The organism is Pseudomonas quebecensis (assembly GCF_026410085.1).
Classification (GTDB): Bacteria; Pseudomonadota; Gammaproteobacteria; order Pseudomonadales; family Pseudomonadaceae; genus Aquipseudomonas; species Aquipseudomonas quebecensis.
Genome location: NZ_CP112866.1, coordinates 3,285,001 through 3,340,963 on the forward strand (window position 1 = coordinate 3,285,001; position 55,963 = coordinate 3,340,963).

Here is a 55,963-nt window from a genome sequence, read left to right on the forward strand (position 1 = left end):
TTCCACCACCCTCTACCATACTCTAGTCAGTCAGTTTTGAATGCAGTTCCCAGGTTGAGCCCGGGGATTTCACATCCAACTTAACAAACCACCTACGCGCGCTTTACGCCCAGTAATTCCGATTAACGCTTGCACCCTCTGTATTACCGCGGCTGCTGGCACAGAGTTAGCCGGTGCTTATTCTGTCGGTAACGTCAAAACCATCACGTATTAGGTAATGGCCCTTCCTCCCAACTTAAAGTGCTTTACAATCCGAAGACCTTCTTCACACACGCGGCATGGCTGGATCAGGCTTTCGCCCATTGTCCAATATTCCCCACTGCTGCCTCCCGTAGGAGTCTGGACCGTGTCTCAGTTCCAGTGTGACTGATCATCCTCTCAGACCAGTTACGGATCGTCGCCTTGGTGAGCCATTACCCCACCAACTAGCTAATCCGACCTAGGCTCATCTGATAGCGCAAGGCCCGAAGATCCCCTGCTTTCTCCCGTAGGACGTATGCGGTATTAGCGTCCGTTTCCGGACGTTATCCCCCACTACCAGGCAGATTCCTAGGCATTACTCACCCGTCCGCCGCTCTCAAGAGAAGCAAGCTTCTCTCTACCGCTCGACTTGCATGTGTTAGGCCTGCCGCCAGCGTTCAATCTGAGCCATGATCAAACTCTTCAGTTCAAACATCTTTGGGTTTTTAAGAAACCCTAAACTTGGCTCAGCAATCGTTGGTTACATCTTTGATTTCTCGCGGAGTAACTTGTGATGCTGATAATCTTGTTGACTATCAGTCTGACTCCACAAGCACCCACACGAATTGCTTGATTCAGTTGTTAAAGAGCGGTTGGTTAAGATCTTTCGTCTCAACCGAGGCGCGCATTCTACAGCAGCCTCATTTGCTGTCAAGTGATTATTTTCAGAAGCTTTCGAAGATTTCTTCAACAACTTCAACCACTTGCGCTTCCGATCTCTCGTTAGCGGGAGGCGAATTCTACAGCGTTACACGCTGCTGTCAACACCTCTTTTTCTCCGCTTTCGACCGAGAAGATCGAAACGTTAATAGAGCCAAACAAGCTTGCTCTACCAACTCCTTCTGGGCTTCGATGAACTGAAGCGATCCGCTGTCGAATTCTGCGTAACTCTTTGTTTACCAAGAAGTTTTCCGTTTCGACTGCGCCGGAAGTGGGGCGAATTATAGACTTCTGGAATCTGCCGTCAAGCGTTAATTTGATTTTTCTATCAACTGTCTGAAAAAGTACCTTACGTTATCTAAAAGCAGGCCCACACACTCTAAACTGAGCAATATATTGCTCAGCCATGTTCATTTGAGCATCATATAGGGCCTGCCTCCCGAACATGACCCGGACCCATTACTAATGACCTCCTCTTCTCGCAGCCTGGTATCGACATTCTTTCCCGTCGGCCTGCTGTTGATCGCCATGGCGTCCATTCAAACCGGCGCCTCATTGGCCAAAAGTATGTTTCCTATCGTCGGTGCGCAAGGAACAACGACCGTACGTTTGATTTTCGCCAGCGTGATCATGCTGCTTCTACTGCGCCCATGGCGCGCAAGGCTGACAGCCAAATCGCTGCGTACTGTAATCATCTACGGGATGGCCCTGGGCGGAATGAACTTCCTCTTTTATATGTCACTGCGCAGCGTCCCACTGGGTGTCGCCGTAGCGCTTGAATTCACCGGCCCGCTTGCCGTCGCCATCTATACCTCGCGCCGAGCGGTCGATTTCCTGTGGATAGCCCTCGCGATCGTCGGGCTGGTGCTCTTGATTCCTTTGGGTGAAGCCAGCCACGGAATTGATTTGCTCGGCGCCGGCTATGCCCTGGGCGCGGGGATCTGCTGGGCACTCTATATCCTGTTCGGGCAGAAGGCGGGGAACGATAATGGCGTCCAAACCGCTGCTCTGGGGGTGTTGATCGCCGCACTGTTCGTGGCACCTATCGGCATTGTCCACGCAGGCACCGCCCTTCTGACGCCAGCGCTGATCCCGATTGGCATTGGAGTGGCCATTCTCTCCACCGCCCTGCCCTACACACTTGAGATGATTGCGCTCACGCGCCTGCCCGCCCGCACCTTCGGCACGCTCATGAGTATCGAGCCGGCTTTCGGCGCGCTGTCCGGGCTGTTTTTCCTTCAGGAGCACTTATCCATAGCGCAGTGGATGGCCATCACCTGCATCATTCTGGCATCCATCGGAGCCACATTGACCATGCGTAAGGAGTCCAAACCGCTGGTCCCGGCGGATTAAGTCATCAACGCATGTAGATCTGGTATTTGCAGCGCATTTAGGCCATGTTTAGCCAGCAAACCAATCGCATTCATGGAGTTTTTCGACAAGGACAGCACGAACGCTACGCTCGAGAGCGAATAGAGCCGACTTCAAACATTGCGAAGCGGCTATTTAAGGATGGGAATGAAACGAATTTTGATACTGTTGATGGTCGTAGCGATTGCTGGCTGTGCGGCGACCACAAAAACAGAAGTGAAAAGAGGCAAAAAAGGACTGCACATCAACTGCTCCGGCCTGTCCTCCTCCTGGGATCAGTGCTACACCAGCGCAACCCATTCCTGCGGCACCAAGGGCTACCGGGTCATCGCGAAGTCCGGTGACAATTCCGAAGAGCCAGGTGACTACCCTTTCGGCCTGAACCCTGCCGGCTATACCAGTCGCAGCATGATCGTGATTTGCAAGTAGTCGGGCTCAAAGCGTGCGTCGACTGCCTGGCCGACGCCCACTTGAAATGGCAATCATCAAATCGGTGTCGTACGCACCTGCAACCATTCAAGCCCCGCACCGCTGAGCAAAGGGCTCAAGCGCTCACGCACCTGTTCATGGTAAGCGTTGAGCCACGCGCGCTCATCCGCCGTCAACATGGAAGACTCCAGGCAACGGGTGTCGATTGGGCATAAGGTCAAGGTTTCGAACTTGAGGAACTCACCAAACTCAGTCCTGCCCGCCTCGCGATTCAACGCCAGGTTTTCGATTCGCACACCCCAACGTCCAGGGCGGTAGGTGCCGGGTTCGATAGACGTGATCATTCCGGGTTGCATCGCAGTCTGCGGCGCAGGCGCGGCCTGATAGGCAATCACCTGCGGGCCTTCGTGCACGTTGAGGAAATAACCTACGCCGTGGCCCGTGCCATGTCCGTAATCCACGCCATCGGCCCAGATCGGCGCACGAGCGATCGCGTCCAGCAACGGCGACAAGATACCCTTGGGGAAATGCGCACGGGACAACGCAATCACCCCCTTGAGCACACGAGTGCAGTCACGCTTTTGCTCATCGCTCGGCGTACCGACAGGCACCATCCGTGTAATGTCCGTAGTGCCGCCCAGATACTGGCCACCCGAGTCGATCAGCAACAGACCATCACCTTCGATAACCGCGTGCTCTTCTTCGGTGGCGTGGTAATGGGGCATAGCGCCATTGGCATTGAATGCCGCAATAGTGTTGAAACTCAGCGATACATAATCGGGACGACGCGCACGCGCAGCCGTCAGGCGCTCATCGATCGTCAGCTCGGTAATGCGCTCATGTCCCAGCGCACTGTCCAGCCAGGCGAAGAATTCGCACAACGCAGCGCCATCCTGCTCCATGGCCCGGCGGATATGCTCTGCATCGGCCAGGCTCTTGCGCGATTTAGCCAGTGTGGTCGGGTTAAGCCCTTCGATCAGCTTGACGCCGGCATTCAGGCTTTCCAGCAGACCGGCTGTCACGCGAGCCGGGTCAACCTGCACACTGGCGCCCGGCGGAACGCCACGTAGCGCGTTCGCTACCTCGTTGTAGTCACGTAGCGTCACGCCGTCCTGCTCAAGCGCAGCGCGCAACTCGGCGTCGACTTTACCCAATGCCACGAACAACGTGGCCTGTTGCTGATTGATCAATGCAAAAGACACAAACACCGGGTTGAACGACACGTCACCGCCACGCAGGTTGAACAACCAGGCGATGTCATCCAGCGTGGCGATGAAATGCCAATCGGCGCCGTTCTCTTTCAAACTGGCGCGCAGCGCAGCGAGCTTCTCGCCTCGGCTGACAGTCGCCTGTGGCGGCAGATGCTGATAGATCGGCTGCTCGGGCAGGCTCGGGCGATCTTTCCAGACCTCATTGAGCAGGTCGATGTCGGTGCGCAGGCGCGCGCCACGCTCTGCCAGCCTGGCACTCAGGGTTCGCGCCGACGCGACCGCCATCACCGCGCCGTCCACCGCAACCACGCCGCCTTCAGGTGTCTGTTCGGCAAGCCAGTCCAAGGGGCCGGGCTGGCCCGGCTGCAACTTCACAAGCTCGATACCACTGCCCTTCAGTTCCTTGGTTGCCTGCTCCCAGTAACGGCTGTCGGCCCAAACACCGGCGAAGTCGGCGGTAACAACCAGCGTGCCCACCGAGCCATGGAATCCGGACAGCCATTGTCGCCCTTGCCAGTAACCCGGCAGGTACTCCGACAAATGCGGATCGGCCGACGGCACCAGCAGGGCATGAATGCCTTCGCGGCTCATCAGCTCACGGGTATGCGCCAGGCGCTGCGGAACCGTTCCATGGATCAAAGGCTGCGTGCTCATTGTGTCTCCTGCTAACCACGAATAATTGTTATGTGTTGCGACTGAAAACTCAGACCGCCCAGAACGCCGGTGCAGTGGCGAGTGCCGCCTTGATCAACTGAACCGCCTGGTCGATGTCCTGCTCGGTGGTAAACCGCCCCAGGCTCAAGCGAATGGTACGACCGGCGCTACGGGCGTCATGGCCCAATGCCAGAAGTACATGGGACGGCGCATTGTTGGCCGAGTTGCAGGCCGACGTCGCAGAGAACGCGATGCCCGCACTCAACGCAGCCGAGTTGAATTCACCTTCGCCAAACGTAAGGCTCAGGGTGTGGGGGATACGTTCGGTGGGGCTGCCGTTGAGGCGCACGCCGGCTACGCCGTCCAACTGCTGGAGCAAACGCTGACGCAACGTCATCACCTTGGCGTTCTCCTCGACAAATGACTCGGACGCCAAGGCAAACGCCGCTCCCATGCCGGCAATCTGATGGGTCGCCAGAGTGCCGGAGCGCAAGCCGCCCTCATGCCCACCGCCGTGAATCTGTGCCGATACCTTCTGCTGCGCACGCGCCCCTACGTACAGCGCGCCGATGCCCTTGGGGCCATACAGCTTGTGCGCGGAAAACGACATCAGGTCCACCGGCCACTGCGCCAGGTCAATCGCGACCTTACCCGCCCCCTGCGCCGCATCCACATGCAGCAAGGCCCCTTGTTCACGCACGCGCGCGCCGATGGCGGGGATGTCGTTAAGGGTGCCCAGTTCGTTATTCACCAGCATCAGCGACACCAGGAACGTGTCATCGCGCAATGCCTCGCTGACCGCCTCGACGCTGATCAAACCATCGGCGTCCGGCACCAGGTAGGTCACGGCCACGCCGGCCTCCTGCATCTGCCGCGCGGTATCCAGGGTGGCCTTGTGTTCGATCTGGCTGGTGATGATGTGCCCACCCGCGATGCCACGCGCCTGGGCCACACCCTTGATCGCGAGGTTGTTGGATTCAGTCGCACCGGAAGTCCAGACGATCTGCTCAGGCTGCGCTCCCACCAACTCGGCGACCTGACGTCGCGCCTGCTCGACCGTGTGCCTGGCCGCCTGGCCGAAGGCATGGGAGCTGGACGCCGGGTTACCGAAATTGGCATTGAAGCCCAGGCATTCGACCATCACCTGGATGACCCGCTCATCCACCGGTGTGGTGGCGGCGTAGTCGAAATACAACGGACGTTTAGTCATGACGTTCAAACACTCGCAGAGCAGGTTCCCGAGAGTAGTGTCTCAGGGGCATTGACCGGAACAAGAGGTCATCAGGTTTACCCGATCGGATGCCATTAAAGAAGGACCACTTTATTTAATTGTGCGTAGGAACGCTCCTGAAATTCAGCTTAACAGGCTGAAGCGGCCCCAAGGAAAACAAAAAGCCCGAGGATTCTTGAAGGAAACCTCGGGCTTTTTGCCGCCGAACGGGGGTCAACTGGGGCGCCCGTGCAACGTGATGCTGCGCTCGGCGTTCATTTCGCCCTGCCTATCAAAGCCGAAGGGTTTGGCCGGCTGGCCGGTCAACGCTGCGCGCTGGCGTTGGTATTCGTCAAAAGACAGTCCACGACGACTCAACGATTCCAGCGCCAGTTGCTTGGTTTCTTCCGCTGAGTAAGGACGCAACTCAGGGGCAGGATGGTTCGCACAACCGGCGAGTACAGAGACGACAAGTAATAGGGAAACAGCAAGAAAACGGTGCATGGCGGCGGTCCTGAGAGAGAGGTTCAAGTCAATGAACACAGGCTACTCCCGCCCCTGCAGAGTGAAAAATCATCGTCCGTGATAGTTGCTATCAACCTTTCCGGCACCTTCGATAGCTATCACGAATATTCCTTATTGATCTATAAATATAAAAATACAGTCATTTACGGAATAACAATGACCTTCTATAAATGCGCTCAACACGCCGAAACTGTTTGCTGCACAACTGTTGTCCAGGCAACAGCTCTTCAACAAAACAGCAGGCAGGCAACAGCCGCTTCGCAACGCTAAGCCCGCAAGCCCCGCCAGCCGAGGCCTGCGGCTATTGGTACAGCTCTTGCTCAACCCGGTGCACACCCTGTTACGAACCCTGTTGAAAAAGGAACTGTGCATGACCCGCCCTCTAAACGTTGTCGCCCTCTCCGGGGGAGCCTGGCGCCCGTCTCGAACACGTGTACTGGCCCAAGCGCTGCTGAATGAACTGGCCACGCGATTGCCAATCCAGTCCACGCTGATCGAACTGGGCGACATCGCCCGGCCATTAGGCGCGGCCCTGTCGCGCGACGAGTTACCCGCCGAGATCGAAGCTCAACTGCTGAGTATCGAACAGGCCGATCTGCTGATCGTTGCCGCGCCGGTGTATCGCGGCTCTTACCCAGGCCTGCTCAAGCACCTGTTCGACCTGATAGGTCTCAACGCGCTGGTCAACACGCCGGTTCTGCTGGCGGCCACCGGCGGCAGCGAACGGCACGCGCTTGTGCTGGATCATCAGCTGCGTCCGCTGTTCAGCTTCTTCCAGGCACTGACCCTGCCCATCGGTGTGTACGCCACTGAAGCCGACTTTACCGACTACCAGATCACCAGCGAGCTACTGAAAGGCCGTATCCAACTGGCTGCCGAGCGCGCTGCGCCGCTGCTGGCCGTGCATGCGCCCTCACTGTTGAAAATTGCCTGAGGATAATGAGTCATGGATGTTTTCTGGTTCTTACCCACCCACGGCGACGGTCATTACCTGGGCACCACTCAAGGTGCACGGCCGGTGACACTCAATTACCTCAAGCAGGTCGCCCAGGCCGCTGACAGCCTGGGTTACCACGGCGTGCTGATTCCCACCGGTCGCTCGTGCGAAGATTCCTGGGTAATCGCCTCGGCGCTGGTGCCATTGACCGAGCGCCTGCGCTACCTGGTAGCGATTCGCCCAGGCATCATCTCGCCCACGGTATCTGCACGGATGGCGGCGACCTTGGATCGCCTGTCCAACGGGCGCTTGCTGATCAACGTGGTCACCGGTGGCGATCCGGATGAAAACCGCGGCGACGGCAGCTTTCTCGACCATGCCGAACGCTACGAAGTCTCTGACGAATTCCTCAGAATCTGGCGTCGCGTCCTTCAGGGCGAATCCGTGGACTTCAAAGGCAAGCACCTGCACGTACAGAACGCCAAGGCCCTTTACCCACCGGTGCAGAAGCCCTATCCGCCGCTGTACTTCGGTGGCTCCTCGGACGCGGCCCATGACTTGGCCGCCGAGCAGGTCGACGTGTACCTGACCTGGGGCGAACCGCCTGCCGCCGTCGCGGAAAAACTCGCCGATGTGCGTGAACGCGCCGCTCGCCACGGGCGCACCGTGAAGTTCGGCATCCGCCTGCATGTAATCGTGCGCGAGACCGAAGAAGACGCCTGGAAAGCCGCCGACAAATTGATCGAGCACATCAGCGACGAGACCATCGCCGCCGCGCAAAAATCCTTTTCGCGCTTTGACTCCGAAGGCCAGCGACGCATGGCCGCCCTGCATGCCGGCCGCCGCGACAACCTGGAAATCGCTCCCAACCTGTGGGCCGGCGTCGGCCTGGTGCGCGGCGGCGCCGGAACTGCCCTGGTGGGCAACCCACAGCAAGTGGCCGAGCGCATCAAGGAGTACGCGGACCTGGGCATCGAGAGTTTCATCTTTTCCGGCTACCCCCATTTGGAAGAGGCGTATCGCTTTGCCGAACAGGTATTTCCATTGCTGCCCGAGCCCTACGCCAGCCTGGCCGGGCGTGGCATCACCAACCTCACCGGCCCGTTCGGCGAAATGATTGCCAACGATGTATTGCCCGCGAAGAACTGATCGACGCAGCGGTGGGAGCGGCGCCGGCCATTCCCACCTCGATAAAGAGGAATACCCGTGACAGCCAAACCTCACAGCGTCCCGCCATCACCGTTGCAAACCGCCAAACTGCTGGCCGCCGAATTCGCTCTCACTGCGGTTAAGCGCGACGAACACGGTGGCACGCCCAAAACCGAACGTGATGCCCTGCGCCAGAGCGGCCTGCTGGCACTCAGCATCCCTGCGCAATACGGTGGGCTGGGAGCAACGTGGAGCAGCACACTGGCGGTCGTGCGCGAATTCGCCAAGGTCGACAGTTCCATCGCCCACGTCTTCGGTTTCCACCACCTGATGCTCGCCACCGTGCGCCTGTTTTCACGGCCGGACCAATGGCAGCCGTGGTTCGAACAGACCGCACGCAAGAACTGGTTCTGGGGCAACGCCCTCAACCCGCTGGACACCCGCACCGTGGTAAAGGATTTCGGCGGCTGGCGAGAGTTTTCCGGTAAGAAAAGTTTCTGCTCCGGAGCCAGCGATTCCCAAATGCTGATCGCCTCCGCAGTGGACGAGAACGCTGGCGGCAAATTGCTGATTGCCGCCATCCCCAGCGGCCGCAGCGGCATTACTTTGCACAATGATTGGAACAACATCGGCCAGCGCCAGACCGACAGCGGCAGCGCGAGCTTCGAACGGGTACGTGTGGAGGAATCGGAATTGCTGCTCGACCCGGGCCCACTGAGTACCCCTTTTGCCTGCCTGCGGCCGCTGATTGCGCAGTTGACCTTTACCCATATGTTTCTCGGCATTGCAGAAGGCGCCTTTGCAGAGGCACGCCACTACACCCTCACCGAGAGCCGCCCGTGGCACAAGTCCGGCGCCCAAGGCGTAGACCAGGACCCTTACGTGCTGCATCACTACGGCGAGTTCTGGGTGGCGCTCGAAAGCGTACGCCTGCTGGTCGAACGCGCCGCCGATTTACTGGATGAGGCCTGGGCCAAAGGACCGGCCTTGGGTGAAAAGCAACGGGGTCAATTAGCGATTGCCATTGCCACCGCCAAAGTCGCCGCCACTCGCCAAGGCCTGGATTTGTGCAGCCGTCTGTTCGAAGTCACCGGCGCGCGGTCCACCCACGCATCGCTGCGCCTGGACCGACACTGGCGCAACCTGCGCACGCAAACCCTGCACGACCCGGTGGACTACAAGCTCCACGAACTGGGGGACTGGGCGTTGAACCAGTCCCTGCCGACTCCAACGTTCTACTCCTGAGAGGTGCCTCATGCAGCTTCTGACACTACCGCCCTCACCGGCCCTGGCGACCTCCATCCGGGCCACCGCGCAGGTCTTTGAAGACCCCAAGTCCCAGGCCCTGCTCGACCATATCCAGCAAGTGGCGCCCAGCGAAGCCAGTGTGTTGATCATCGGCGAGACCGGCACCGGCAAAGAGCTGGTGGCCCGCCACATTCATAACCTCAGCGCGCGGCGTAATCGTCCGTTCGTGGCGGTGAACTGCGGGGCCTTCTCCGAATCCCTGGTGGAAGCTGAATTGTTCGGCCATGAGAAAGGCGCATTCACCGGCGCACTCAGCGCCAAGGCAGGCTGGTTTGAAGAAGCCGACGGCGGCACCCTGTTCCTGGACGAAATCGGTGATCTGCCCATGGCGATCCAGGTCAAATTGCTAAGGGTGCTGCAGGAGCGTGAAGTGGTGCGCCTGGGCTCTCGCAAAAGTATTGCGATTGATGTGCGCGTGCTGGCGGCGACCAATGTGCAATTGGAAAAGGCCATCAACGCCGGGCATTTTCGCGAAGATCTCTACTATCGCCTCGACGTGGTCAGCCTCGAACTCAGCCCGCTGCGCGAACGCCCAGGCGATATCCTCCCGCTGGTTCGCCACTTTATCGAAGCCTACAGCCAACGCCTGGGCTACGGCCCGATCGCCATCAGCCGTGAAGCGGAACTCAAGCTCAAAAGCTACAGCTGGCCGGGCAATATTCGCGAGCTGGAAAACGTGATCCACCACACCCTGCTGATCTGCCGCGACGGCGTGATCGAGCGCGATGACCTGCGCCTCTCAAACCTGCGTATCGAGCGCCAGGACGACCCGGGGCACGTTGCCGATAACAGTGCCGAAGCCCTGCTGGAGCGAGCCTTCCAGAAGCTGTTCGAAGAACAGGCCGGCGCCCTGCATGAAAAAGTCGAAGACACCCTGCTGCGCGCCGCGTACCGGTTCAGTCATTACAACCAGGTGCACACCGCCAATCTGTTGGGGCTGAGCCGTAATGTGACACGCACCCGCCTGATCAAGATCGGCGAACTGGCGGTTAACAAACGCCGGCCTGGGGAAACCCTTCAAGGCGAGCGAATGCTGCATCTATCCATTTAGTCGACAGCGCCACGCGCAGTGACTGGCTCGACACCCAATCCCCCTCGTCGGAAGCGCCATAGCCTTGATTGACGTCGCCTATAGTGAAAAACCGGTCATTCCGGTTTTATCCACTCGCCAATCAAGGAGAACGCTATGAGCGTCAACCCAATACCCGAGGGCTACCAGAGCATCACGCCCTATCTGGGCATCGACAAGGCCGCCGAAGCCATCGAGTTCTACAAGAAAGCGTTCAACGCCACACAGATCATGCGCCTGGATATGCCCGACGGCCGGGTCGGCCATGCGGAACTGCGCATGGGTGGTTCAGCGATCATGCTGGGTTCGCCCTGCGATGAAGCGGCCCTGCGCAATCCAGACGAACACGCCAGTGTCGGCCTGCATCTCTATGTCCAAAACGTGGACGAGCAATTCAAGCAAGCCGTTACCGCCGGCGCGAAGGTCGTGTCCGAGCCGCAGGACCAGTTCTATGGCGATCGCAGCGCAACCGTGAAAGATCCGTATGGCCACCTCTGGTTCCTGGCGACCCGCAAGGAAGACCTGACTCCTGAACAAATCCACCAGCGCGCCGAAGAGCTGTTCAGGCAGGGATGAAGGTCGGCTATCGGTTTTATACCCGCGCAGTTCATGGGGGGGTCGACTCGACCTGCCGTGCTGCGCGGGCGCCTATCCACACAGTCATGATCAGCAGCGCGCTCAGCGGCAGCCCATGGAACAGAATAATCACTTGGGCGGGTGTCCACGTCAGGTAGAACGGCCCCACCACCAGCATCCCCACGCCGAAACCGGCCATTTGAATCAGCGTCAATAAACTGAAGAGCGGCAGGCGCAGGCGATCGGGTTCACTTTGTGCACGGGACACCAGGGCCACCTCCGATATCCCGTCCCCGAGCCCGGCCCACACCACCAGCAGCAGCGCCAGCCACAACTGGGTCTGCTGAAACGTCAGGATAAAGCCGCTGGACATCAGCGCCACACCCAGCATGAACAGGCGCTCCATGGCGTGCAGACCGCGACCTTTCAACACCGCGCTGGCCAGCCGTGCGCCGACGAACTTACCGCAGGCCCAGACCGCCAGCAGATAACCCATGACGGTTTTCGCAGTATCCGGCGAAATGTATTGAGACAGTACCGGCCAGCCCACGTTATGCGCGGCGCTGCCCAGGGTGTCGAGCATGCTGATCAGCAACATGGCCGCCAGCACAGGCGCGCCTCGCAGCCCTTTGGTCAATGCGTGCCACTCGGCAGCGAAGCTGCGATGCTCGGCCATGGCAACCGAATACAAGGCGCGTAATGGCAGGATCAGGCACGCGGCCACCCCGTAGGTGCCGATGTTGACCGCGAACACCGCTTCGAAACCGCCGGTGGCGATCAGCAACCCTGAAAGCAAACTGCCGAAGACCGCCCCCGTGGCGGCCGCAGACGTGATCCACGCGTTGGTGTCCACCCGCTGCTCAAGCGCCACCCACGTGGGCAGTTGACTGTTGAGGCCGATGGCAAACAGCGAATTGCACAAGCCGATGCCAAACGCGATGAAGGGCAGGACGCTCAACTGATGCGCGGGTATCAGCACCAGCAGCGGCACCAACAGCAGTGCCCGCGCCAGGTCCAGCCCGGCCAGCGTGCCGCGCCCGGCAAAGCGCCGAAAAAACGGGATACCGAACAGACTGGCGACAATCCCGCCGGTCACCCGGCACGCCAGAAAAACACTGACAAACACCACGCTTTGGCTAAGCCAATAAACATAGGTGGATAACGCCACCATGTTGAGAAACGCACCGAAGTCCGAAACGCCGCGGGCAAAGACAATCAGCCGCGCGTTTCGGGTCGACAGGCCCTGCTGAACATCCTGGCTCATGAAGACGCGGCCTCATCATCAACGCTCTGGCGACGCAGGCTGACCAATAACACATCGCGCCAGGCTGGCGCGGATTGCGTCTGCGGTCGAACCTCAGCAGCGCGGTGGTAGAGACCACGGTCATTGATCACGATAGTTTCCAGGAAATGCGCCATTGGCAGGCTGAACACCCGGCTCTGTTCTGTCTCATGGGTAAAAATCTCCGAGACCACCGGCACCGTGTTGCATTCGCCGATGAAGTGCATGAACACCCAGTCCAGGCCGTCCTGATGAATGCCTGACGTCGTGGGGCTGCTTGAGTACGCCTCCGCCCTGATCCGGAACTGGTGGATATCGATGGTGTACGCCTGCTCATCCAGGCACGGGCCAATGATCGCAAGGTCGGTGGCCAACACTTTACGCATCAGCGGATGCTCGATAAAGCCATCCTCGCAATAGCTCAAATGGTTCACGCCCTGGCGGTAGTTGACGGCGTAAGTGACGGTGGACGTGTACGCGGCGTTCCGGTCGATCTGCAATTGACGCCCAGGCGATAAACGATAGCGCAGGATGCGACGTTCGCGATGCGTGTATTCCTTGAACGCCTCGTCCCGGACCAGGTTTGCCCAGTAAGCACAAAAGCTCTGCACTTCGCCTGGCCCAGCCGCAACCAACGCGGCAAAGTCGCGGTAATGACAATACCGCTGCTCAAGCAAGCGCGCTGAAATCTGCTGGGTATTCACGCTTCTATCCTTCAGCAGGGCGATCAATGATCACGCGCAGGTTGTGCACGAGGGCTTCGTGCAGGGCATAGGCATGGGCGGCATCGTCGACCTGGGCCCAGCACTTGAGCAGATAGTGCTCTTCGATATCCGCGTCAATGGTATTGCCGGGGTCCTGCTGCGCGTACTCCAGCACCGAGGGGTGTCGATCCAGATACGCCGAACCTTCGATGCCCCTGAATTGGCCGCTGTGCTGCGGATAAATCGCCAGCATTGCGTAGTGTTGCCGGGCCTCGAGGACCTTGCGCGCGCCTGCCTCCAGTTTTGCGTCAAGCGTTTGGTCGCCCAGCAGCAACGAAAGATACAGTTCAAAGGGGTTGATCGCAGCCAGGTCACGGAACGCCGCGCTCACATACAGGCCTCCCACGCGGGGGTTGATCTCTATCACCACCGGGCCCTCGGCGGTCATTCGGAATTCGAAATGCACCACGGCGTTGGTCAGGCCGACCACCTTCAGGCAATCCACCGCATAAGCACGGATCTGCTCGCATTGGGCTTGGGTGAACGACGTCGGCGGCGAAATCAACAGGTTCTCAAGCACAGTGCCACTGCGCTCGGTGAGCAGCAGTTTCTCGTTGATCAGCACCGCGTGGGCGCGCTCGCCGAGCATCACACATTCCACACTGCCTTCGATGCCGGGTATATAGCCTTCTAAAAGAACACTGCGACCCGGATGATACTCATGCCTCTGACCGTCCTCTTCCGGCAACGCGTGGGCACAACCATAGAAATCCGCGTAGGCAGCCGCGCCGTGTTGCTCGACGAAATGCCGGTAATGGTCCTGCAGCTCAGTCCAATTCGAACATTTCCTGATAAACGCCGACGCACCGCCGAAGGGCGGTTTGGCAATGAGCGGATACCCGACCCGCTCGGCACCTTCGCGAAGTTCTCGCTCGTCCTGGCACAGGGCGAACGGCACGGAGCGAAGCCCTTGCTTTTTCAGCATTCGGCGCATCAGGAACTTGTTATTACACGCGCTGATGGCATCCGGCTGGCTATGCACCAGCCCGAGCCGCCGACACGCCTGCGCGACGATACGACCTACTTCGCCTTGGGCGGACGGATGACCGGCCTGGCAGAAAATCGCCAGAATGCGATAACGCCCATCCAGTTCGCCGACCAGTTCCAGAATGCTCAGCTCGCTCAGTGCGTCCAGCAGGAACACTTCGTCGCTGTCATCCAGCAGCCGCTGCAGGTGTCTGCGCCCCGCCACGCCGGCGGTCAGACACCGCAGCCCTCGGGCGCGAGCAACGGCGAAGTGCGGCTCACGGTAGTGATAGCGAACAGAAGCGCTGTCATCGACATCAATAAATAAAATAGCGTCTTGATTCATGATGGGTGCGACCTTGTTCCGTAAGTTAATCAGGCATCCTGCCAACGGCACCAATGGCCCTCCCAGTTGCGAAAACAGTAATAACGCTGCCCGCCAACCACGTCGAAGTATGGCAGGTCTTCAGGTTTTTCCAGGTCCAACAAAGGCACCGTGAACTTGCCTTGAGCGTGCGGCAGCACATATTCGGGCAGGGCAATATTGGATACGCGCCGCTTGAGTCGATTCATAATATCGATAGCGTGAGGGATTGAAGCTTTATATTGCGAAGCCCCCGGCGAAAACGGCATGAAATGATATAAGTAATACGGTTTCACACCCAGGCGATAAAGATCGATAAACAGTTTATGCAGCGTCGCCTCGTCATCATTTACACCGCGTAATAGCGGCATATTGGAAAAGACAATCGGCACTGCACTTTGAATACGCTTGACCGCGGCGGCAAATTCAGTACTGAGTTCCAAGGGATGGCAAACATGCACGCCGAATGCATTGACGTTGTACTTTTCCAGCATCGCCACCAAGGCATCAGTGACCCGGAACGGATTAAAACTCAAGGCGCGCGAGTGTATGCGTATCAGCAGTTCGTCGCTGATGCCACGCAGCGCCGCCAAATTCTCTTCAAGCTTTCGATCAGCCAGCATCAGGGGGTCGCCACCGCTGAGGATCACTTCTTCAATCGCCGGGTTCGCGCGGATATAGGCCAGGGATTCCTTGAAGGAGTCCGTGCTGGCGTTGGCTTTGGCGGTATCCACCTGCAGCGTGCGCAGCGCTTCGAAGCAAAACTGGCAATAGGCATTGCAGGTGTTCGTCATGCGCAGGATGACGCGATTATCGTACTTGTGCTGGCAAATAGGCGTCTTCATCTCGTGACTCAACTCCCAGTTCTCGGAAGTACCGTCATAATCGCCGCTGACCTGCTCACTCCAATACGGCACGACTTGCCGCCACAAGGGATGGTCCATGACCTCGCCGCCGGTCAGTGAACGATTGATCAGATCAACGTAATAAGGCGTGATCTGCATCTTGCGATCTTGCAAGTTATGCTCGATATGCGCAGAGGTTTCTTCACTCCAGCCACCGCACGCAACACGAAGCGAATATTCATCGCGAATGGCGTTCTTTTGCTGCCAGCGCCAGTCTTGCCACTGCACCGAACTATTGATTGAGCGATCGAAAATAGACATCCGTGCTGTCTCTCTGTTTTAACTTGAGTGCGCGCCGTTCTTGAATAGTAATTCGTTGACTCATGACAATACCGGCGCCAGGCAACGGCGACATGAGATCAACTTATTAACGTGTTTATCAATAACAAAGAAGTGATGCGCGCGGGCTGCTTTCCAGCAGATAGGTTGGGGACTTAACCATCTCATTACATCCTTTTAATAAGCGTTTGACTTCCAAGTCCGCCTACACTTAAGACGATGGTTTGGCCGATGTCAAAAAAATACCCATCTTTTTTTCAGGGATTAACCCCTGACGGCCGTAAGGCCTCCATCGCTCAGGCCAGCCTGCCGACCCCCAACGTACGGTTGATCCAAGGCAAAGCGCAGCCCTGAAACATTTTCTTTCATTTGCGCCTTAGGGATTTCTCATTCTCATCCGTCTTAATTTAGATACAGCCTGTCGCGTCAGCAAAAGCTACGACCGGCCTTTTCCGGGCGCCCATCGCCCTTCCGATCAAGACCCTCATTCACATGTCGAAGAAGTCACGCTCCAAACTCTGGTTTCTCGTACACAGCTGGCTGGCCTTGCCCATCTGGTTCTTCGTACTGATCGTCTGCGTCACCGGCACCCTGGCGGTGGTCAGCCAGGAAATCGTCTGGCTGGCCAACCCCGAGATCCGCGCGAGCAAACCGTCCGATGACGCTGAACCGCTGAGCTTCGACCAGGTAATTGCCGCCATCAAGCGCGACGATCCCCAAGTGATCGTGCGCTCCATCATCCGCCCCGATGAGTCGCACTTCGCCTTGAGCGTCGGCCTCAGCTACCCCGACGGTCGCTCGGTAGAGGCCTATGCCAACCCTTATACCGGCGCAATCCAGGGCATCAGCCCGGCATTCGATTTCCAGCAATTTACCCGTGCGTTGCACGGTTGGTGGCTGGTGCCGTTTACCAATGGCTACAGCTGGGGCTGGTATCTGGTTTCATTCCTCGGCTTGCCGCTGCTGGCATCGCTGGTCACCGGCCTGGTGGTGTACAAGCGCTTCTGGAAAGGCTTCCTGCGCCCTACCCTGCGTATTCGCCATGGGGCGCGAATCTTCTGGGGCGACTTCCACAGGCTGAGCGGTATCTGGTCGATCTGGTTCATCGCGGTCATCTCCATCACCGGCACCTGGTTCCTGATTCAGGCATTCCTGGGGGACAACCAGATCTCCATCTCCAGCGAGCCCATCGTGCCGGTGATTGCCCGCGATAAAGTGCCGACCTCGGCCGCCGGCGTTCCGGCACCGATGATCCCCCTGGACGACGCCATCAAGATCGCCACCCAGCGCATTCCGGGGCTGGAGGCCAGCTTCGTGTTCCTGCCGCTCAACGCCTACAGCCACCTGCAGATCGGTGGCCGGGGCTGGTACCCGCTGATGTTCCAGACCGCGCAACTGAACCCCTATGACGGAGATATCGCGGTCTCACACCTGCTCTCCGACCGCACGCCCCTGGAGTTCGTCACCGAATCCATGCGCCCGCTGCACACCGGTGACTTCGGTGGCCTATGGATCAAGTTGATCTGGGCGTTTTTCGGCCTCGTACTGAGCATGATGGTGCTGAGCGGCCTGCTGATCTGGACCAAACGCACCGCCCTGGCCACCGCCAATGCCCTCAAGCGCAGCCACAAAGTACAGCGTCAGGCTGCATCGATTCCCGTTATGCAGACTGAAACCCAGGAGGCCAATCCATGAGCAAAGTCGCTGCCGCACCGTCGCCGCTGCGGACGTTCTGGCTGAAATGGCGTTTTCACCTCAACCTCCTGCTGGTCCTGGTGCCTCTGGGCTTCATGCCCAGGTATTTCGCCGACGCCGCACTGTTTCGTGGAGACACCGGCATCGGCGAACGGGTGGCCGGCGACGTGCAGGTCGGCCCCTGGAGCCTGACCCTCGCCGAATTCCGCAACGAGGGCCCGAGCCCCGATCCCGCCGGGCCGATGAAATTCTTCAACGCCGCCCTGTGCGCCGCCTGTGCCGACCAGGTCAAGGCCACTTACCTGCGCATCGGCAAACCCCGCAGCCTGCGCGCCGCAGGGGTGATCTTCTTTGGCACCCCCTATCGCATGGGTGCCGGCCTGCCGGTGCCTGCGCGCACGCCGCCCGACGCCGAACTGTGGATCACCATGGAAGGCTGGGACGGCACGATGCACCAGGGTTCCATCCCGCTCAGCCAGGCGTCGCCCGCCACCATTGCCTGGCTGAACAAGCAAGGAGTCAAACCATGACCTCAATCCTGCGCGCCTTTACCGCGCTGCTATGCGTGGGCTTCAGTGCCACCGCGCTGGCCCATAACCCGATGTGCGAATGCAAGGAAATACCCGGCGAGCAAATTCAGTGCAAAGGCGGCTTCTCCGATGGCAGCGGCGCTCCCGGCGTGACCCTGGACGTGATCGGCTACGACGAGACCGTCCTGATGCCTGGCAAGCTCGGCGCCGATTCGACCCTGACCTTCAAGAAGCCTTCGGCCGAGTTCTACGTGTTGTTCGATGCCGGCCCCGGCCATGTGGTGGAAATCGACCAAGCGGATATCCAGCCCCAATGAGTACGACACAGGTTGTACGCCCCGCCGGTGCCGGACACGAAACTCTGTATGTGCTGCTGTTGTGCCTGATCATCCTGGCGGTCGCCGGGACAGTGGTGGCACTGCACGGCGAACCCCAGCAGGTTGCGGTCCTGCCCAGCCATCAATTGGATGCGCGACGCGACCTGAGCGCCGCCGAGCAAGGCATCTACGCCGACCTGCGCGTGACCCTGGATGAAATCCACCTGCTGCAACAGGAGCAGAGCGCCCTGCCGACGCCCGAGCAACTGGCCGAGGAAGGCTTCGCGCCGTTCGCCCAGGATGCCAGCTCGGTCAGCCGCGGCGATCACCGCTGGCAGTTGCTGGCACCAGCCGCTTACCTGGGGTTGAGCCAAGTGCCAAGCGTGAGCGGCTCATTGCTGATGCGCGTGCAAGGCAGCGAGCCGGATATCTGGCTCAACCGCACCCAAGACCTTGGCGCCCCTTCCGACCTCACTGACCAGGCGCTGATCGCAGCCGGCTGGCAGCAGGTGGTCGCGCAATTCGATGCCGGCGTGACGCGCCAGCACCGTCACTGAACGAGAAGACCGATTGCCCATGCCTATTTCACCTCCCCTGTTGCGTTTGTTGCTGGTTGGACTGCTCAGCCTGGTACTCGCCCCCTTCGCCCACGCCGATGCCGCAAAACGTCTGCGCATCGGCATCACGCTGCATCCTTATTACAGCTACGTAGCCAATATTGTCGGCGACAAGGCCGAAGTGGTGCCGCTGATTCCGGCCGGCTTCAACCCGCACGCCTACGAGCCCCGCGCCGAAGACATCAAGCGCATCGGCACCCTTGATGTGATCGTGCTCAATGGCGTCGGCCATGACGATTTCGCCGACCGCATGATCGCCACCAGCGAACGCCCGGACATCCCGGTGATCGAGGCCAACGCCAACGTGCCGCTGCTGGCCGCCACCGGCAATGCCGCGCGCGGTGCGGGCAAAGTGGTCAACCCGCATACGTTCTTGTCGATCAGCGCGTCGATTGCCCAGGTCAACAACATTGCCCGCGAGCTGGGCAAGCTCGATCCCGACAACGCCAGGACCTACACCCAGAACGCCCGCGCCTACGGCAAGCGCCTGCGCCAGATGCGCGCCGACGCCCTCGCCAAGCTCACCCGCGCGCCCAACCCCGACCTGCGCGTCGCCACCGTGCACGCGGCCTACGACTACCTGCTGCGTGAATTCGGCCTGGAGGTCACCGCAGTGGTCGAGCCGGCCCACGGCATCGAACCCAGCCCCAGCCAGTTGAAGAAAACCATCGATGAACTGCGCGCCCTGGATGTGAAGGTGATTTTTTCGGAGATGGATTTCCCGTCCACTTATGTCGATACCATCCAGCGCGAATCAGGGGTCAAGCTGTACCCGCTGTCGCATATTTCCTACGGCGAATACAGCGCTGAGAAGTACGAAGTGGAAATGACCGGCAACCTCAACACTGTCGTCCGGGCCATCCAGGAGTCGGGGGCATGACCGCCGCAGAACAGCTGAAAGTCGCCAGCATCGGGCCGACCCTGGACTTCGACAAGGTGTCGCTGACCCTGGGCCGCACCGCAATCCTGGTCGACGTGAGTTTCCAGGTACAGCCGGGCAGCATCCACGCCCTGGTCGGCCCCAACGGCGGCGGTAAAAGCTCGCTGATCAAGACCCTCCTGGGGCAGACCCCACATCAGGGGCGCTTGAGCCTGGCGTGGCCGGCTTCGCCCGGCGCCGTCGGCTATGTACCGCAGGCGCTGGAGTTCGACCGAGGCTTGCCGATGACCGTGGATGATTTCATGGCTGCGATGTGTCAGCGGCGTCCGGCGTTTCTGGGCCTGTCCCGGCACTACACGGCCGCCATCGGCGAAGCGCTGGAGCGGGTCGGCATGCAGGACAAGCGCAAGCGCCGCATGGGCGCGCTGTCCGGCGGCGAGCGCCAGCGCGTGCTGCTGGCCCAAGGCCTGATTCCGGCCCCGCACCTGCTGGTGCTGGACGAACCGATGTCGGCCCTTGATGAAGCCGGCATCCAGGTCTTCGAGCGCCTTCTCAATGACTGGCGCCTGGCCGGCATTACCGTACTGTGGATCGAACACGATCTGGAAGCGGTCGGCCGCCTGGCCGATCGAGTGACCGGCCTTAACCGCCGCGTACTGTTCGATGCCACGCCCAAGGAATCACTGACTCCGGACCGCCTGCTGACCCTGTTTTCTACTCATCCTCGGAGCACCGCACCATGAGTTATGAAGCCTTTCGCCTGATGGTCCAGGGCTGGGCCTCTTCCGGGTACCTGCCGGAAGCCTTGGCCTACGGGTTTGTGGTCAATGCGCTGCTCGCGGGTCTGTTGATCGGTCCGGTACTGGGTGGGCTGGGTACGCTGGTGGTGGTCAAGCGCTTTGCGTTTTTTTCTGAAGCGGTCGGCCACGCCGCGCTGACCGGCGTAGCGGTGGGCATCCTGCTCGGCGAGCCCTATACCGGACCGTACGGCAGCCTGTTCGGCTACTGCCTGCTGTTCGGCATCCTGCTCAACTACCTGCGCAACCGCACCGGGCTGGCACCCGACACCTTGATCGGCGTGTTCCTCTCGGTGTCCCTGGCGCTGGGCGCGAGCCTGTTGTTGATCCTGGCGGGCAAGATCAACGTGCACATTCTGGAAAACGTACTGTTCGGCTCGGTGCTGACGGTCAACGGCAACGACCTGCTGGTGCTGGCGATTGTCGGCACGCTGGTGATGGCCCTGGCGCTGCCGCTGTACAACCGCATCATGCTCGCCAGTTTCAACCCGCAGCTGGCGGCGGTGCGCGGCGTAGCGGTAAAGACCCTGGATTATCTGTTCGTGATCCTGGTGACATTGATCACAGTGGCCGCGGTCAAGGTCATCGGCGCGATCCTCGTGGGGGCGCTGCTGGTGATTCCGGCGGCGGCGGCGCGCCTGCTGAGCCAGTCGCTCAAAGGGTTCTTCTGGGTCTCGGTGGTGATCGCCACGGTCAGCACCCTCTGCGGGATTCTGCTGCCGATCCTATTCGACCTGCCCATCCCCTCCGGTGCCGCGATCATCCTCGTCGCCGGTATCGCCTTCGCCTGCGCCGCCATTGCGCGTGGCGTCGTCCCCAGTCTGAAAGGGAATCTTGGATAATGCGCTTCGCTCTACGCCCGCTGACCCTGGCCTTTGCCTGCCTGATCGCCGCACCGCTGATGGCGGTCGAATCGGTAAAACCTGCGGTGCATGCCGCCAAACCCGTGAAAGCGCTGGCCTCGCTGCCCATCACCTATGGCTTGGCGGACGTGTTGCTCAAAGGCACCGACGTGCAACTGGAACGCGCCGCGCCGGCCAACCTGCCCGGCTCGCGGCAGGTGGCGTATTTCACGGGCCGTGGCGCGCCGGCGCTCAGCGCCTTGGCCCAGGACGCCGACGCAGCCATCGGCCTGCGCTCGCTGTGGCCGGATGACCCGCTCTATCCGGTGGCGCGCCGCAGCAATATCCGCATCGTCGAAGTGGACGCCGCACGCCCGGTCGACGGCGGTTTGCCGGGGATCGCCGTGCAACCCGGCGCGATCGACGGTTTGAATAGCCAGCCCTGGCAATCGAGCAACAACCTGGGCCGCATGGCCGATGTCATGGCCGCCGACTTGAGCCGCCTGGCACCGGATGCCAAAACCAGGATCGACGCCAACCTCGCAGCCCTCAAACAACGCCTGCTCAAACTCAGTGCCGACAGCGAGGCACGCCTGGCCAAGGCCGATAACCTGAGCGTGGTGAGCTTGAGTGATCATTTCGCGTATCTGATCAGCAGCCTGAACCTCGAAGCGCTCAGCACCGACGCCCGCCCCGATGCCGAGTGGACGCCCGATGCACTAGGCAAACTCACCGCCGAGCTGAAGGACAATGACGTAGCCGTGGTGCTGCATCATCGTCAGCCAAGTGAGGCGGTAAAAGCCGCGGTGGCGGCAGGTGGTGCACAGCTTCTGGTACTCAACGTCGACGGCGCAGACCCGGTGGCGGAGCTGGAAAGCAACGTGGATCAGGTGATCAAAAGCCTGACGCCAAGTGGCTGAATGCCAACGGCCTTACTGAGACCCGAATTGGCCCCTGTCACTCAGACGACATCTACTCCCACATGAATCGCATCATGCCGCCAGAATTCCAGATCGCAATCGATCAGGCGCTGGTGCTGGTCATAGTTGACCCGGGCAATGCGCAGGCCGGGGCTGCCCACCGAGACGCGCAACGCGGCGGCAGCCTCCACCGGCAATGAGGTCGGGACGATCTCGAAACGCACCCGTCCGTAATGCACGTCGTACTTGCGCGCGTACAGCTCGGTCATCGACTGGGTCAAATCACACGCCAGAATCCCCGGAAAATACTGCGGGTTCAGGTAGTGCTCCACATACAGCACCAACCGCCCATCAATGCGCCGCCCCCGGCAGATCTGGATCACGCTGGACAACGCCGGTAACTGCAACCAGGCGCATACCGCCGCCGAGGCCGGTTGCAAGCGCGCGCTGAGCACTTCGGTGGACGCCACCCGGCCCTGGTCGCTGACCATCGCGTGGAAGTGGCTGCGTTGCATCAGGTTGTAGGCCAGGCGCGGCGGCGACACAAACCAGCCGCGGCGCTCTTCGCGATAGATCTGCCCTTGCGCCTCCAGTTGTAACAAGGCTTCCCGCACGGTAATGCGAGTGGTACCAAACAACTCGCTGAGCTTACGTTCGGCAGGCAACTTGCGACCGGGCGGCAACAGACCGTGGTCGATCTGCTCCTGCAGCGCCAGGCCGATGGAGGTCACCGCCTTGATTGCTTCATCACGCATCAACGTTACCTTTCTGGACTAGACCAGCACCGTTCAGGTGCACAAAGCGCTGGGTAAACGGGCCCTTGCTATTGCGTGCAAGCGTAGGCAGGACAAATGACCGAGAGATGACAGCCCTCTGGATGCGGCCTACCACACCCTGCAATACATCGGCCAAGTCCCGCCAATGCGGGCCCTTTGGCGTGGTCTACGCTGAGTCTGCGCGGAGCGACATCGACGCGTTGAAAACGACATCGACATGAAACTGTCATCCATCGGGCCTAGATTGGCTCAGGTATTGCTGACCTAGACCACATCACCGCAATCGTTCATAAAAACGCAGCGTTGTTAACGCCCATAGGAGCTTCGGATGAAACAGCTTTTCCTGGCATCACTGTTAGGCTCGACCATTGCCATGTGCACCGCCGCCATGGCTGCCGATACCGATCTAAAAACGCTGGAAGCCGCCGCGAAGGCCGAAGGCGCCGTCAACAGCGTCGGCATGCCCGATGACTGGGCCAACTGGAAAGGCACCTGGGACGATCTGGCCAAGACCTATGGCCTCAAGCACATCGACACCGACATGAGTTCGGCGCAGGAAATCGCCAAGTTCAAGGCCGAAAAAGACAACGCCAGCGCCGATATCGGCGACGTCGGCGCAGCCTTCGGCCCGATTGCGGTGAAACAGGAAGTGACCCAGCCTTACAAACCGTCCACCTGGGCCCAGGTGCCGGATTGGGCAAAAGACAAGGACGGCCACTGGGCCCTGGCATACACCGGGACGATTGCGTTTATCGTCAACAAGAAGTTGCTGCATGGATCTGAAGTGCCCCACAGCTGGGCCGACCTGCAAACCGGCAAGTACAAGGTCTCCGTGGGCGACGTCAGCACGGCGGCACAGGCGGCCAACGGCGTACTGGCAGCGGCCATCGCCAATAAAGGCGACGAGAAGAACATTGCCCCCGGGCTGCAGTTTTTTACCAAAATTGCCCAGCAAGGTCGCCTCTCGCTGTCCAACCCGACCATCGCCACCATGGAAAAAGGCGAAGTCGAAGTGGGCATCGTCTGGGACTTCAACGGCCTGAGCTACAAAGCCAAGATGGGCAACCCGGATGACTACGTGGTGCTGATCCCATCGGACGGCTCGGTGAAATCCGGCTACACCACCATCATCAACAAATACGCCAAGCACCCGAACGCGGCCAAGCTGACCCGCGAATACATCTTCAGCGATGCCGGCCAACTTAACCTGGCCAAGGGCAATGCGCGCCCCATCCGTGCCGAAACCGACCTGAAACTGCCGGCCGATATCGCCAAGAACCTGATCCCGGGCGAGCAGTACACCAAGGCCAATCCACAGCCGATCAAGGATGCCGATGCCTGGGAAAAAACCTCCAAGAAACTGCCTCAGCTGTGGAATGAGCAGGTCATCGTAGAGATGAAATAAGGGTTTATTCCGCATTGGAGATCCAATGTGGAAGCGGGCTTGCTCGCGAATGCGGTATGTCAGCCAATACATTTGTTCTGATACGCCGCTTTCGCCAGCAAGCCCGCTCCCACACCTGAACCGCGTTTTTACCGGAAATAACCTGTTGCGGAGCGCCAGCCCCCATGAAGCACCCCGTCATCCTTGTCGTGCTCGACGGCCTTAACTTCGAGGTTGCAAGGCACGCCATGGGGCATTTGCAGGCCTATGTCGGCGCAGGACGCGCAGCCCTCTACACACTGGAATGTGAACTGCCCTCACTGTCCCGCCCGCTGTATGAATGCATCCTCACCGGCGTGCCACCGATCCAGAGCGGCATCGTGCACAACAACGTCTCGCGCCTGTCCAACCAGCGCAGCATTTTCCACTACGCCCGCGACGCCGGTCTTACCACGGCGGCAGCGGCTTACCATTGGGTCAGCGAGCTATACAACCGCACACCCTTTCTCGCCGCCCGCGATCGTCATACCGACGACAAGACGCTGGCGATCCAGCACGGGCATTTCTACTGGAATGACCACTACCCGGACTCCCACCTGTTTGCCGACGCCGAAAGCCTGCGCCTCAAGCACGCGCCGGACTTCCTGGTGGTGCACCCGATGAACATCGACGATGCCGGTCACAAGCACGGCCTCGACACCGCGCAATACCGCAACAGCGCACGCTCGGCCGACATCATCCTGGCCGACTACCTGCAAGGCTGGCTCGACGCCGGCTACCAAGTGCTGGTGACCGCCGACCACGGCATGAACAACGACCGCTCCCACAACGGCCTGTTGCCGGAGGAGCGCGAAGTGCCGCTGTTTGTCCTCGGCGATGCCTTCAGCCTGGATGCCAAGGCCGCACCGAAACAAACCGACCTGTGCGGTACCGTCTGCGAACTGTTGGGCGTGCCCCACGACAAACCTGTGTGCCGGGAGCTATTGAAGTGAATGCCATGACTCGCGGCAAATGGCTGGCGCTGCTATGCCTGGTGCCTTTCACGCTGTTCTTTATCGTGTTCGAAATCGCACCCCTGGTGTGGGTGCTGATCAACAGCCTGCAGACCGAAGACTCCGGCTGGGGCGTGGACAACTTCACGCGGATCTTCAGCTCCAAGTTCTACCTGCAGGCCATCCAATACAGCCTGGAAATCAGCTTTTACTCCAGCGTGTTCGGGATCATCATTTCCGTGCTGGGCAGCTACTCGCTGCGCCGGGTGGATTCGCCCCTGCGCAACTTCGTCACCGCCTTCGCCAACATGACCAGCAACTTCGCCGGCGTACCCCTGGCCTTCGCCTTCATCATCCTGCTGGGGTTCAACGGCAGTATCACGATCATGCTCAAGCAGGCAGGCATCATCGAAGACTTCAACCTTTACTCGAAAACCGGGTTGATCATCCTCTACACCTATTTCCAGATTCCCCTCGGCGTGCTGCTGCTCTACCCCGCCTTCGACGCCCTGCGCGAAGACTGGCGCGAGTCGGCGTCGCTGCTGGGCGCCAGCAGCTGGCAATTCTGGCGGCACATCGGCCTGCCGGTACTGACACCGGCGCTGCTCGGCACGTTCGTGATCCTGCTGGCCAATGCCCTGGGCGCCTATGCCACGGTGTACGCGCTGACCACCGGCAATTTCAATGTCTTGCCGATCCGTATCGCGGCGATGGTGTCAGGGGATATCTCCCTGGACCCGAACATGGCCAGCGCACTCGCTGTGGTACTGGTGGCGCTGATGACCGTGATCACCGTGGCCCATCAATTGCTGCTCAAGAGGAGCTACCATGTCTCGCGCTGAAGCCGGCCCGGCCTCGCTCTACCATCGCGTGGTGGTGTACCTGCTATTTGCCATTCTGGTACTGCCGTTGGTCGGCACGTTTATCTATTCGATTGCGAGCAGTTGGTCGGCGACCATTCTGCCGGCCGGTTTTACCGTGAAATGGTATGTGCAGCTGTGGAGCGACCCGCGCTTCCTGATGGCCTTCGGTCAGTCGCTGCTGGTGTGTGTGGGCGCGTTGATCCTGTCGGTGGTGCTGATCCTGCCGCTGCTGTTTGTGGTGCATTACCACTTCCCCAAGCTCGACGCGCTGATGAATATCCTGATCCTGCTGCCCTTTGCGGTGCCGCCTGTGGTGTCGTCGGTCGGCTTGCTGCAGCTCTACGGCTCCGGGCCGATGGCGATGGTGGGCACGCCGTGGATCCTGATCGGCTGCTACTTCACCGTGGCGCTGCCATTCATGTACCGGGCCATTACCAACAACCTGCAGGCCATCAACCTGCGTGACCTGATGGACGCCGCCCAACTGCTCGGTGCCAGCACCTGGCAGGCCGCGATCCTGGTCGTACTGCCCAACCTGCGCAAAGGCCTGATGGTGGCGCTGCTGCTGTCGTTCTCGTTCCTGTTCGGCGAGTTCGTGTTCGCCAACATCCTGGTGGGCACCCGCTACGAAACCCTGCAGGTGTACCTCAACAACATGCGCAACAGCAGCGGCCATTTCACCAGCGCCGTGGTCATTTCCTACTTCTTCTTTGTGCTGGTACTGACCTGGGCCGCCACCTTCTTGAACAAGGACAAAAGCCAATGAGCTTCGTCAGCGTGCAACACTTGCAGAAAAGCTACGCCGGCACACCGGTGTTCAGCGATATCAACTGCGACATCGCCCAGGGCGAATTCGTCACCCTGCTCGGACCGTCCGGTTGCGGCAAATCAACGCTGCTGCGCTGCATCGCCGGGCTGACCGCGGTAGACAGCGGCAAGATCCTGCTGGACGGCCAGGACATCGTTCCGCTGAGCCCACAAAGACGCAACATCGGCATGGTGTTCCAGAGTTACGCGCTGTTCCCCAACATGACCGTGGAACAGAACGTCGCCTTCGGCCTGCGCATGCAAAAGGTCAACGCCGATGACAGCCGCAGGCGCGTGCAGGAAGTGCTGCAACTGGTCGAACTCACTGAGCTGGCCGGCCGTTACCCGCACCAGATGTCCGGCGGCCAGTGCCAGCGCGTGGCCCTGGCCCGCTCCCTGGTCACCCGGCCGCGCCTGCTGCTGCTTGACGAACCGCTGTCGGCGCTCGACGCGCGGATTCGCAAGCATCTGCGCGAACAGATCCGCGAAATCCAGCGCGAATTGGGGCTCACCACGATTTTCGTGACCCATGACCAGGAAGAAGCGCTGACCATGTCCGACCGCATCTTCCTGATGAACCAGGGCAAGATCGTACAGAGCGGCGATGCGGAGACGCTCTATACAGCGCCGGTGGATGTTTTCGCCGCCGGTTTTATCGGTAACTACAACCTGCTGGACGCCGACAAGGCCAGCCGCTTGCTGCAACGCCCGATCAGCGGGCGCATTGCGATCCGCCCGGAAGCCATCGAACTGAGCCGCAACGGCGAACTCGACGCGCAGGTACGCAGCCACAGCCTGCTGGGCAACGTGATCCGCTACCGCATCGAGGCCCGGGGCGTGGAACTGGTGGTGGATGTACTCAACCGCTCGGCGGACGATCTGCACCCCGATGGCCAGCGCCTGGCACTTTCCATCGACCCCAGCGCGCTATGTGAAGTAGCCTGAGCAGCGATTTATTGAGAGAGCGTAACGGATGGCACTGGTAATTTTTGATTTGGACGACACCCTGATCCACGGCGACTGCGCCACCTTATGGAGCGAGCAGATGGGCCGTCTGGGCTGGGTCGACCCCGAGTCGTTCATGCGCAGAAACAACGAACTGATGGACGCCTACAGCCAGGGCAAACTGGCCATGGAAGACTTTATGGACTTCAGCCTGGAGCCGATGATCGGCCGCACGCCGGAAGAAATCGAGCACTTGGTGGAGCCGTGGGTCGAAGACGTGATCGAACCGCTGATCTACAGCGACGCCACCAAAACCATTGCCCGCCACCGCGCTCAGGGCGACCGGATTCTGGTGATCTCGGCCTCGGGCACGCATCTGGTCAAGCCGATTGCGGCGCGCATCGGTATCGATGAGGTACTGGGGATTGAGCTGGAGGTCAGCCATGGCGTTTACAGCGGCAAGACCGTGGGCGTACTCACCTACCGTGAAGGCAAGATTACGCGTTTGCAGGACTGGTTGGCGCAGGAAAATGAAACCTTGGACGGCGCGTACTTCTATTCGGATTCGCGCAATGATTTGCCATTGCTGTTGAAGGTCGATCACCCGCAGGTGGTAAACCCGGACCCGGTGTTGCGGGCACATGCCGAGCAGGCGAACTGGCCGATTCATCACTGGGTTTGATGCGCGTGAACTCCGCGCCAGGGCGCACGCTGTCAGCTGATGGTGAACAGAGCCCTGCAGGCTGCCATAAATCGACGCGATCAAAGCCGGAAGTCGTCATTGGAATGCGAAACGAGCCTACATCGTGTGTAGGACTCCGAGCGCCAAGCACATCACATGACCTTCAACGCCTTGCAATGCTTTCACAGTGCCTCCATAGTGACTCTGGACTGAGCCCGTAGCAGTAGCGCCGGGCTTTTTGCATTATGCGACCGGCCCACACGGAACCGGCGACTTCAAAGACGGCCTAATATGCGTTATCAATTGCCCCCGCGTCGAACCAGCATGAAGCATCTGTTCCCCAGCACCGCCCTCGCTCTTTTCATTGGTCTCGGCTTTGCGTCGATGTCGACCAATACGTTCGCAGCCAACAGCTGGGACAACCTTCAGCCGGATCGCGATGAGGTGATTGCCAGCCTTAACGTCGTCGAGTTGCTCAAGCGTCATCACTACAGCAAGCCGCCGCTGGACGACGCGCGCTCGGTGATCATCTACGACAGCTACCTCAAGCTGCTGGACCCGTCGCGCAGCTACTTCCTGGCCAGCGATATCGCTGAGTTCGACAAGTGGAAGACCCAGTTCGACGACTTCCTCAAGAGCGGCGACCTGCAACCCGGCTTCACCATCTACAAGCGCTACCTGGACCGCGTCAAAGCGCGTCTGGACTTCGCATTGGCTGAACTGGACAAAGGCGTCGACAAACTTGACTTCACCCAGAAGGAAACCCTTCTGGTGGACCGCAAGGACGCCCCTTGGCTGACCAGCACCGCCGCCCTCGACGACCTGTGGCGCAAACGCGTCAAGGACGAAGTGCTGCGCCTGAAGATCGCCGGCAAGGAACCCAAGGCCATCCAGGAGCTGTTGACCAAGCGCTACAAGAATCAGCTGGCGCGTCTGGACCAGACCCGCGCGGAAGATATCTTCCAGGCGTACATCAACACCTTCGCGATGTCCTACGACCCGCACACCAATTATCTGTCGCCAGATAATGCGGAAAATTTCGATATCAATATGAGTCTGTCGCTGGAAGGCATCGGTGCCGTCCTGCAAAGCGATAATGACCAGGTCAAGATCGTGCGTCTGGTGCCGGCTGGTCCGGCGGACAAGACCAAGCAGGTCGCCCCGGCCGACAAGATCATCGGCGTGGCCCAGGCCGACAAAGAGATGGTCGATGTGGTCGGCTGGCGCCTGGACGAAGTGGTCAAGTTGATCCGTGGGCCGAAAGGCAGCGTGGTGCGCCTGGAAGTAATCCCGCACACCAACGCGCCCAACGACCAGACCAGCAAGATCGTGTCCATCACCCGCGAAGCGGTGAAACTCGAAGACCAGGCGGTGCAGAAGAAAGTCCTGAACCTCAAGCAGGATGGCAAGGACTACAAACTGGGGGTGATTGAGATCCCAGCGTTCTACCTGGACTTCAAGGCGTTCCGTGCCGGTGATCCGGACTACAAGAGCACCACCCGCGACGTTAAGAAAATCCTGACAGAGCTGCAGAAGGAAAAAGTCGACGGCGTGGTCATCGACCTGCGCAATAACGGCGGTGGCTCGCTGCAGGAAGCCACCGAACTGACCAGCCTGTTTATCGACAAGGGCCCGACCGTGTTGGTACGCAACGCCGACGGCCGTGTCGACGTGCTGGAAGACGAGAATCCAGGCGCATTCTACAAAGGGCCGATGGCACTGCTGGTCAATCGTCTCTCGGCGTCGGCGTCGGAGATTTTCGCCGGTGCCATGCAGGATTATCACCGTGCATTGATTATCGGCGGCCAGACCTTCGGCAAAGGCACGGTGCAGACCATCCAGCCGCTCAACCATGGCGAGCTCAAGCTGACACTGGCGAAGTTCTACCGAGTGTCCGGGCAAAGCACACAGCATCAGGGCGTATTGCCTGACATTGATTTCCCGTCGGTCATCGACACCAAGGAAATCGGCGAAAGCGCCCTGCCGGAAGCCATGCCGTGGGACACCATTCGTCCCGCGATCAAGCCGGCCTCCGACCCGTTCAAACCGTTCCTCGTACAGTTGAAAGCTGACCACGACGCTCGCTCTGCCAAAGATGCCGAGTTCGTCTTCATCCGCGACAAACTGGCCCTGGCCAAAAAACTGATGGAAGAAAAGACCGTCAGCCTTAATGAAGTGGACCGTCGCGCACAGCACAGCGATATCGAAAACAAGCAACTGGCCCTGGAAAACATCCGTCGCAAGGCCAAGGGCGAGGATCCGCTCAAAGAGTTGAAGAAAGAAGACGAAGATGCATTGCCGACCGAGGCGGATAAAACCAAGCCGGAAGACGATGCCTACCTGGCTGAAACCGGGCGGATCCTGCTGGACTACCTGAAGATCAGCAAGCAGGTAGCCAAGCAGTAACTGATGGCAATTTAATGTGAACGCTCCCCGGAGTGTCATCAAATAGACATCATTCTGTCGTGAAATGAGGGACCCCAGGCTTCAGGCCTGGGGTCCTTTTTTTTGACCGAGACCGCCATGACCACGACCGAACAGCTGAATGCACTGAGCTCAATCCTGGCTCAAGGCAGTTTGCACAGTCTGTTCCAGCCGATCATCTGCTTGTCCGAGCGGCGGATTCTTGGTTATGAAGCCCTCAGTCGCGGGCCATCCAACAGCCCCCTGCACTCGCCCGTCGCCTTGTTCGCCATCGCGGGCCAAACCGGCCGCCTCAGCGAATTGGAAATTGCCTGCCGCGAGAGCGCCTGCCGCCGGTTCAGCGAGCAAAAGCTGCCGGGTAAGCTGTTTCTGAACATCTCACCCGAATCGCTGATGGAAACCGCACACCAACCCGGGCGCACCCTGCAACTGCTGCACGACTTTGGCATCCCGCCGAGCCAGGTGGTGATCGAGCTCACCGAGCAGACGCCCACCGACGATTTCAACCTCTTGCAGACCGCGTTGCATCACTATCGCAACATGGGTTTTTCGATTGCTCTGGACGATTTGGGGGCCGGCTATTCGAGCCTGCGGCTATGGTCGGAGCTGCGCCCGGACTATGTGAAGATCGATCGTCATTTTATCGATGGCATCCATCAGGATGCGCTCAAGCGCGAGTTTGTCGGCTCGATCCTGCAGATCGCTCGGGCGTCGCGCGCGCAGGTCATCGCCGAAGGGATCGAATTGCCGGAGGAGCTGGCAGTGTTGACCGAGATGGGTGTCGACCTGGTCCAGGGGTACCTGCTCTGCCGCCCGCAGGAACAGCCGCCGCAGGAAGCACGCCTGATGCTGCCCAAGCCTGACAGCGCCAGCGTGACCCTCAACGATGAAGGCAGTGACCTCAGCGCCCTGCTCAACGAACAACCGGCCGTGGACCAGGATACTGCCACCGCCCAGGTGCTGGAGGCGTTTCGCCGCCAGGCCAATCTCAATTCCCTGGCGGTACTCGATGGGCGCGGCCACCCGGTGGGTATCGTGCATCGGCATTCGCTGTCCGACGCGCTGCTCAAGCCGTTCGCCACCGACCTGTTCGCGCGCAAGCCCATCAGCCGCCTGATGAGCAACGACTTCCTGGCGGTGGAACTGAGCCAGTCGCTGCAACAGGTCAGCCGCCTGCTGACCAGCCGCGCACGGCAACGGATCGAGGAAGACTTCATCATCACGCTCAATGGCGATTACCTGGGCCTGGGGCGGGTGATCGATGTGCTGAAGTTAATTACCGAACTGAAAATCCAACAGGCGCGCTACGCCAACCCATTGACCCTGCTGCCGGGCAACGTGCCGATTCAGCAGTGCCTCGCACGGCTGTTGCAGCAACAGCGTGAATCGGTGATCTGCTACGTGGACATCGACAGTTTCAAGCCCTTCAACGATATCTACGGCTATGGACGTGGGGACGAGGTGTTGCTGTGCCTGGCGCAGTGCCTGAACGACCGGGTCGACCCCAGCCGCGACTTCGTCGGGCATATCGGTGGGGATGATTTTCTACTGGTGCTGGGGCCGCAGGACTGGCGCAGGCGGCTCAATCAGTTGCTGGATGATTTCCACACCCAGTGCCGACGCTTCTACCGCGCCGAACACTTGGATGCCGGCTGCTTCGTGGCGTTGAACCGCCAGGGCATACGTCAGGAATTCGCATTGCTGTCGTTGTCGATCGGCGTGGTCCATTTATACCCACAGGCCTGCGGGCACCTGGATGCCAGTCAGTTGGCAGAGCTGGCGTCGCAGGCCAAGCACCACGCAAAAGATGTGGCCGGCTACAGCATCCATGTCATCGACAGCATGGACATGCTGCCCCAGCCACTTTAGGCCTCGGCGGATTCCGGGTACTCGTACTCGAACACCCGCACCACCTCGGACGCATGCCAGGAAGCCGCGGCCACGCCATCGGACGGCCCGCTGAAACGCCCCAGGCGCTCCACGCATTCGAAGAAACCGGTACGCGGCAGGCGGCTGGCGCCCTGGCTGATCACCAGGGAACTGCGCAATGGCTGCTCGGCTTTGGCATCCAGCGCCGCCAAGTGCTCGAGGGCCGCGGCCAGGGTCTGCATGGCTGGCGAGGGGAATTGCAGGCGCTCAAGCAGCGCGCGGTAGGTCAGCAAATGGCGCTGGCGGCGCGCCTGGTCCAGCTCGTTGAGCAACCCATCCCAGTGTTGACGGCTGATACGTAAACTCAAGATTCATCCCTCCACCCTGCAACGCCCAATTCCCAGGCCAGGCTGCGGCGGATCGCGGCATCCGGCTGGCGCTCACCCTTTTCGATCAATTCAAGATACGAGGGGCTGATGCCCACGGTGCGGGCCAGTCCTTCAATAGCCAGGCCCTTGGCTTCACGCAGCCCACGCAAGTCGGCGAGCGGCCGAAGGTCCTGCTCGGCAACCGCTCGGGCAACAGGGGAAGAAGGTGACGGAGGCTGTTGCTGACCGGCCGCGTTGAGCAGCGCCTGGTATTGATCCCATGGCAACACCGCATATTCGGGTTCGCCATTGCGTGAAATTATCTGAATATCCATGACCGCCCCGTAGGATAACAACACTTACAGCGTAAGCACTTTCCTTAGGAGTGTAATCCTAACAGCCACAAAGGTCGCAGGGGGATAGCCACGGGTTCAGTTTTTTTGCGGGTTTTCCTCAGCCAACAGCGCCGGCGTTGCAGGCAGACGCTCCACCACCGCCAGCTTCTCCGGGCGCTGGGCATTACGCCAGGCGCGAAAGGCGCTCAATTCGCCTTCCAACGTCTTCATCACCCACGCCAGTACGGCGATATCATCGAACATGCCGAACATCGGGATGAAGTCCGGGATCGCATCAATCGGGCTCAGGAAATACATCAGACCGGCCACTATCGAAATCAGCGCCTTGGGGCTGATGGCGCGGTACTCACCACGCCAGTAGGCCAGGCACAGGGCCTGAAGCAACTTGAGATCATCCTTGAGTTTGCCCAGGCGGTTGCCCTGGCTGGAGCCCTTGGCCGCCACCGCGAACAGCAACGTCGGCAAGCGTCCACGTCCCAGCAAGCGAGCCGCCATGGGCAGGAATCGGGTGAAATTGAAAGGTGGTTTCATGGGTCACTCCAGTTCCAGTCGACGCACAAGGTTATCCACACAAATTGTGGATAACCTTGTGAACAGAGCCTGTTTTGCGGGCTGAAAGCCACGAACTACAAGGCTTGCAGTCAGATCGGGCGTTTTTTGCGCACATCAAAAAAACCCAAGAATTCATTGACTTGGCGTTGCCGTGCGGTTACCCGTGCTCGAGTGTTATATCAGACTGTTACAGGCTTTGGACGTTCGGTTGAATGTGTGCAGGCCGCAGAAACAACAACGCCCCGTCTCGACGGGGCGTTGTGTGTTCAGGCGCCGGTTACTTCTTGGCGGCAGGTGCGGCAGGTGCGTCAGCCTTGGCCGGATCCTTGATGGCCAGCAGCTCCAGGTCGAATACCAGCACGGAGTTGGCTGGGATCGCCGGGCTCGGGCTTTGCGCGCCGTAGGCCAGGTCGGATGGGATGTACAGCTCGACCTTCTCGCCAACGTGCATCAATTGCAGGCCTTCGACCCAACCCGGAATCACGCCGCTGACCGGCAGGTCAATCGGGCTACCGCGATCCACGGAGCTGTCAAAGGTAGTGCCGTTGGTGAGCTTGCCGGTGTAGTGAACAGTCACCACGTCGGTAGGCTTAGGCTGCGGGCCATCGGCTTTCTTGGTGATTTTGTACTGCAGACCGGAAGCCGTGGTCACGACACCGTCTTTCTTGGCATTTTCTTCGAGGAATTTCTTGCCGGCGGCTGCCGACTCTTCGCTCATCTTGGTCATGCGTTCTTCAGCACGCTTTTGCAGTGCGGCGAACGCTTCAACCAGTTCGTCGTCTTTGAGCTTCTGCTCTTTCTTGCCGACGGCATCTTCAATGCCTTGGGCTACCGCTTTGGAATCCAGGTCATCCATGCCTTCCTGGGCAAGGCTCTTGCCCATGTTCAGGCCGATGCCATAGGAAGCTTTTTGCGCCGGGGTTTTCAGCTCTACGCTGGTCTGCGAATCACAACCCGCAAGTACCAGGCTAACCAGGGCCACCGCCGCCGCCAACCGATGCTGTTTCATGCTATTTCCTTGTTCATGCGCCAATAGGGCATTTGAATAAAGTCGCGAGCTTATCAGGCGGCCACGACCAATGGCTACCGGCATGTGAGCAGGAAACTTCCGATAAGTTCACGTGTTTAAAAGCATTTTCATTCATCATGAGGGCCCGCGACGGACCGCGGGACCGCCTTCATCCAGGCTCATGGCCACTTGCCGCACTCCTGGCGTAGTGGCATAACAACGCAACCCCTAGACAAGGATAGTTATCTTGCGCCTATTTTCCCGTATTTTGCTGCTGCTCGGGCTGCTGCTGGGCTTGGCGGTGGCCGTGGTGATCTATTACACCATCAACCCCAGGTTGCCGGCCTACGTGCCCGTCAAGCACGTGCACTACCAGGACCAATGGAGCGCCGCCGACCGCCAGATCTACTATTTCACGCCCCAAGGTACCCAGGTAAAGGGGCTGCATTATGAGTGGTTCACCGCCCTTGAACTGCCGTTCTCCGAGCAACGCTTTGCCACGCCTGAGTACCTGGCGCGCTTCGGTTTCCTGGTCGACCCCAGGCAAGTACCCTCCGCGCAAAATCCCGGCAACCTGCCCGTAGGGTTCGCCCGCCACAAGAATGCCGACAGCAACGTCGAATACCTGGATATCACCTGCGCGGCGTGCCACACCGGCGAATTGCACTTCAAAGGCCAGGCGCTGCGTATCGATGGCGGCTCGGCCCAGCACGTATTGCCCTCCAGCGTACCGACATTGCGCGGTGGCAGCTTCGGCCAGGCCCTGGTCGCCAGCCTGGCCGCCACTTATTACAACCCCTGGAAATTCGAACGGTTCGCCCGCCAGGTGCTCAAAGATCGCTACGACGCCGAACACAGCCAACTGCGCGAGGACTTCAAGCAGTCGCTGAATCAGTTTTTCAAAGTCGCCTGGAACGACACCCACCGGGGCCTCTACCCCACCGAAGAAGGCCCCGGCCGTACAGACGCCTTTGGCCGTATCGCCAACGCCAGTTTTGGCGATGCCATTTCGCCGGACAACTACCGCGTCGCCAACGCGCCGGTGGACTACCCACAACTGTGGGATATCTGGACCTTCGATTGGGTGCAATGGAACGGCTCGGCCCAACAGCCCATGGCACGCAATATCGGCGAAGCATTGGGCGTGGGCGCGACCCTGGCCTTTTTCGACAGCGCCGGTCAGCCCCTGCAAGGCGATGCGCGCTACCCTTCCAGCGTAAGGGTGCGCGACCTCAACCTGATTGAAGAAACCCTGCAGCGCCTCAAGCCACCCACCTGGCCCGAAGACCTGTTCGGTGCCATCGACAAGCCGCTGGCGGCGCAGGGTCGCGCACTGTTCGCGGAAAATTGCGCAGGCTGCCACGTGCCGAATGTCACCGAGGAAAACGGCCGTCCGGTGCAGCACTTGAAAATGCTGCCGGTTGAGTACATCGGCACCGACCCCGGCACCGCCGCCAACATTGCCGATCGACGTTACGATCTCAGCGCCCTGCAATGGGACCCGACCGAGCTGGCCAGACTGAATGTCGAACTGCACCCCAGCCCGACCGAGCCGCTGGATCTGAAGAATATGTCCGTGGCCAAAGGCCTGGCCTACGTCACCGCCTTCGTCGAAGACCACGCCTACCGCGCCGCCGGCGTGACCCCGGCCGAGCGCCCGCGCCTGGATGGCTACGGCCTGCCGATCGGCGTGCGCGAATTGCGCGCTTACAAGGCGCGCCCGTTGGCCGGCGTATGGGCTACGCCGCCATTCCTGCATAACGGCTCGGTGCCGACCATTTACCAGTTGCTCTCGCCTCAGGATGAGCGCAGCACCACTTTCTATAAAGGCACATTCAACTACGACCCGCGCCACTTGGGCTTTGAAACCGCGGCATTCAACAATGCCTTCCTGTTCGATACCCGAGTGACCGGCAACCATAACAGCGGCCACGAATTCCGAGCCGGTCAGCGAGGCAATGGCGTGATTGGCCGTAGCTTGCTGCCGCAGGAGCGCTGGGCACTGCTGGAATACCTCAAAGTACTGGGCGGCCCTCTGGAGCAACAACTGCCATGATGATTCGATCTCAATACGATCGCCCCTCCCTGCTCGCACGCCTCTGGCTGCGCCTTGGCCGCTTTGTCGGCAAGACCCTGCTCTGGCTGGTGGCGCTGGGCCTGATTGGCTGGCTGGCGAGTAGCGCCTGGTACGCCTGGCAGCACAGCGGCCCGGTGCCGGCGGATGAGCAGGTGCCGCCGGGCGAAGCGGCGATGACCCAAGGCATCATTCAAACGGCGGTGCGCATCGTCGATCAGCATCGCGAAGGTACACGCTACCTGCGCGACGCCCACGCCAAGGCGCACGGCTGCGTGAAGGCCGAAGTCAGCGTGCTGTCCGATCTGGATCCTGCGCTGCGCCAGGGTGTATTCGCCGAACCGGGCAAGACCTGGCAGGCGCTGATGCGCCTGTCCAATGGCAACGCTTACCCGCAGTTCGACAGTATCCGCGACGCGCGGGGCATGGCCCTCAAGCTGCTAGACGTGCCCGGCAAACAGCTGCTGGCGGACCAACAAGCCCGCACCGAGCAAGACTTTGTGATGTTCAGTCATCCCAACTTTTTCGTCAGCGACGTAGCGGAGTATGCACAGAACATCGGCGCCCAGGCGGACGGTAAGAAAGTCCTGGCATTCTTTCCCGGTATCGACCCACGCAGTTGGCAAGTGCGTCACCTGTTTATCGCCCTCGCAACCCTGGCGCCGGCGCCCGCCAGCCCGACGCAGACCACCTACTTTTCGGTATCGCCCTACAAGTTCGGTACTGCCAATGCCAAGTTCCGCGTGGCGCCCGCCCCTCAGAGTTGCCCGGAGTACGTGCTGCCCAAACAGAACCAGGACTTACCGAATTTCTTGCGCAGCGCCTTGAGCCAGCAGTTGTCCACGGACCGGGTGCCGGCGTGCTTCGAATTGCAGATCCAGCGGCAGAATCCGCAGAAATTCATGCCTATCGAAGACACCAGCATCGAGTGGAAGGAGAGCGATGCGCCCTATGAAACCGTGGCCACCGTACGGATTCCTGCTCAGGACTTCGATACGCCGGCGCAGAACCTGGCCTGTGACAACCAGTCGTTCAATCCCTGGTTCGGCGTCGCGGAGCACCGCCCCATCGGCGGTATCAACCGTCTGCGCAAGGAGGTGTACGAAGCGGTCAGCGATTACCGTCATAGCCGCAACGCACCGTAAAGAGTGCATAACAACCGGCCCGGTGCCGTAAGGATTGCGTCGGGTCTATTGAGACATGTTTGCCGCGAATCTACCTTGAGCGCCTACCCCATCACGTAGGAAATCAACGTGGAAAGCTCAACCCTCGGCATGATCGTACTCACCTTGATCGCGGTGTTCGGCACTGCCTCGTTTTGCTTTGAACACCTGGCTACGCGTCAGACACACAAGAAAAAAGTCGAGTAGCCAAATCCCGGGCGAAAAAAAACCCGCTCAATGAGCGGGCTTCTTGTGGCGACCTGGCGTTCAGCGTTCCAGATAACCGAATATGGCGCAGCGGACGGGACTCGAACCCGCGACCCCCGGCGTGACAGGCCGGTATTCTAACCGACTGAACTACCGCTGCGCGTAACACGTAAAGCGAATGGTGGGTGATGACGGGATCGAACCGCCGACCCTCTGCTTGTAAGGCAGATGCTCTCCCAGCTGAGCTAATCACCCTTCGTTTCGGTGTGGGCGCATCATACACCAAAAAATCGTAATGTCTTGATTTAAATGCACTTTATTTTAAAAAAATTAAGCGCGCGATTTTTTGCCGTATGTCGAACAGCAAAAAGCCCGCGATTAAGCGGGCTTTCTGTGGCGACCTGGCGTTCAGTGTTCCAGGTAACCGAATATGGCGCAGCGGACGGGACTCGAACCCGCGACCCCCGGCGTGACAGGCCGGTATTCTAACCGACTGAACTACCGCTGCGCGTAACACGTGAAGCGAATGGTGGGTGATGACGGGATCGAACCGCCGACCCTCTGCTTGTAAGGCAGATGCTCTCCCAGCTGAGCTAATCACCCTTCGTTTCGGTGTGGCGCGCATTCTACGGAGCGCCCTCAGGTCTGGCAAGCACTTTCTTAAATCTTTTTTTTCATGCCTTCCAATGGCTTAGGCAGGGTTGGCCTGCGCCAATATGAAGAGAATAATGCCCCCCTTTGTATAAAGGAGAGACTCACCCCATGTGGTTCAAGAACCTGCTTATCTATCGCCTGACCCAAGATCTGCCTGTTGATGCCGAGGCGTTGGAAGCGGCCATGGCCACCAAACTGGCACGCCCGTGTGCGAGCCAGGAGTTGACCACTTACGGTTTCGTCGCACCGTTCGGCAAAGGCGAAGATGCCCCCCTGGTTCACGTCAGCGGCGACTTCCTGCTGATCGCAGCGCGCAAGGAAGAACGTATCCTGCCGGGCAGCGTGGTGCGCGACGCAGTCAAAGAGAAGGTCGAAGAGATCGAAGCCGAGCAGATGCGCAAGGTCTATAAGAAGGAGCGCGACCAGATCAAGGATGAGATCATTCAGGCCTTCCTGCCCCGCGCGTTCATTCGTCGCTCGTCGACCTTCGCCGCCATCGCGCCGAAACAAGGCCTGATCCTGGTGAACTCAGCCAGCCCCAAGCGCGCCGAAGACTTGCTCTCGACCCTGCGTGAAGTCATCGGCACCCTGCCGGTACGCCCATTGACGGTTAAAACCGCACCGACCGCCATCATGACCGACTGGGTCACCACCCAGAAACCGGCCGATGATTTCTTCGTTCTCGACGAATGCGAACTGCGCGACACTCACGAAGACGGCGGCATCGTCCGTTGCAAGCGTCAGGACCTGACCAGCGAAGAAATCCAACTGCACCTGACCACCGGCAAAGTGGTAACGCAGTTGGCCCTGGCCTGGCAGGACAAGCTGTCCTTCATGCTCGACGACAAAATGACCGTCAAGCGCCTGAAGTTCGAAGACCTGCTGCAGGACCAGGCCGAACAGGACGGCGGCGACGAAGCCCTGGGCCAGTTGGATGCCAGCTTTACCCTGATGATGCTGACGTTCGGCGACTTCCTGCCGGCGTTGATCGAAGCACTGGGCGGCGAAGAGACCCCGCAGGGCATCTAAGCCGTGTGAGGATCGGGATGCGGCAGGGGGCGAGCTCTGTATTGCGCGGTGTCGGTCAATTTATTCATTGGCCGGCACAGTGCGATAGGGGCAAGCCCCCTCCCACATTTGACCGCATCAACCTTTCAAAAGAGACCAACAAAAAAGGACATCCCCATGCGCGCCCTCGCCAGCCTGAGCCGCTTCGTCGGCAATACCTTCGCCTACTGGGTGTTGATTTTCGCCGTTGTGGCGTTCTTCGAACCGACCTGGTTCATCGGCCTCAAAAGCGCCATCGTGCCGTTGCTGGGCCTGGTGATGTTCGGTATGGGGCTGACCCTGAAACTGGATGACTTCGCCGAAGTCGCGCGCCATCCATGGCGCGTGGCACTGGGCGTGGTGGCGCACTTCGTGATCATGCCCGGCGTGGCCTGGTTGTTGTGCCAGGCGTTTCATCTGCCGCCGGAAATTGCCGTCGGTGTGATCCTGGTGGGCTGCTGCCCAAGCGGCACCTCGTCCAACGTCATGACCTGGCTGGCCCGTGGCGATCTGGCGTTGTCAGTGGCCATCGCCGCTGTCACCACCCTCCTCGCCCCGCTGCTGACGCCGGCACTGATCTGGCTGCTTGCGTCGGCCTGGTTGCCGGTGTCGTTCATGGAGCTGTTCTGGTCGATCCTGCAAGTGGTGCTGCTGCCGATCGTCCTCGGCGTGGTGGCGCAACGCGTGCTCGGTGAGCGCGTGCGCCATGCGGTGGAGGTATTGCCGCTGGTATCGGTGATCAGCATCGTGATGATCGTCGCCGCGGTAGTTGCGGCGAGCCAGGCAAAGATTGCCGAGTCGGGCCTGTTGATCATGGCGGTGGTGATGCTGCATAACAGCTTCGGCTACTTGCTGGGCTACTTCACCGGTCGCCTGTTCAAGCTGCCTCTGGCGCAACGCAAATCCCTGGCGCTGGAGGTGGGCATGCAAAACTCTGGGCTGGGCGCCGCGCTGGCCAGCGCGCACTTCTCGCCGTTGGCGGCGGTGCCGAGCGCGCTATTCAGCGTCTGGCACAATATTTCGGGGGCGTTGCTGTCGACTTACTTCCGCCGCATGAGCGAAGAGCAAGACCGCCGCGCAGTGGAACACACCCCACCAACTTGATCGCCGGCTCGATGTTCGGCACTCTGACGGACTTCGCGGGGACGACCCCGCGACGCTGTCAAGCGACAATTCCGGGGACGACCCCATCTGCAGAAGGGGTTACCCATGTCCTGGATCATTCTGTTTTTTGCCGGGTTGTTCGAAGTCGGCTGGGCCGTCGGCTTGAAGTACACCGACGGTTTCAGTAAGCCGCTGCCCACCGTCCTGACGCTTGCCGCCATGGCCGTCAGCCTCGGCCTGCTGGGCCTGGCCGTCAAAGAGCTGCCACTGGGCACTGCCTATGCCGTATGGACGGGCGTGGGCGCCGTCGGAACAGTCATTGCCGGGATAATCCTGTTCGGCGAATCCATGGCGTTGTTCAGGCTGGCCAGTGTCACGCTGATCATATGCGGGCTCATTGGCCTCAAGCTCAGCACCTAGGCCGCCAGCCCTTATCGCGGGCGGCTTGAGCGCGATAAGGGCTGACTAGTCGTACCAAACTAGCGAACCGTCCCACGCAACCCTGCCACCGCTTCCTGCAACTGGGCAGGCGTAGCCGCCTCTACAGCAACCGGCGCGCCGGCCACCAGCACCACTCGCGACCAGATCCGGCGCAGGAAGCCTTTGTTCGGGTCCCGGCTGAAGAAACTGCCCCACAGCCCCTGCAACGCCATGGGGATCACCGGCACCGCCGTCTCTTCCAGGATACGCGTCACGCCCCCCCGAAACTCATTCATCTCACCATCGGCCGTCAGCTTGCCCTCCGGGAAGATACAGACCAGCTCCCCGTCCTTAAGGTATTGAGCTATGCGCTTGAAGGCTTGCTCATAAATCTGGATATCTTCGTTGCGCCCGGCAATTGGAATCGCCCCGGCGGTGCGAAAGATAAAGTTGAGCACCGGCAAACGGTAGATCTTGTAGTACATGACAAAGCGAATCGGCCGACGCACCGCGCCGCCAATCAGCAGCGCATCGACAAACGACACGTGATTGCACACCAGCAACGCGGCGCCTTCATCGGGGATGGCCTGCAGGTTGCGGTGCTCCACGCGGTACATGGAATGGCTGAGCAGCCAGATCATGAAGCGCATGGTGAACTCCGGGACGATCCGGAAGATGTAGGCGTTGACCGCGATATTGAGCAGCGACACCACCAGGAACAGCTGCGGAATCGACAGCTTGGCCACGCTCAGCAGCAGGATCGACACCATCGCCGACACCACCATGAACAACGCGTTGAGGATGTTGTTGGCGGCGATTACCCGCGCGCGCTCGTGTTCAGCCGTGCGTGACTGGATCAACGCGTACAACGGCACGATATAGAAACCGCCGAACACACCCAGGCCGAGGATATCGCCCAGTACCCACCACGCTTGGCCGTAGCTGAGCACCGCCAGCCAATCGTTGGCCTGGACGTTCTGCGCGAAGCCACCCGAGTGCCACCACAGCAGCAGGCCGAATACCGTCAGGCCGAATGAACCGAACGGCACCAGGCCGATTTCAACCTTACGCCCGGACAGCTTTTCGCACAGCATCGAACCCAGCGCGATGCCCACCGAGAACATCGTGAGAATCAGAGTGACCACGGTTTCATCGCCGTACAGCCACTCCTTGGCGTAGGCCGGGATCTGCGTCAGGTAGATCGCGCCGACAAACCAGAACCACGAGTTGCCGACAATCGAGCGCGACACTGCCGGCGTCTGCCCCAGGCCCATGCGCAGGGTGGCCCAGGATTGACTGAAGATATTCCAGTTCAAACGCAGTTGCGGCGTGGAGGCCGCCGCACGCGGAATGCTGCGGCTGGCCAGGTAACCCAGGACCGCCACGCCGACGATCGCCACCGACACCACCGGTGCGTAATGAGTGGACGACATCATGATCCCGGCGCCGATAGTGCCGGCCAGGATCGCCAGGAACGTGCCCATTTCCACCAGGCCGTTACCGCCGACCAATTCGTCGTCGCGCAACGCCTGGGGCATGATCGAATATTTGACCGGGCCGAACAGCGCCGAGTGCGTGCCCATGGCGAACAGCGCCAGCAGCATCAATTCCAAATGATTGAACAGAAACCCGGTGGCGCCCACGGCCATGATTACGATTTCGCCGATCTTGATCGCGCGTATCAGGGCGTCCTTGTTGAATTTCTCGCCGAACTGCCCGGCCAGCGCCGAAAACAGAAAGAACGGCAGAATGAACAGCAGCGCGCACAGGTTGACCCAAATGGCGCGATCACCGTCGATGGTGAGTTTGTAGAGAATCGCCAGGATCAGCGATTGCTTGAAGATGTTGTCGTTGAAGGCACCCAGCAACTGGGTGATGAAAAACGGCAGAAAGCGCCGCGTGCGCAGCAAGGTGAATTGAGAAGGATGGCTCATCGTCGTCCGTGTTCCTGCGTGGCCTGAAGGCTTATCGATTATCAGGCCACGACTTTACCTAATCCTGCTTACTTATTCCCTAATCCTGCAATGCACGGTGAAACAAAAAGCTCACCTCTATAGGCGCCGGCAACGGTGCGTCTGGCCACGATCAACCACATCAACGCCAGCGTCGCCACCAACACGCTGCCCACCACGTTGAAGAACGCCAGGTGCAACACGCTTGCCAGTTTGAGCGTGGTCAACGCGTACACGCCCAGGGGAAAGGTAAAGCCCCACCAGCCCAGGTTGAAGGGGATTCCTGCGCGCAGGTAGCGCAGTGTGATCAACACCGCAATCAGCATCCACCACAAGCCGAAACCCCACAGCGTGACACCGCCCACCAGGCCCAGGCCGTTGGCAATGTCGCCGATGCCAGGCAGGCCGTTGGCGGCGAAGATAGCCGGTGCATCGCCTCCCAGCAGCAACATGCCGAGAGCACCGGTGCCGATGGGGCCAAGGGCCAGCCAACTTGACGCGGCCATATTGGCGTGGGGCAGTTTGTGCAAGGCCATGCGCAGCATCAGGATGGTCAGAATGCTGAACGCCACCGGCAGGGAAAATGCCCATAACACATAGCTGGTCACCAGCATCACCAGTTGCCCATGGGCGTCGGCCAGGTGCGGCGCCAATAGCCCACCACTGGCGGCGGCGACCTCGGCGGCGACAACGGGCAGCAGCCACACGGCGGTCATCTGGTCGATGCTGTGCTCCTGGCGCGTGAACATCATGAACGGGATCAGCACGCCGCAGGCCAGGGCCATGGCCACATCCAACCACCACAGCACCTCGGCCCACGGCACCACGGTATTGCCCCAACGCGGCAGACCGAACAGCAGCAGACCGTTGATGATCGTGGCCAGGCCCATCGGAATGGTGCCGAAGAACATCGAAACCGTGGAGTGCCCGAAGATCCGCCGCGCCTCGTGAAAAAACATCACCCAGCGCGCGGCGTACAAGCCGCTGAACACTATGAACAAGACGATGGTGAACAACCACAGCGTTTCGGCCAGGGCATGCATGCCCGGCAGTGCCACCGGCAATTGGGCCAGGGCCAGGGCGAGCACGCCGGTGCCCATGGTTGCGGCGAACCAGTTGGGCGTGAACTGGCGAATCACTTCCCGAGGCCGGGTCAGGTGACTGAAGGGTTTGTAACTGGAAACAGCGGAACAGGTCATGGTGAAATCCTCTTCCTCGTATGAGGGTGAGACCATGGTAGAACCTGATCGAATATCTATATAACGGGTAATATCTCTAACTGTTATCTGTTTTGCAGATAAGTACGGCAGACTGTGATCAATTCATCGCACGCACTTGGTGGGGCTGGACATCGCTCTGGTCATTGCGCGACCTTGCAGCAGCAGCGCCAGCAAGGCGCTCAGGGCCAGCACGATCAATAAGGCGCCATACCCATCCGTGGTGGCAATCAGACCGAACGTGCGCGTCAGTGTGCCGGCCAACAGCGCGGGTATGCAGAAAGCCAAATAACTGAGCACGTAAAATGCCGACATCAGGCCGGCCCGTTCATGGGGCAACGCCAGTGGCACCACGCTGCGCACAGCGCCCAGGAACCCGGCGCCGAACCCGCTGCCGGCGATCAGGGTGGCGATGAAGAACAGCGCCAGGCTGGCGGTGTGCACGGCCCCGAGGATCAGCGCCACGCCCATGGCCAACAGCATTGCGCCCAGGCGCAGAACCTTATGCGCGGCGCGATGGCGCAGACCATAAATCATCAACGCTCCGCTGACGGTCAGCACCGCCACCAGCGCTCCCCCGATCAGGTTCGATGTCGAGCCGGTCGCCGCGCGCACTAATGACGGCGCCAGGGACAAATAAAAACCGCCCATGGCCCATACCGCGATATTCACCGGCAACGCGATCCACAGCGCGCGGCGGGCCTGGCCAGGCACATGCAAGGTCGGCCACAACGACGCCAGTGCTCCTGGAATACGGCTGACCGTTTCCGGCAGGCGCCATACCGCCAAGGCCTGCAACAGCAGGCCGCCGAACAGCACCCAGTAAATCAACCGGGTCGGGGACGGCGCGTACTCCACCAGCAGGCTGCAGCCCATCGCACCACAGGCCATACCCAGCAAAGGCGCAAGGCTGTTGATCAGCGGGCCTTGCTCGCGATCGGTATCCAGAAGCGCCGCACCGAGCACGGCGGTGGCCATGCCGGTGGCAAAGCCTTGCAACGTGCGCGCAGCGATCAGCCAGGCCACGCTGCTTTCATTGATAAACAGCAGCATCGCCAGCATTTCCAGAATCAGCGCAGCGAAAATAATCGGCTTGCGCCCCAGGTAGTCCGACAGTGAGCCCACCGTCAGCAGCGCCGCCAACAAGCTCAGGGCGTACACGCCGAAGATCAGCGTGAGCATGCCCGGGGAGAAATCCAATTGTTGCTGATACAGGTGGTACAACGGCGTCGGCGCGCTGGACGCGGCAAGAAACGTCAGCAAGGTGATCGCCAGAAACACCAGGCTGGGACGATGGGAAGTAAGGCTGGACATGCGCACGCTCCGTTAAAGCTAATATTTTGCTTTTGTGGAGTGTGCTATCCGTTGGCGCTTAAAGCAAATTCTTTGTGTTAAGGTCACGCCCATGGTGATTAAAGAAGGCCTACGCCCGGGAGGCCGCAGTGCCCGGGTACAAGCGTCGGTACATAGCGCGGTGCATGAACTGCTGGAAGTGCATGCGCGTTCCAGCGTGACAGTGCCGATGATTGCTGCGCGCGCCGGGGTAACCCCGTCGACCATCTACCGACGCTGGGGAGACCTCGGCGCCCTGCTCGCCGACGTGGCCCTGGCGCGCATGCGACCGGACAGCGAGCCGGCCGATACCGGCAGCCTGCGCGGTGACCTGCGGGCCTGGGCCGAGCAATATCTGGATGAAATGAATTCGGAGCCGGGGCGCATGATGATGCGCGATGTGCAGTGCAGCCAGACGCCAGGCTATTGCGTGAGCATTCTGAGCGCGCAGCTGCAGGCGATTGTTGACCGCTACCCTGCCGACACGGCGCCAAGCGTGGACCGCTTGATCAACCTTCTGGCCGCGCCCACGGTGTTTCGCATTCTGTTTTCGAACACGCCTTTGACAGTTGCAGAGCTGCATGCGTTGATCGAGCTAGCACTGAAGGCGTGACGCAAAACTAAAGGTGGGAGGGAGCTTACCCCCCCACAGGGGCTCAGGTGCGCATCCCGCGCCCACTCACCAGCAGCCGCGCACAACCGATATACAGAACCACGGTGGCCACGACCATGAAGGTAATCGCCACGCTGATCTTGATATCCGACACGCCGAGGATGCCGTAGCGGAAGGCATTGACCATATGCAGCACCGGGTTGGCCAGCGACACGGTCTGCCAGAACGGCGGCAGCAGGCTGATGGAGTAGAACACTCCGCCCAGGTAGGTCAGTGGCGTCAGCACGAAGGTCGGGATGATCGAGATGTCATCGAAGTTGCGTGCAAACACGGCGTTGATAAAGCCCAGCAGCGAGAAGATAGTCGCCGTCAGCACCACCACCAGAATCGTCACCCCGAGGTGATGGACCTGCAAGTGAGTGAAGAACAGCGACAGCAGCGTCACGATCACCCCGACCATCAAGCCGCGCAGCACACCACCGAGGGTGTAGCCGATCAGGATGGTGTGCGGCGACACTGGCGACACCATCAGCTCCTCGATGGAGCGCTGGAATTTGCTGCCGAAGAAACTCGAGACCACGTTGCCGTAGGAGTTGGTGATCACCGACATCATGATCAGGCCAGGCACGATGTACTCCATGTAGGTAAAGCCACCCATGTCGCCAATCTGGCGGCCGATCAGGTTCCCGAAGATCACAAAGTACAAGACCATGGTGATCGCCGGCGGCAGCAACGTCTGCGGCCAGATCCGGGTAAAGCGCTTCACTTCGCGATAGACGATGGTCTGCAGCGCGACGAGGTTGGGTTGCAGTTCGGAACTCATACCGCCACCTTCGCCAGATTTTTCTCCACCAGGGACACGAACAACTCCTCAAGGCGATTGGTTTTATTACGCAGGCTCAGCACCTCGATGTTCTGGGTGGCCAACTGGCCGAACAGCGCGGTGATACCCATGGCTTTATCCACCTGGACTTCCAGGGTGCGGCTGTCTACCAGGCGGCTGGGGTAGCCTAGCAACTGCGGCGCGGTCGTCAGTGTGTTCTTCAGGTCCAGCAGAAACGTTTCCACATGCAACTGGCCAAGCAGGTTGCGCATGCTGGTGTTCTCAACAATGGTGCCGTGGTCGATGATGCCGATGTTGCGGCACAACTGCTCGGCCTCTTCCAGGTAATGCGTGGTGAGAATGATGGTGATGCCCTTCTCGTTCAGCTCGGTGAGAAAGGTCCACATCGAACGTCGCAGCTCGATGTCCACGCCGGCGGTAGGCTCGTCGAGAATGAGCAGGCGCGGCTCGTGCACCAGTGCGCGGGCGATCATCAGGCGCCGCTTCATGCCGCCTGACAACGAGCGCGAAGGCACGTCGCGCTTGTCCCACAGGCCCAATTGCGTGAGGTACTGCTCGGCGCGTTCCTTGGCGATTTTCGCTGGAATACCGTAGTAGCCCGCCTGGGTCACGACAATATCGAAGGTCTTTTCGAACTGGTTGAAGTTGAATTCCTGGGGCACCACGCCGATGGAACGCTTGAGCGCCGCCGGGGATTTGTCCAGGTCATGGCCGAAGATATTTACCGTGCCGCTGGTCTTGTTAACCAGGGTGGACAGGATACCGATGGTGGTGGATTTGCCGGCACCGTTGGGGCCGAGCAAGGCGAAGAAATCACCTTCGGCAACGTCCAGATCGATACCACTCAGGGCCTGGAAACCGTTGCCGTAGGTTTTGGTTAGCTGCCGGATGGACAGAGCGGAACTCATATCGGATTACGCACCAGAGAAGGGAATAGAAAGAGTAGATGAGGGCACGCCGCCCTTAGTTCAACGACGGCGCAGGACAGGCATGGTGCTTGGCCGCGCCGTACAAGTACAGTCACCTGTATTAATAGTGGGTATTAAGTCAACGCGGTCATAACCGCTTTTCGGTAGGCCGGGCGTTGCTGCAAACGCTGGTACCACGCCTCCAGATGGGGCATGGCAGGCCGTTCGATGGGCATTTCAAACCACGCGTAGATAAAGCTGCCCAAGGGAATGTCGCCCATGCCGATGGCGTTGCCGGACAGGTAGGGTTGTTCGGCCAGGGCCTTGTCCACCATACCGAGCGCGTCGATGCAGGCGTTGCGCCCGGCATTGATGGCGTCCCAGTTCCGTTGCTCCGCCGGCGTGCGCACGATGCCCCAGAACACTGCTTTGAATGGCTCGGCGAGGGTTGAGGTGGTCCAGTCCATCCACTTTTCCGCGTTGGCGCGGGCCTGAAGATCGGTCGGATACCAGCTCGCCCCGTGCTTGGCGCACAGGTAGCGCACGATGGTGTTGGACTCCCACAGCACGAAGTCACCGTCTTCGATCATCGGCACTCGGCCGTTGGGGTTCAGCGTCCGATACTGCGGCGTGTCGACCACGCCGAAAGCCCCGCCTGCATCAATGGCTTCATACTCCAGGCCGAGCTCCTCGGCGCACCACAGTGCCTTCCTGACATTCGATGAATTTTTACGACCCCAGATTTTCAGCATGACCGCGCCTTCGTGGATGGGTGGACGCAGCAGCATACGCCGGTTCACAGGCGGCTTAAATCCGTCCGCAGGTCGCCCAGCAAGGGAGGCGGCGCATCGTCAAACAGGTGCGGGTAACATTTCTGCAGGTGGGCGAAGAAAAATTCCTCGGGCACATCCACAAACTGCCCATGGTCGACCAGATACTCCATCGACCGCTGGCCCTGGCGATTGTAGGCCTGGAAAACGCTGTCATTGATGCCGTCGAACGGCAGCGGCGGCACATCGAACAGTTCGCACAACTGGGCGTTGAACGCCGGCGTCGCCTTGACCCAGCGACCGTGCAGGTACAACTCGGTGTACCCGTGCATGGCGAACACGTCACTCTTGAGCAACGCGATCAGACGTGGGGTCGACAGGTGATTGCGCACGTCCGCCAGGCCGATGCGTGCGGGGATGCCGCAATGCCGGGCGCAGGCGGCGAGCAAAGTGGCCTTGGGCACGCAGTAACTCTCACGGCTGGCCAGGGCGAAGCTGGCACTGAGGGTGCGCGGATCGCGGCTGAAGGTATAAGGGTTGTAGCGAATCTGCTCACGCACCGCGTAGTAAAGGCTGACCGCCTGGTCATTTAAATCCGCGCTGGTTCCGCGATGTTTTACCGCGAACTCCACCACGGCAGGGTGGTCACTATCGATGAAGCGGCTGGGACTCAAGTACGCATTCATGATGTTTGATCTCCGAGGCAAGCCTGGAGTTTAACCACAGGCCCAGCCCACGGATAACGACGATTCGGCCAAATGTCGGCGCCCGCTGCAGGGTGCTTTCAGCACAACTCGTTACACCCTGACCACCGCGCTTTCTCGGATGCCGACTAAGCTCCCTGGTGGTTTCGCCCTGGTTTCACGGAGGATTGAATATGCTGTTGTTGTGGATACTGGTTCTGGTGGTCGGCATCGCCTACCTGGCACACCGCCGCACCGCGCCCCTGCCCGCTCTGGGCGTGGTCGCCGTTTACCTGCTGGCGATGGGCGCCTGGAGCCACGCACCAGGCTGGTTGCTGGTGATCCTTTGGGTGCTGCTGGCCGTGGTCGCGGCGCCGCTGCTGCTACCCGACCTGCGTCGCCAATATTTCACCAAGCCGCTGTTCAGCTGGTTCCAGAAAGTGCTGCCGCCGATGTCCGAAACCGAGCGCGACGCGATCGACGCAGGCACCGTATGGTGGGACGGCGAGCTGTTCAGCGGGCGTCCCGACTGGGACAAATTGCTGGCCTACCCCAAGGTGCAGTTGACCGAAGAAGAGCAGGCCTTTATCGACGGTCCCACCGAAGAACTCTGTGCAATGGTCAGCGACTGGGAAATCGGCCAGGCCATGGACCTGCCGCCCGCCGCCTGGGAGCACATCAAGACTCACGGTTTCTTTGCCCTGATCATTCCCAAGGAATACGGCGGCAAGGGTTTTTCGGCCTACGCCCATTCACAGGTCGCGATGAAGCTCGCCACCCGCAGTGGCGATCTGGCCTCCACCGTGATGGTACCCAACTCCCTCGGCCCCGCCGAATTGCTGCTGCATTACGGCACCGATGAACAACGCAACCACTACCTGCCGCGCCTGGCGCGAGGCGACGATATCCCGTGCTTCGCCCTGACCGGACCGCTGGCCGGTTCCGACGCCGGCGCCATGCCCGATACCGGCGTGATCTGCAAAGGTGAATGGGAAGGCCAGGAAACCATCGGCCTGCGTCTGAACTGGGAAAAACGCTACATCACCCTTGGTCCGGTCGCGACCCTGCTGGGGCTGGCGTTCAAGGCGTACGACCCCGACCACCTGTTGGGCGCGGAAGAAGACCTGGGCATCAGCCTGGCCCTGATTCCCACCGACACTCCCGGTGTTGAAATCGGTCGTCGCCATTTGCCTTTGGGTGCAGCGTTCATGAACGGCCCCAACTCCGGCAAGGACGTGTTTATCCCCCTGAGCTACCTTATCGGCGGTCAGGAAATGCTCGGCAAGGGTTGGATGATGCTGATGAACTGCCTGTCGGTAGGCCGTTCGATTTCGCTGCCGGCGGTGGGTACAGGCGCGGCGAAGTTCACCAGCCTGGTGACCGGCCAGTATGCTCAGGTGCGCGAACAGTTCAACGTGCCGCTGTCGGCCTTCGAGGGCATCCAGGAAGCCCTGGCCCGCATAGGCGGCAATGCCTGGCTGATGGACAGCGCAAGGATGCTGACCGCCAACGCGGTCGACCTGGGCGAGAAACCCTCGGTGCTGTCAGCCATCCTCAAGTATCACCTCACCGAACGTGGTCGTGAATGCATCGGCCACGCCATGGACGTGCACGGCGGCAAGGGCATCATCATGGGCCCGAACAACTACCTGGGCCGCAGTTGGCAAGGCGCGCCGATCTTCATCACCGTTGAGGGCGCAAACATCCTGTCGCGCAACCTGATGATCTTCGGTCAGGGCGCCATCCGCTGCCATCCGTTCGTGCTCAAGGAAATGGCGCTGGCCGGACGTGAAGACAAAGACCAGGCACTCAAGGAGTTCGACAGCCTGCTGATGCAGCACATCGGCTTCGCCGTCAGCAACGCCGCCAGTACGCTGGTGCTGAACCTGGGTATCGGCCATTTCGAAAAAGCGCCGGGTAACCGTCTGAGCCAGGGCTACTTCCGTGCCTTGAACCGCCAGGCTGCCGCCTTCGCCCTGCTCGCCGACCTGAGCATGATGCTGCTGGGGGGTGAATTGAAACGTCGCGAACGCTTGTCGGCGCGTCTGGGGGATGTGCTGAGTCACATGTACCTGGCATCGGCTGCGCTCAAGCGTTACCACGACCTGGACTCGCCGGACCACCTGCAACCGCTGTTCGCGTGGGCCATGGAAGAAAGCCTCGGTGAGTCGGAGCGCGCCCTGGATGAATTGCTCAGCAATTTCCCGAACAAGGTACTGGGCGGCCTGCTGCGGGTGATTGTATTCCCGTTCGGGCGCCGCCATACCGGCCCATCGGATGCACTGGATGCCGAGGTGGCCGCAGTGATCGGCCGCGCCAAAGGCGACCCGACCCTGGAAGAATTACTGGCCGGCTGCTATCGCCCGCAATCGGCGGAAGATCCGGTGGGCGCCCTGCAACACGCCTACGACCTGCTGAGCGCCAGCCACCCGTTGCAAAAGAAACTGCACACCGCGCTCAAAAGCGGCCAGCTCAAGCCGGCTGCCGGCGAGCACGCCATCGACGCGGCACTCAATGCCGGCGTGTTGCAAGCGGCTGAAGCGCAAACACTGCGCGACGCCGAAGCGGCACGCCGCAAGGTGATCGATGTGGATGATTTCAGCAAGGAAGAACTGGCCCAGGCCGAGGGCAAAGTCCGCTGATACGAGCGGTCATATAATTACGGGCGCATGAGCTATATACTCTCGCGCCCGTTTTTGCTTTGAGGACTTATCTCGTGTCCAACGTCGTTGCCGATCATCTTGTCTTGCTCGACCACCTGCGCAGCATCCTGGTTGCTGTCGGCGAAGCCGAACAAGTGCCCGAGGAAAGTCACGCCCTGTTCCTGGAGCGCTTCGACGAATTGCGCGCCCTGCTGCCCATCGACCCGATCGAAAGCCAGTACCTGGGCCAGGACCTGATGAGTCAGGTCATCCTGCGTTACCCGCAAATTGCCCACCTCGTACCGCGCGACCTGCTGTGGTTCTTCGGCGGCGATTGCCTGCACTTCATGCCCGACGAAGAACTGGACCTCTACCAAGCGCTGGAAGAACGTCGCTACGAAGCCGAGCAGAACGATGAGCCGTTCGATTGGAACCAGGAAAAACAACTGCTGGCCATGCCGGAAGACCAAAGCAAGCACTGACCTTTCCAGGAGCGAGCCCGCTCGCTCCTAACGTTTTTTCAGGGTCGGCTCCTTGGCCATGCACGCCACCAGATAATCAATAAATACCCGCAGTTTGGGTGGCAAATAGCGCGTCGGCGAATGCAGCAGCCACGCCTCGCCGTGGTACGACGCAATAAAATCCCACCCCGGCAACACCTGCACCAGATGCCCCTCCTCCAAGGCATGGCGCGCCGTGAAATACGGCAGGCTGCCAATACCCACATGCTGCAACACCGCATCCAGACGCACGCCGGTGTGGTTCGCCGCATAGCGCCCGCGCACCGCAACGGTCACGGCCTTGGTGCCCCGGCGAAATTTCCAGCGTGAGTCAGCAGGGGTTTCCCCCAGATAAATGCAGCTATGCGCCGCCAGATCATGGGGATGGCCCGGCGTACCGTGCTCGGCCAGATACTGCGGTGTCGCACAGAGCAAATGTTCTATCGGCAACAACTGCCGGCCCACCAGCCCCGGCGGCGGGCTGTCGGTAATGCGGATACTCAGGTCGACGTTGTCATCGATCAGGTCCACATGCCGATCCTCAAGGATCAGTTGCACATCTACCTGGGGATAGCGTCGCAAAAATTCCGGCATGTGCGGATGCACGACAAACCGACCCACCGCCTTGGGTACGCTGACCCGCACCAGCCCTTCGGCCTCATGGGTGAACTGGCCACTGATCTCCATCACCGAGCGCGCCGCGTTGACCATCTCCTGGCAGCGCTTGAATACTTCTTCACCGCCTTCGCTCAGGCGCAGCTTGCGCGTAGTGCGTTGCAGCAGGCGGGTCGCCAGTGCCTGTTCAAGGCGCGAAATACTTCGGCTCACCGCCGAGGGCGAAACGCTCAGTTGGCGTGCCGCTTCGGAAAAGCTGCCGGCCTCTACCACTTTGACGAACATCGCCATTTCACCCAACAGGGGCAACGGAAGATTAATGCTCATGACGCACAGGTCCATTGATAATTGAACGGATTATCACCCATTCCTGCGGTATTTATACTGTCAGCAGAACCTTGATGCGGATGCAGATGATGACCGAACGCCTGTTTTTTACCCACGACCACCTGAGCGCCGAGCTTGAAGTGTTGAGCTGCACGCCCCACGAAAATCACTTCGCGGTGATCCTGCAATCGACCCTCTTCCATCCCCAAGGCGGCGGACAGCCGTTCGACACCGGCTGGCTCGGCGAAAGCCACGTGCTGCGTGTCACCCAGGAGGCCGGGCGCGTGGTGCATTATGTCGACCGCCCTGTGGAGACGGGTCCAATCACCGCAAAGGTCGATGAACAGCGCCGCGCCCTGCACACGCGTCTGCATTCGGCCGGTCACCTGATCGGCAACGTCGGCGAAACCCTGGGTTGGATGCCGATCAAAGCCCACCACTGGCCGGGCGAAGGCAAAGTGACGTTTATCCGGGGCGAAGCGGCGCAAGCCATGCAGGCCGAAGCGATTCAACAGCAACTCAGCGAGTGGATCGCCGCCGACTATCCCCGTCATATGGTCGTGGACAACGGCACCCGCGAAGTCGGCTTCGGCGACCTGCCCGCCTACGCCTGCGGCGGCACGCATGTGCAGACATTGAGCGAATTGGGCCAAGTGAAGATCCTCGCCCTGTCCGAGAAAAAGGGCGCGCTGTCAGTACGTTACACCCTGGATTAACGCGCGTGCTGCACATGCCGCCTCAAGCGGCGCTCTTGCGTCACACCCTTCAAACCGCAATCGCCCCTGCCCGCCCCGGTTCCACCGCGAACGATTTGAGGGTCGACACCGTTGCCGCCGGATCGCGCGGGTCGCTGATCACGCGCAGGTGCGTGAGCATCTGCCGCTCCTGGACCTCCACCGAAACGTAGCCGCGCTGGCGACTGTCGAAAAATTTCACATGAGGGTTCATAGGCAGGATCTTGCTGAACGCCTCGTACGGCGGGCCATCGGACGTCACCGAGGTGCCGACGAATTCGGTGGCAACCACCGGCGAATCCGGGTCGTTGCCATCGACGTGCAGGTCGTTGGCCCAGAACGAATGGATATCACCGCCCCAAAACACCGGATTGTTCACGCGGTGGCGCTGGATAGACGCCAGCATCCTTGAGCGGTTGGCCATGTAACCGTCCCAACCATCGGTCCAGCGCCCCGGCTTGTGGTTAGTCAGGTCGCGCTGGATCAAGGGGGCCACCAGCAGATCCTGGGCAATCACGTTCCACTGCGCCCGGGATTGGGCAAAGCCCTGATCCAGCCACGCCTCTTGCTGCCAACCCAGCATTGTGCGACCGGGATCGCGCAAGTCGCTGCACGGATTGGTCATTACCCGGC

53 protein-coding genes, 4 tRNA genes and 1 rRNA gene (2 of these 58 running past the window's edge) are annotated in these 55,963 nt (G+C 60.2%); 32 read left to right on the forward strand and 26 right to left on the reverse strand.

Translation table 11 applies throughout. From position 1 onward, the window contains the following. Positions 1–670: ribosomal RNA gene (locus OSC50_RS15190) — 16S ribosomal RNA — on the reverse strand; it reaches 867 nt to the left of the window's first position. Between the two features lie 695 nt (positions 671–1,365). Between OSC50_RS15190 and rhtA the strand changes: the two genes are divergently transcribed. Together rhtA and OSC50_RS15200 are read left to right on the forward strand one after the other, a co-directional pair. Next, positions 1,366–2,253 (forward strand): threonine/homoserine exporter RhtA, encoded by an 888-nt coding sequence (gene rhtA / locus OSC50_RS15195; protein WP_181079882.1) that lies wholly within the window; start codon positions 1,366–1,368, stop codon positions 2,251–2,253. A 165-nt stretch (positions 2,254–2,418) separates the two neighbouring features. Next, positions 2,419–2,700 (forward strand): hypothetical protein, encoded by a 282-nt coding sequence (locus tag OSC50_RS15200; RefSeq protein ID WP_181079883.1) that lies wholly within the window; start codon positions 2,419–2,421, stop codon positions 2,698–2,700. A 56-nt stretch (positions 2,701–2,756) separates the two neighbouring features. Here OSC50_RS15200 and OSC50_RS15205 read toward each other — a convergent pair whose 3' ends face one another. From OSC50_RS15205 to OSC50_RS15215, 3 genes are all read right to left on the reverse strand, one after another. Then, a complete protein-coding gene (locus OSC50_RS15205) occupies positions 2,757–4,565 on the reverse strand; it encodes an aminopeptidase P family protein (protein ID WP_253511804.1) in 1,809 nt (602 codons plus the stop codon). Positions 4,566–4,614: 49 nt separating this feature from the next. After that, complete coding sequence (locus tag OSC50_RS15210) at positions 4,615–5,775, reverse strand: cysteine desulfurase family protein (RefSeq protein ID WP_266248723.1); 1,161 nt, start codon at positions 5,773–5,775, stop codon at positions 4,615–4,617. 234 nt (positions 5,776–6,009) lie between these two features. After that, entirely contained in the window at positions 6,010–6,279 is a 270-nt protein-coding gene (locus OSC50_RS15215; RefSeq protein ID WP_253511798.1) for a hypothetical protein, read from the reverse strand. Positions 6,280–6,670: 391 nt separating this feature from the next. On the opposite strand from OSC50_RS15215, the gene msuE reads away from it, so the two are divergent. The 5 genes from msuE to OSC50_RS15240 all read left to right on the forward strand — a co-directional run bounded on the left by msuE (position 6,671) and on the right by OSC50_RS15240 (position 11,339). Then, the gene (gene msuE, locus OSC50_RS15220) at positions 6,671–7,234 is read left to right on the forward strand and encodes an FMN reductase (protein ID WP_181079887.1); all 564 of its coding nucleotides are present in this window, start codon (positions 6,671–6,673) and stop codon (positions 7,232–7,234) included. Between the two features lie 12 nt (positions 7,235–7,246). Beyond that, the gene (ssuD, locus tag OSC50_RS15225; protein WP_253511793.1) at positions 7,247–8,386 is read left to right on the forward strand and encodes an FMNH2-dependent alkanesulfonate monooxygenase; all 1,140 of its coding nucleotides are present in this window, start codon (positions 7,247–7,249) and stop codon (positions 8,384–8,386) included. A 57-nt stretch (positions 8,387–8,443) separates the two neighbouring features. After that, positions 8,444–9,631 carry an acyl-CoA dehydrogenase family protein gene (locus tag OSC50_RS15230; protein WP_253511790.1) on the forward strand — a complete coding sequence of 396 codons (1,188 nt, stop codon included), beginning with the start codon at positions 8,444–8,446 and terminating at the stop codon, positions 9,629–9,631. A 10-nt stretch (positions 9,632–9,641) separates the two neighbouring features. Next, the gene (locus tag OSC50_RS15235) at positions 9,642–10,745 is read left to right on the forward strand and encodes a sigma-54 interaction domain-containing protein (protein ID WP_181079890.1); all 1,104 of its coding nucleotides are present in this window, start codon (positions 9,642–9,644) and stop codon (positions 10,743–10,745) included. Positions 10,746–10,880: 135 nt separating this feature from the next. Next, positions 10,881–11,339 carry a VOC family protein gene (locus OSC50_RS15240; protein ID WP_181079891.1) on the forward strand — a complete coding sequence of 153 codons (459 nt, stop codon included), beginning with the start codon at positions 10,881–10,883 and terminating at the stop codon, positions 11,337–11,339. 31 nt (positions 11,340–11,370) lie between these two features. Here the strand turns inward: OSC50_RS15240 and OSC50_RS15245 are convergent, their stop codons facing one another. From OSC50_RS15245 to OSC50_RS15260, 4 genes are read right to left on the reverse strand one after another with little or no spacing between them, the layout of a single operon-like run. Then, positions 11,371–12,603, reverse strand: a complete 1,233-nt coding sequence (locus tag OSC50_RS15245; protein ID WP_253511784.1) for an MFS transporter — start codon at positions 12,601–12,603, stop codon at positions 11,371–11,373. Then, positions 12,600–13,325 (reverse strand): 2OG-Fe dioxygenase family protein, encoded by a 726-nt coding sequence (locus OSC50_RS15250; RefSeq protein ID WP_253511781.1) that lies wholly within the window; start codon positions 13,323–13,325, stop codon positions 12,600–12,602. The genes OSC50_RS15245 and OSC50_RS15250 overlap by 4 nt, the downstream gene beginning before the upstream one ends. A 4-nt stretch (positions 13,326–13,329) precedes the next feature. Further along, positions 13,330–14,697 carry an ATP-grasp domain-containing protein gene (locus tag OSC50_RS15255; RefSeq protein WP_181079894.1) on the reverse strand — a complete coding sequence of 456 codons (1,368 nt, stop codon included), beginning with the start codon at positions 14,695–14,697 and terminating at the stop codon, positions 13,330–13,332. A 29-nt stretch (positions 14,698–14,726) separates the two neighbouring features. Further along, positions 14,727–15,881, reverse strand: a complete 1,155-nt coding sequence (locus tag OSC50_RS15260; RefSeq protein WP_253511778.1) for a KamA family radical SAM protein — start codon at positions 15,879–15,881, stop codon at positions 14,727–14,729. A 510-nt stretch (positions 15,882–16,391) separates the two neighbouring features. On the opposite strand from OSC50_RS15260, the gene OSC50_RS15265 reads away from it, so the two are divergent. From OSC50_RS15265 to OSC50_RS15300, 8 genes are read left to right on the forward strand one after another with little or no spacing between them, the layout of a single operon-like run. Continuing rightward, positions 16,392–17,594: a PepSY-associated TM helix domain-containing protein gene (locus OSC50_RS15265; RefSeq protein WP_253511775.1), complete on the forward strand. Its 1,203-nt coding sequence runs from the start codon at positions 16,392–16,394 to the stop codon at positions 17,592–17,594. Further along, complete coding sequence (locus OSC50_RS15270; RefSeq protein ID WP_181079897.1) at positions 17,591–18,124, forward strand: PA2404 family protein; 534 nt, start codon at positions 17,591–17,593, stop codon at positions 18,122–18,124. Before OSC50_RS15265 ends, OSC50_RS15270 begins: the two co-directional genes overlap by 4 nt. Further along, entirely contained in the window at positions 18,121–18,441 is a 321-nt protein-coding gene (locus OSC50_RS15275; RefSeq protein WP_181079898.1) for a hypothetical protein, read from the forward strand. Before OSC50_RS15270 ends, OSC50_RS15275 begins: the two co-directional genes overlap by 4 nt. After that, the gene (locus tag OSC50_RS15280) at positions 18,438–18,998 is read left to right on the forward strand and encodes a DUF6162 family protein (protein ID WP_253511772.1); all 561 of its coding nucleotides are present in this window, start codon (positions 18,438–18,440) and stop codon (positions 18,996–18,998) included. The genes OSC50_RS15275 and OSC50_RS15280 overlap by 4 nt, the downstream gene beginning before the upstream one ends. 19 nt (positions 18,999–19,017) lie before the next feature. Continuing rightward, entirely contained in the window at positions 19,018–19,938 is a 921-nt protein-coding gene (locus OSC50_RS15285) for a metal ABC transporter substrate-binding protein (RefSeq protein WP_266248715.1), read from the forward strand. After that, the gene (locus OSC50_RS15290) at positions 19,935–20,681 is read left to right on the forward strand and encodes a metal ABC transporter ATP-binding protein (RefSeq protein ID WP_266248713.1); all 747 of its coding nucleotides are present in this window, start codon (positions 19,935–19,937) and stop codon (positions 20,679–20,681) included. Before OSC50_RS15285 ends, OSC50_RS15290 begins: the two co-directional genes overlap by 4 nt. Then, the gene (locus OSC50_RS15295) at positions 20,678–21,577 is read left to right on the forward strand and encodes a metal ABC transporter permease (protein WP_181079902.1); all 900 of its coding nucleotides are present in this window, start codon (positions 20,678–20,680) and stop codon (positions 21,575–21,577) included. Before OSC50_RS15290 ends, OSC50_RS15295 begins: the two co-directional genes overlap by 4 nt. Next, a complete protein-coding gene (locus tag OSC50_RS15300) occupies positions 21,577–22,497 on the forward strand; it encodes a metal ABC transporter solute-binding protein, Zn/Mn family (RefSeq protein ID WP_266248711.1) in 921 nt (306 codons plus the stop codon). Before OSC50_RS15295 ends, OSC50_RS15300 begins: the two co-directional genes overlap by 1 nt. A gap of 41 nt (positions 22,498–22,538) precedes the next feature. Here the strand turns inward: OSC50_RS15300 and OSC50_RS15305 are convergent, their stop codons facing one another. Next, entirely contained in the window at positions 22,539–23,252 is a 714-nt protein-coding gene (locus tag OSC50_RS15305) for a UTRA domain-containing protein (RefSeq protein ID WP_181079904.1), read from the reverse strand. Positions 23,253–23,601: 349 nt separating this feature from the next. Here OSC50_RS15305 and OSC50_RS15310 point away from each other — a divergent pair, with 349 nt between their 5' ends. From OSC50_RS15310 to OSC50_RS15345, 8 genes are all read left to right on the forward strand, one after another. Further along, on the forward strand, positions 23,602–24,678 hold the full coding sequence (locus OSC50_RS15310) for an ABC transporter substrate-binding protein (RefSeq protein WP_266248709.1): 1,077 nt from the start codon (positions 23,602–23,604) through the stop codon (positions 24,676–24,678). 164 nt (positions 24,679–24,842) lie between these two features. Then, positions 24,843–25,649, forward strand: a complete 807-nt coding sequence (locus tag OSC50_RS15315; RefSeq protein ID WP_253511756.1) for an alkaline phosphatase family protein — start codon at positions 24,843–24,845, stop codon at positions 25,647–25,649. A gap of 5 nt (positions 25,650–25,654) precedes the next feature. Beyond that, positions 25,655–26,491 (forward strand): ABC transporter permease, encoded by an 837-nt coding sequence (locus tag OSC50_RS15320; protein ID WP_219855326.1) that lies wholly within the window; start codon positions 25,655–25,657, stop codon positions 26,489–26,491. Further along, positions 26,478–27,278: an ABC transporter permease gene (locus tag OSC50_RS15325; protein WP_181079908.1), complete on the forward strand. Its 801-nt coding sequence runs from the start codon at positions 26,478–26,480 to the stop codon at positions 27,276–27,278. The genes OSC50_RS15320 and OSC50_RS15325 overlap by 14 nt, the downstream gene beginning before the upstream one ends. Next, the gene (locus tag OSC50_RS15330; protein ID WP_181079909.1) at positions 27,275–28,264 is read left to right on the forward strand and encodes an ABC transporter ATP-binding protein; all 990 of its coding nucleotides are present in this window, start codon (positions 27,275–27,277) and stop codon (positions 28,262–28,264) included. Before OSC50_RS15325 ends, OSC50_RS15330 begins: the two co-directional genes overlap by 4 nt. Before the next feature lie 28 nt (positions 28,265–28,292). Further along, positions 28,293–28,946, forward strand: a complete 654-nt coding sequence (locus OSC50_RS15335; protein ID WP_253511753.1) for an HAD family hydrolase — start codon at positions 28,293–28,295, stop codon at positions 28,944–28,946. 324 nt (positions 28,947–29,270) lie between these two features. Further along, positions 29,271–31,352, forward strand: a complete 2,082-nt coding sequence (locus OSC50_RS15340; RefSeq protein WP_253511749.1) for a carboxy terminal-processing peptidase — start codon at positions 29,271–29,273, stop codon at positions 31,350–31,352. A gap of 117 nt (positions 31,353–31,469) precedes the next feature. Continuing rightward, a complete protein-coding gene (locus tag OSC50_RS15345) occupies positions 31,470–33,239 on the forward strand; it encodes a bifunctional diguanylate cyclase/phosphodiesterase (protein WP_181079912.1) in 1,770 nt (589 codons plus the stop codon). Here the strand turns inward: OSC50_RS15345 and OSC50_RS15350 are convergent. The 4 genes from OSC50_RS15350 to bamJ form a co-directional block, all read right to left on the reverse strand. After that, complete coding sequence (locus OSC50_RS15350) at positions 33,236–33,607, reverse strand: hypothetical protein (protein ID WP_071484740.1); 372 nt, start codon at positions 33,605–33,607, stop codon at positions 33,236–33,238. The two genes, OSC50_RS15345 and OSC50_RS15350, sit on opposite strands and share 4 nt — an antisense overlap. After that, positions 33,604–33,942: a helix-turn-helix domain-containing protein gene (locus tag OSC50_RS15355; protein WP_266248703.1), complete on the reverse strand. Its 339-nt coding sequence runs from the start codon at positions 33,940–33,942 to the stop codon at positions 33,604–33,606. Before OSC50_RS15355 ends, OSC50_RS15350 begins: the two co-directional genes overlap by 4 nt. 96 nt (positions 33,943–34,038) lie before the next feature. Then, positions 34,039–34,494: a YkvA family protein gene (locus OSC50_RS15360; protein WP_181079914.1), complete on the reverse strand. Its 456-nt coding sequence runs from the start codon at positions 34,492–34,494 to the stop codon at positions 34,039–34,041. Positions 34,495–34,792: 298 nt separating this feature from the next. Further along, entirely contained in the window at positions 34,793–35,524 is a 732-nt protein-coding gene (bamJ, locus tag OSC50_RS15365; RefSeq protein WP_181079915.1) for a BamJ family beta-barrel-assembly machinery protein, read from the reverse strand. Between the two features lie 247 nt (positions 35,525–35,771). On the opposite strand from bamJ, the gene OSC50_RS15370 reads away from it, so the two are divergent. Continuing rightward, positions 35,772–37,580, forward strand: coding sequence for a di-heme-cytochrome C peroxidase (locus OSC50_RS15370; protein WP_253511738.1), 1,809 nt, complete (start codon positions 35,772–35,774; stop codon positions 37,578–37,580). Beyond that, positions 37,577–38,743 (forward strand): catalase family protein, encoded by a 1,167-nt coding sequence (locus tag OSC50_RS15375; protein WP_266248699.1) that lies wholly within the window; start codon positions 37,577–37,579, stop codon positions 38,741–38,743. The genes OSC50_RS15370 and OSC50_RS15375 overlap by 4 nt, the downstream gene beginning before the upstream one ends. Positions 38,744–39,051: 308 nt before the next feature. Here OSC50_RS15375 and OSC50_RS15380 read toward each other — a convergent pair. The 4 genes from OSC50_RS15380 to OSC50_RS15395 form a co-directional block, all read right to left on the reverse strand. Then, positions 39,052–39,128 (reverse strand) — tRNA-Asp (locus tag OSC50_RS15380). 19 nt (positions 39,129–39,147) lie between these two features. Continuing rightward, positions 39,148–39,223, reverse strand: a tRNA-Val gene (locus OSC50_RS15385). A gap of 176 nt (positions 39,224–39,399) precedes the next feature. Then, a tRNA-Asp gene (locus OSC50_RS15390) sits at positions 39,400–39,476 on the reverse strand. Between the two features lie 19 nt (positions 39,477–39,495). Then, a tRNA-Val gene (locus tag OSC50_RS15395) sits at positions 39,496–39,571 on the reverse strand. A gap of 159 nt (positions 39,572–39,730) precedes the next feature. On the opposite strand from OSC50_RS15395, the gene rdgC reads away from it, so the two are divergent. The 3 genes from rdgC (at position 39,731) to sugE (ending at position 42,193) form a co-directional block, all read left to right on the forward strand. Continuing rightward, positions 39,731–40,651, forward strand: coding sequence for a recombination-associated protein RdgC (gene rdgC, locus OSC50_RS15400; protein ID WP_181079918.1), 921 nt, complete (start codon positions 39,731–39,733; stop codon positions 40,649–40,651). A 156-nt stretch (positions 40,652–40,807) separates the two neighbouring features. Further along, positions 40,808–41,773, forward strand: coding sequence for a bile acid:sodium symporter family protein (locus OSC50_RS15405; protein WP_266248697.1), 966 nt, complete (start codon positions 40,808–40,810; stop codon positions 41,771–41,773). 105 nt (positions 41,774–41,878) lie between these two features. After that, complete coding sequence (gene sugE / locus OSC50_RS15410) at positions 41,879–42,193, forward strand: quaternary ammonium compound efflux SMR transporter SugE (RefSeq protein ID WP_266248695.1); 315 nt, start codon at positions 41,879–41,881, stop codon at positions 42,191–42,193. Positions 42,194–42,252: 59 nt separating this feature from the next. Here the strand turns inward: sugE and OSC50_RS15415 are convergent, their stop codons facing one another. The 3 genes from OSC50_RS15415 to OSC50_RS15425 form a co-directional block, all read right to left on the reverse strand. After that, positions 42,253–44,127, reverse strand: a complete 1,875-nt coding sequence (locus OSC50_RS15415; protein WP_266248693.1) for an MFS transporter — start codon at positions 44,125–44,127, stop codon at positions 42,253–42,255. A gap of 68 nt (positions 44,128–44,195) precedes the next feature. Then, a complete protein-coding gene (locus OSC50_RS15420) occupies positions 44,196–45,344 on the reverse strand; it encodes a TDT family transporter (RefSeq protein WP_266248691.1) in 1,149 nt (382 codons plus the stop codon). A 123-nt stretch (positions 45,345–45,467) separates the two neighbouring features. Beyond that, complete coding sequence (locus OSC50_RS15425; RefSeq protein ID WP_266248689.1) at positions 45,468–46,676, reverse strand: MFS transporter; 1,209 nt, start codon at positions 46,674–46,676, stop codon at positions 45,468–45,470. A gap of 91 nt (positions 46,677–46,767) precedes the next feature. On the opposite strand from OSC50_RS15425, the gene OSC50_RS15430 reads away from it, so the two are divergent. Next, a complete protein-coding gene (locus tag OSC50_RS15430; protein WP_253511717.1) occupies positions 46,768–47,307 on the forward strand; it encodes a TetR/AcrR family transcriptional regulator in 540 nt (179 codons plus the stop codon). Positions 47,308–47,350: 43 nt separating this feature from the next. On the opposite strand, the gene OSC50_RS15435 is transcribed toward OSC50_RS15430, so the two are convergent. From OSC50_RS15435 to OSC50_RS15450, 4 genes are all read right to left on the reverse strand, one after another. Continuing rightward, the gene (locus OSC50_RS15435) at positions 47,351–48,130 is read right to left on the reverse strand and encodes an ABC transporter permease (protein ID WP_181079925.1); all 780 of its coding nucleotides are present in this window, start codon (positions 48,128–48,130) and stop codon (positions 47,351–47,353) included. Beyond that, positions 48,127–49,059 carry an ABC transporter ATP-binding protein gene (locus tag OSC50_RS15440; protein ID WP_181079926.1) on the reverse strand — a complete coding sequence of 311 codons (933 nt, stop codon included), beginning with the start codon at positions 49,057–49,059 and terminating at the stop codon, positions 48,127–48,129. The genes OSC50_RS15435 and OSC50_RS15440 overlap by 4 nt, the downstream gene beginning before the upstream one ends. Before the next feature lie 134 nt (positions 49,060–49,193). Further along, positions 49,194–49,811: a glutathione S-transferase family protein gene (locus tag OSC50_RS15445; protein WP_266248686.1), complete on the reverse strand. Its 618-nt coding sequence runs from the start codon at positions 49,809–49,811 to the stop codon at positions 49,194–49,196. Positions 49,812–49,855: 44 nt separating this feature from the next. Beyond that, positions 49,856–50,515 (reverse strand): transglutaminase-like domain-containing protein, encoded by a 660-nt coding sequence (locus tag OSC50_RS15450; protein WP_253511714.1) that lies wholly within the window; start codon positions 50,513–50,515, stop codon positions 49,856–49,858. Positions 50,516–50,706: 191 nt separating this feature from the next. Here OSC50_RS15450 and OSC50_RS15455 point away from each other — a divergent pair, with 191 nt between their 5' ends. Together OSC50_RS15455 and OSC50_RS15460 are read left to right on the forward strand one after the other, a co-directional pair. Continuing rightward, positions 50,707–53,154, forward strand: coding sequence for an acyl-CoA dehydrogenase (locus OSC50_RS15455; RefSeq protein WP_253511711.1), 2,448 nt, complete (start codon positions 50,707–50,709; stop codon positions 53,152–53,154). Positions 53,155–53,228: 74 nt separating this feature from the next. Then, on the forward strand, positions 53,229–53,636 hold the full coding sequence (locus OSC50_RS15460; RefSeq protein WP_266248683.1) for a PA2817 family protein: 408 nt from the start codon (positions 53,229–53,231) through the stop codon (positions 53,634–53,636). A 27-nt stretch (positions 53,637–53,663) separates the two neighbouring features. Here OSC50_RS15460 and OSC50_RS15465 read toward each other — a convergent pair whose 3' ends face one another. After that, positions 53,664–54,596, reverse strand: a complete 933-nt coding sequence (locus OSC50_RS15465; protein WP_181079931.1) for a LysR family transcriptional regulator — start codon at positions 54,594–54,596, stop codon at positions 53,664–53,666. A gap of 89 nt (positions 54,597–54,685) precedes the next feature. Between OSC50_RS15465 and OSC50_RS15470 the strand changes: the two genes are divergently transcribed. Continuing rightward, positions 54,686–55,312, forward strand: coding sequence for an alanyl-tRNA editing protein (locus OSC50_RS15470; protein ID WP_253511705.1), 627 nt, complete (start codon positions 54,686–54,688; stop codon positions 55,310–55,312). Between the two features lie 49 nt (positions 55,313–55,361). Here OSC50_RS15470 and OSC50_RS15475 read toward each other — a convergent pair whose 3' ends face one another. Then, positions 55,362–55,963 carry the end of an alkaline phosphatase D family protein gene (locus OSC50_RS15475; RefSeq protein WP_266248681.1) on the reverse strand. The gene runs 973 nt beyond the window's last position, so 602 of the gene's 1,575 nt are visible here — the last part of the coding sequence; its start codon lies off the right edge, out of view; the stop codon is at positions 55,362–55,364.

What these genes read in the sequence shown, in the direction of transcription:
- rhtA (WP_181079882.1), top strand. Translation starts at nt 1,366, where the DNA reads ATGACCTCCTCTTCTCGCAGCCTGGTATCGACATTCTTTCCCGTCGGC.
- OSC50_RS15200 (WP_181079883.1), top strand. Translation starts at nt 2,419, where the DNA reads ATGAAACGAATTTTGATACTGTTGATGGTCGTAGCGATTGCTGGCTGT.
- OSC50_RS15205 (WP_253511804.1), bottom strand. Translation starts at nt 4,565, where the DNA reads ATGAGCACGCAGCCTTTGATCCATGGAACGGTTCCGCAGCGCCTGGCG.
- OSC50_RS15210 (WP_266248723.1), bottom strand. Translation starts at nt 5,775, where the DNA reads ATGACTAAACGTCCGTTGTATTTCGACTACGCCGCCACCACACCGGTG.
- OSC50_RS15215 (WP_253511798.1), bottom strand. Translation starts at nt 6,279, where the DNA reads ATGCACCGTTTTCTTGCTGTTTCCCTATTACTTGTCGTCTCTGTACTC.
- msuE (WP_181079887.1), top strand. Translation starts at nt 6,671, where the DNA reads ATGACCCGCCCTCTAAACGTTGTCGCCCTCTCCGGGGGAGCCTGGCGC.
- ssuD (WP_253511793.1), top strand. Translation starts at nt 7,247, where the DNA reads ATGGATGTTTTCTGGTTCTTACCCACCCACGGCGACGGTCATTACCTG.
- OSC50_RS15235 (WP_181079890.1), top strand. Translation starts at nt 9,642, where the DNA reads ATGCAGCTTCTGACACTACCGCCCTCACCGGCCCTGGCGACCTCCATC.
- OSC50_RS15240 (WP_181079891.1), top strand. Translation starts at nt 10,881, where the DNA reads ATGAGCGTCAACCCAATACCCGAGGGCTACCAGAGCATCACGCCCTAT.
- OSC50_RS15245 (WP_253511784.1), bottom strand. Translation starts at nt 12,603, where the DNA reads ATGAGCCAGGATGTTCAGCAGGGCCTGTCGACCCGAAACGCGCGGCTG.
- OSC50_RS15255 (WP_181079894.1), bottom strand. Translation starts at nt 14,697, where the DNA reads ATGAATCAAGACGCTATTTTATTTATTGATGTCGATGACAGCGCTTCT.
- OSC50_RS15260 (WP_253511778.1), bottom strand. Translation starts at nt 15,881, where the DNA reads ATGTCTATTTTCGATCGCTCAATCAATAGTTCGGTGCAGTGGCAAGAC.
- OSC50_RS15265 (WP_253511775.1), top strand. Translation starts at nt 16,392, where the DNA reads ATGTCGAAGAAGTCACGCTCCAAACTCTGGTTTCTCGTACACAGCTGG.
- OSC50_RS15270 (WP_181079897.1), top strand. Translation starts at nt 17,591, where the DNA reads ATGAGCAAAGTCGCTGCCGCACCGTCGCCGCTGCGGACGTTCTGGCTG.
- OSC50_RS15275 (WP_181079898.1), top strand. Translation starts at nt 18,121, where the DNA reads ATGACCTCAATCCTGCGCGCCTTTACCGCGCTGCTATGCGTGGGCTTC.
- OSC50_RS15280 (WP_253511772.1), top strand. Translation starts at nt 18,438, where the DNA reads ATGAGTACGACACAGGTTGTACGCCCCGCCGGTGCCGGACACGAAACT.
- OSC50_RS15285 (WP_266248715.1), top strand. Translation starts at nt 19,018, where the DNA reads ATGCCTATTTCACCTCCCCTGTTGCGTTTGTTGCTGGTTGGACTGCTC.
- OSC50_RS15290 (WP_266248713.1), top strand. Translation starts at nt 19,935, where the DNA reads ATGACCGCCGCAGAACAGCTGAAAGTCGCCAGCATCGGGCCGACCCTG.
- OSC50_RS15295 (WP_181079902.1), top strand. Translation starts at nt 20,678, where the DNA reads ATGAGTTATGAAGCCTTTCGCCTGATGGTCCAGGGCTGGGCCTCTTCC.
- OSC50_RS15300 (WP_266248711.1), top strand. Translation starts at nt 21,577, where the DNA reads ATGCGCTTCGCTCTACGCCCGCTGACCCTGGCCTTTGCCTGCCTGATC.
- OSC50_RS15305 (WP_181079904.1), bottom strand. Translation starts at nt 23,252, where the DNA reads ATGCGTGATGAAGCAATCAAGGCGGTGACCTCCATCGGCCTGGCGCTG.
- OSC50_RS15310 (WP_266248709.1), top strand. Translation starts at nt 23,602, where the DNA reads ATGAAACAGCTTTTCCTGGCATCACTGTTAGGCTCGACCATTGCCATG.
- OSC50_RS15315 (WP_253511756.1), top strand. Translation starts at nt 24,843, where the DNA reads ATGAAGCACCCCGTCATCCTTGTCGTGCTCGACGGCCTTAACTTCGAG.
- OSC50_RS15320 (WP_219855326.1), top strand. Translation starts at nt 25,655, where the DNA reads ATGACTCGCGGCAAATGGCTGGCGCTGCTATGCCTGGTGCCTTTCACG.
- OSC50_RS15325 (WP_181079908.1), top strand. Translation starts at nt 26,478, where the DNA reads ATGTCTCGCGCTGAAGCCGGCCCGGCCTCGCTCTACCATCGCGTGGTG.
- OSC50_RS15330 (WP_181079909.1), top strand. Translation starts at nt 27,275, where the DNA reads ATGAGCTTCGTCAGCGTGCAACACTTGCAGAAAAGCTACGCCGGCACA.
- OSC50_RS15335 (WP_253511753.1), top strand. Translation starts at nt 28,293, where the DNA reads ATGGCACTGGTAATTTTTGATTTGGACGACACCCTGATCCACGGCGAC.
- OSC50_RS15340 (WP_253511749.1), top strand. Translation starts at nt 29,271, where the DNA reads ATGAAGCATCTGTTCCCCAGCACCGCCCTCGCTCTTTTCATTGGTCTC.
- OSC50_RS15345 (WP_181079912.1), top strand. Translation starts at nt 31,470, where the DNA reads ATGACCACGACCGAACAGCTGAATGCACTGAGCTCAATCCTGGCTCAA.
- OSC50_RS15355 (WP_266248703.1), bottom strand. Translation starts at nt 33,942, where the DNA reads ATGGATATTCAGATAATTTCACGCAATGGCGAACCCGAATATGCGGTG.
- OSC50_RS15360 (WP_181079914.1), bottom strand. Translation starts at nt 34,494, where the DNA reads ATGAAACCACCTTTCAATTTCACCCGATTCCTGCCCATGGCGGCTCGC.
- bamJ (WP_181079915.1), bottom strand. Translation starts at nt 35,524, where the DNA reads ATGAAACAGCATCGGTTGGCGGCGGCGGTGGCCCTGGTTAGCCTGGTA.
- OSC50_RS15375 (WP_266248699.1), top strand. Translation starts at nt 37,577, where the DNA reads ATGATGATTCGATCTCAATACGATCGCCCCTCCCTGCTCGCACGCCTC.
- rdgC (WP_181079918.1), top strand. Translation starts at nt 39,731, where the DNA reads ATGTGGTTCAAGAACCTGCTTATCTATCGCCTGACCCAAGATCTGCCT.
- OSC50_RS15405 (WP_266248697.1), top strand. Translation starts at nt 40,808, where the DNA reads ATGCGCGCCCTCGCCAGCCTGAGCCGCTTCGTCGGCAATACCTTCGCC.
- sugE (WP_266248695.1), top strand. Translation starts at nt 41,879, where the DNA reads ATGTCCTGGATCATTCTGTTTTTTGCCGGGTTGTTCGAAGTCGGCTGG.
- OSC50_RS15415 (WP_266248693.1), bottom strand. Translation starts at nt 44,127, where the DNA reads ATGAGCCATCCTTCTCAATTCACCTTGCTGCGCACGCGGCGCTTTCTG.
- OSC50_RS15420 (WP_266248691.1), bottom strand. Translation starts at nt 45,344, where the DNA reads ATGACCTGTTCCGCTGTTTCCAGTTACAAACCCTTCAGTCACCTGACC.
- OSC50_RS15425 (WP_266248689.1), bottom strand. Translation starts at nt 46,676, where the DNA reads ATGTCCAGCCTTACTTCCCATCGTCCCAGCCTGGTGTTTCTGGCGATC.
- OSC50_RS15430 (WP_253511717.1), top strand. Translation starts at nt 46,768, where the DNA reads ATGGTGATTAAAGAAGGCCTACGCCCGGGAGGCCGCAGTGCCCGGGTA.
- OSC50_RS15435 (WP_181079925.1), bottom strand. Translation starts at nt 48,130, where the DNA reads ATGAGTTCCGAACTGCAACCCAACCTCGTCGCGCTGCAGACCATCGTC.
- OSC50_RS15440 (WP_181079926.1), bottom strand. Translation starts at nt 49,059, where the DNA reads ATGAGTTCCGCTCTGTCCATCCGGCAGCTAACCAAAACCTACGGCAAC.
- OSC50_RS15445 (WP_266248686.1), bottom strand. Translation starts at nt 49,811, where the DNA reads ATGCTGAAAATCTGGGGTCGTAAAAATTCATCGAATGTCAGGAAGGCA.
- OSC50_RS15450 (WP_253511714.1), bottom strand. Translation starts at nt 50,515, where the DNA reads ATGAATGCGTACTTGAGTCCCAGCCGCTTCATCGATAGTGACCACCCT.
- OSC50_RS15455 (WP_253511711.1), top strand. Translation starts at nt 50,707, where the DNA reads ATGCTGTTGTTGTGGATACTGGTTCTGGTGGTCGGCATCGCCTACCTG.
- OSC50_RS15465 (WP_181079931.1), bottom strand. Translation starts at nt 54,596, where the DNA reads ATGAGCATTAATCTTCCGTTGCCCCTGTTGGGTGAAATGGCGATGTTC.
- OSC50_RS15470 (WP_253511705.1), top strand. Translation starts at nt 54,686, where the DNA reads ATGACCGAACGCCTGTTTTTTACCCACGACCACCTGAGCGCCGAGCTT.